General features: G+C 65.4%; 56 protein-coding genes and 1 tRNA gene (2 of these 57 running past the window's edge). 19 read left to right on the forward strand and 38 right to left on the reverse strand.

Annotated features, from left to right (window positions below):
• From ACODS2_RS17335 to ACODS2_RS17375, 9 genes are all read right to left on the reverse strand, one after another.
• Positions 1–446, reverse strand: partial view of an aspartate-semialdehyde dehydrogenase gene (locus ACODS2_RS17335; protein WP_488999945.1) — the start only. Its footprint begins 580 nt before the window's first position; the window shows 446 of its 1026 coding nt (coding positions 1–446); its start codon is at positions 444–446; its stop codon lies beyond the left edge, outside the window.
• 38 nt (positions 447–484) lie between these two features.
• On the reverse strand, positions 485–2743 hold the full coding sequence (locus ACODS2_RS17340; protein ID WP_488999946.1) for a S9 family peptidase: 2259 nt from the start codon (positions 2741–2743) through the stop codon (positions 485–487).
• A gap of 122 nt (positions 2744–2865) precedes the next feature.
• Complete coding sequence (gene rplS / locus ACODS2_RS17345) at positions 2866–3246, reverse strand: 50S ribosomal protein L19 (protein WP_292946215.1); 381 nt, start codon at positions 3244–3246, stop codon at positions 2866–2868.
• Between the two features lie 3 nt (positions 3247–3249).
• Positions 3250–4119, reverse strand: a complete 870-nt coding sequence (gene trmD / locus ACODS2_RS17350) for a tRNA (guanosine(37)-N1)-methyltransferase TrmD (protein ID WP_488999947.1) — start codon at positions 4117–4119, stop codon at positions 3250–3252.
• A gap of 36 nt (positions 4120–4155) precedes the next feature.
• Entirely contained in the window at positions 4156–5418 is a 1263-nt protein-coding gene (locus ACODS2_RS17355; RefSeq protein WP_488999948.1) for a C13 family peptidase, read from the reverse strand.
• Positions 5419–5528: 110 nt separating this feature from the next.
• Entirely contained in the window at positions 5529–7007 is a 1479-nt protein-coding gene (locus tag ACODS2_RS17360) for a serine hydrolase domain-containing protein (RefSeq protein ID WP_488999949.1), read from the reverse strand.
• 134 nt (positions 7008–7141) lie between these two features.
• Positions 7142–7975, reverse strand: coding sequence for a TIGR04222 domain-containing membrane protein (locus ACODS2_RS17365; RefSeq protein ID WP_488999950.1), 834 nt, complete (start codon positions 7973–7975; stop codon positions 7142–7144).
• Entirely contained in the window at positions 7972–8535 is a 564-nt protein-coding gene (locus tag ACODS2_RS17370; protein ID WP_488999951.1) for a glycine-rich domain-containing protein, read from the reverse strand. Before ACODS2_RS17370 ends, ACODS2_RS17365 begins: the two co-directional genes overlap by 4 nt.
• 133 nt (positions 8536–8668) lie before the next feature.
• On the reverse strand, positions 8669–9598 hold the full coding sequence (locus tag ACODS2_RS17375) for a LysR substrate-binding domain-containing protein (protein ID WP_488999952.1): 930 nt from the start codon (positions 9596–9598) through the stop codon (positions 8669–8671).
• Positions 9599–9698: 100 nt separating this feature from the next.
• Here ACODS2_RS17375 and ACODS2_RS17380 point away from each other — a divergent pair, with 100 nt between their 5' ends.
• Complete coding sequence (locus ACODS2_RS17380) at positions 9699–9905, forward strand: hypothetical protein (protein ID WP_488999953.1); 207 nt, start codon at positions 9699–9701, stop codon at positions 9903–9905.
• On the opposite strand, the gene rimM is transcribed toward ACODS2_RS17380, so the two are convergent.
• The 3 genes from rimM to ffh are packed head-to-tail and all read right to left on the reverse strand — an operon-like array spanning position 9890 to position 12410.
• Positions 9890–10393, reverse strand: coding sequence for a ribosome maturation factor RimM (rimM, locus tag ACODS2_RS17385; RefSeq protein WP_488999954.1), 504 nt, complete (start codon positions 10391–10393; stop codon positions 9890–9892). The two genes, ACODS2_RS17380 and rimM, sit on opposite strands and share 16 nt — an antisense overlap.
• Positions 10394–10401: 8 nt before the next feature.
• Positions 10402–10884: a 30S ribosomal protein S16 gene (rpsP, locus tag ACODS2_RS17390; protein ID WP_488999955.1), complete on the reverse strand. Its 483-nt coding sequence runs from the start codon at positions 10882–10884 to the stop codon at positions 10402–10404.
• Between the two features lie 41 nt (positions 10885–10925).
• Positions 10926–12410 (reverse strand): signal recognition particle protein, encoded by a 1485-nt coding sequence (ffh, locus tag ACODS2_RS17395; RefSeq protein ID WP_488999956.1) that lies wholly within the window; start codon positions 12408–12410, stop codon positions 10926–10928.
• 301 nt (positions 12411–12711) lie between these two features.
• On the opposite strand from ffh, the gene ACODS2_RS17400 reads away from it, so the two are divergent.
• The 7 genes from ACODS2_RS17400 (at position 12712) to ACODS2_RS17430 (ending at position 19126) form a co-directional block, all read left to right on the forward strand.
• A complete protein-coding gene (locus ACODS2_RS17400; protein ID WP_488999957.1) occupies positions 12712–14367 on the forward strand; it encodes a putative bifunctional diguanylate cyclase/phosphodiesterase in 1656 nt (551 codons plus the stop codon).
• A gap of 47 nt (positions 14368–14414) precedes the next feature.
• On the forward strand, positions 14415–15224 hold the full coding sequence (gene dapF / locus ACODS2_RS17405) for a diaminopimelate epimerase (RefSeq protein ID WP_488999958.1): 810 nt from the start codon (positions 14415–14417) through the stop codon (positions 15222–15224).
• Between the two features lie 10 nt (positions 15225–15234).
• Positions 15235–16425 carry a MiaB/RimO family radical SAM methylthiotransferase gene (locus tag ACODS2_RS17410; RefSeq protein ID WP_488999959.1) on the forward strand — a complete coding sequence of 397 codons (1191 nt, stop codon included), beginning with the start codon at positions 15235–15237 and terminating at the stop codon, positions 16423–16425.
• On the forward strand, positions 16422–17375 hold the full coding sequence (gene ftsY / locus ACODS2_RS17415; RefSeq protein WP_488999960.1) for a signal recognition particle-docking protein FtsY: 954 nt from the start codon (positions 16422–16424) through the stop codon (positions 17373–17375). The genes ACODS2_RS17410 and ftsY overlap by 4 nt, the downstream gene beginning before the upstream one ends.
• A complete protein-coding gene (locus ACODS2_RS17420; RefSeq protein ID WP_298172722.1) occupies positions 17372–18019 on the forward strand; it encodes an inner membrane-spanning protein YciB in 648 nt (215 codons plus the stop codon). Before ftsY ends, ACODS2_RS17420 begins: the two co-directional genes overlap by 4 nt.
• A 112-nt stretch (positions 18020–18131) precedes the next feature.
• A complete protein-coding gene (locus ACODS2_RS17425; protein WP_298172719.1) occupies positions 18132–18704 on the forward strand; it encodes a urate hydroxylase PuuD in 573 nt (190 codons plus the stop codon).
• A gap of 122 nt (positions 18705–18826) precedes the next feature.
• Positions 18827–19126, forward strand: coding sequence for a hypothetical protein (locus ACODS2_RS17430; protein WP_488999961.1), 300 nt, complete (start codon positions 18827–18829; stop codon positions 19124–19126).
• Between the two features lie 36 nt (positions 19127–19162).
• Here the strand turns inward: ACODS2_RS17430 and ACODS2_RS17435 are convergent, their stop codons facing one another.
• The 10 genes from ACODS2_RS17435 to ACODS2_RS17480 form a co-directional block, all read right to left on the reverse strand.
• Positions 19163–21109, reverse strand: a complete 1947-nt coding sequence (locus tag ACODS2_RS17435; RefSeq protein ID WP_488999962.1) for a potassium transporter Kup — start codon at positions 21107–21109, stop codon at positions 19163–19165.
• Between the two features lie 158 nt (positions 21110–21267).
• On the reverse strand, positions 21268–21960 hold the full coding sequence (locus tag ACODS2_RS17440; RefSeq protein WP_488999963.1) for a tetratricopeptide repeat protein: 693 nt from the start codon (positions 21958–21960) through the stop codon (positions 21268–21270).
• Positions 21957–22385 carry a cytochrome c-type biogenesis protein gene (locus ACODS2_RS17445; RefSeq protein WP_488999964.1) on the reverse strand — a complete coding sequence of 143 codons (429 nt, stop codon included), beginning with the start codon at positions 22383–22385 and terminating at the stop codon, positions 21957–21959. The genes ACODS2_RS17440 and ACODS2_RS17445 overlap by 4 nt, the downstream gene beginning before the upstream one ends.
• Before the next feature lie 95 nt (positions 22386–22480).
• The gene (locus ACODS2_RS17450) at positions 22481–23050 is read right to left on the reverse strand and encodes a DsbE family thiol:disulfide interchange protein (protein WP_488999965.1); all 570 of its coding nucleotides are present in this window, start codon (positions 23048–23050) and stop codon (positions 22481–22483) included.
• Positions 23047–24996 (reverse strand): heme lyase CcmF/NrfE family subunit, encoded by a 1950-nt coding sequence (locus tag ACODS2_RS17455; protein ID WP_488999966.1) that lies wholly within the window; start codon positions 24994–24996, stop codon positions 23047–23049. The genes ACODS2_RS17450 and ACODS2_RS17455 overlap by 4 nt, the downstream gene beginning before the upstream one ends.
• Before the next feature lie 97 nt (positions 24997–25093).
• Positions 25094–25564, reverse strand: a complete 471-nt coding sequence (gene ccmE, locus ACODS2_RS17460; RefSeq protein WP_488999967.1) for a cytochrome c maturation protein CcmE — start codon at positions 25562–25564, stop codon at positions 25094–25096.
• Positions 25561–25701, reverse strand: coding sequence for a hypothetical protein (locus ACODS2_RS17465; RefSeq protein ID WP_298171112.1), 141 nt, complete (start codon positions 25699–25701; stop codon positions 25561–25563). The genes ccmE and ACODS2_RS17465 overlap by 4 nt, the downstream gene beginning before the upstream one ends.
• 10 nt (positions 25702–25711) lie before the next feature.
• On the reverse strand, positions 25712–26440 hold the full coding sequence (gene ccmC, locus ACODS2_RS17470) for a heme ABC transporter permease CcmC (protein WP_298171115.1): 729 nt from the start codon (positions 26438–26440) through the stop codon (positions 25712–25714).
• Positions 26441–26585: 145 nt separating this feature from the next.
• Positions 26586–26662, reverse strand: a tRNA-His gene (locus tag ACODS2_RS17475).
• A 124-nt stretch (positions 26663–26786) separates the two neighbouring features.
• Positions 26787–27341, reverse strand: coding sequence for a TetR/AcrR family transcriptional regulator (locus ACODS2_RS17480; RefSeq protein WP_488999968.1), 555 nt, complete (start codon positions 27339–27341; stop codon positions 26787–26789).
• Positions 27342–27406: 65 nt separating this feature from the next.
• Between ACODS2_RS17480 and ACODS2_RS17485 the strand changes: the two genes are divergently transcribed.
• Positions 27407–28243 carry an alpha/beta fold hydrolase gene (locus ACODS2_RS17485; RefSeq protein ID WP_488999969.1) on the forward strand — a complete coding sequence of 279 codons (837 nt, stop codon included), beginning with the start codon at positions 27407–27409 and terminating at the stop codon, positions 28241–28243.
• A 70-nt stretch (positions 28244–28313) separates the two neighbouring features.
• Here ACODS2_RS17485 and ACODS2_RS17490 read toward each other — a convergent pair whose 3' ends face one another.
• From ACODS2_RS17490 to rpsB, 14 genes are all read right to left on the reverse strand, one after another.
• Positions 28314–30710 (reverse strand): TonB-dependent receptor, encoded by a 2397-nt coding sequence (locus tag ACODS2_RS17490; protein ID WP_488999970.1) that lies wholly within the window; start codon positions 30708–30710, stop codon positions 28314–28316.
• 198 nt (positions 30711–30908) lie between these two features.
• Positions 30909–31361, reverse strand: coding sequence for a MarR family winged helix-turn-helix transcriptional regulator (locus ACODS2_RS17495; RefSeq protein ID WP_488999971.1), 453 nt, complete (start codon positions 31359–31361; stop codon positions 30909–30911).
• 111 nt (positions 31362–31472) lie between these two features.
• Positions 31473–31697: a 50S ribosomal protein L31 gene (gene rpmE, locus ACODS2_RS17500; protein WP_336896760.1), complete on the reverse strand. Its 225-nt coding sequence runs from the start codon at positions 31695–31697 to the stop codon at positions 31473–31475.
• Between the two features lie 316 nt (positions 31698–32013).
• Positions 32014–32502, reverse strand: a complete 489-nt coding sequence (fabZ, locus tag ACODS2_RS17505) for a 3-hydroxyacyl-ACP dehydratase FabZ (protein ID WP_298168398.1) — start codon at positions 32500–32502, stop codon at positions 32014–32016.
• An 11-nt stretch (positions 32503–32513) separates the two neighbouring features.
• Complete coding sequence (locus tag ACODS2_RS17510; RefSeq protein ID WP_488999972.1) at positions 32514–33230, reverse strand: OmpH family outer membrane protein; 717 nt, start codon at positions 33228–33230, stop codon at positions 32514–32516.
• Positions 33230–35854: an outer membrane protein assembly factor BamA gene (gene bamA, locus ACODS2_RS17515; RefSeq protein ID WP_488999973.1), complete on the reverse strand. Its 2625-nt coding sequence runs from the start codon at positions 35852–35854 to the stop codon at positions 33230–33232. The genes ACODS2_RS17510 and bamA overlap by 1 nt, the downstream gene beginning before the upstream one ends.
• Positions 35855–36131: 277 nt before the next feature.
• Positions 36132–37244 carry an RIP metalloprotease RseP gene (gene rseP / locus ACODS2_RS17520; RefSeq protein WP_488999974.1) on the reverse strand — a complete coding sequence of 371 codons (1113 nt, stop codon included), beginning with the start codon at positions 37242–37244 and terminating at the stop codon, positions 36132–36134.
• Positions 37245–37252: 8 nt separating this feature from the next.
• Positions 37253–38410, reverse strand: a complete 1158-nt coding sequence (locus ACODS2_RS17525; protein ID WP_298168408.1) for a 1-deoxy-D-xylulose-5-phosphate reductoisomerase — start codon at positions 38408–38410, stop codon at positions 37253–37255.
• Positions 38407–39132, reverse strand: a complete 726-nt coding sequence (locus ACODS2_RS17530) for a phosphatidate cytidylyltransferase (RefSeq protein ID WP_488999975.1) — start codon at positions 39130–39132, stop codon at positions 38407–38409. The genes ACODS2_RS17525 and ACODS2_RS17530 overlap by 4 nt, the downstream gene beginning before the upstream one ends.
• 19 nt (positions 39133–39151) lie before the next feature.
• Entirely contained in the window at positions 39152–39841 is a 690-nt protein-coding gene (gene uppS, locus ACODS2_RS17535; RefSeq protein ID WP_298168441.1) for a polyprenyl diphosphate synthase, read from the reverse strand.
• A 44-nt stretch (positions 39842–39885) separates the two neighbouring features.
• Entirely contained in the window at positions 39886–40443 is a 558-nt protein-coding gene (gene frr / locus ACODS2_RS17540; protein WP_298168414.1) for a ribosome recycling factor, read from the reverse strand.
• A 16-nt stretch (positions 40444–40459) separates the two neighbouring features.
• Positions 40460–41185: a UMP kinase gene (gene pyrH / locus ACODS2_RS17545; protein WP_488999976.1), complete on the reverse strand. Its 726-nt coding sequence runs from the start codon at positions 41183–41185 to the stop codon at positions 40460–40462.
• A gap of 141 nt (positions 41186–41326) precedes the next feature.
• Positions 41327–42253: a translation elongation factor Ts gene (tsf, locus tag ACODS2_RS17550; protein ID WP_298168420.1), complete on the reverse strand. Its 927-nt coding sequence runs from the start codon at positions 42251–42253 to the stop codon at positions 41327–41329.
• Positions 42254–42389: 136 nt separating this feature from the next.
• On the reverse strand, positions 42390–43157 hold the full coding sequence (rpsB, locus tag ACODS2_RS17555) for a 30S ribosomal protein S2 (protein WP_298168423.1): 768 nt from the start codon (positions 43155–43157) through the stop codon (positions 42390–42392).
• An 890-nt stretch (positions 43158–44047) separates the two neighbouring features.
• Here rpsB and ACODS2_RS17560 point away from each other — a divergent pair.
• On the forward strand, positions 44048–44326 hold the full coding sequence (locus ACODS2_RS17560; protein ID WP_488999977.1) for a hypothetical protein: 279 nt from the start codon (positions 44048–44050) through the stop codon (positions 44324–44326).
• On the opposite strand, the gene ACODS2_RS17565 is transcribed toward ACODS2_RS17560, so the two are convergent.
• Both ACODS2_RS17565 and ACODS2_RS17570 read right to left on the reverse strand, forming a co-directional pair.
• Complete coding sequence (locus ACODS2_RS17565; RefSeq protein WP_421839941.1) at positions 44277–45041, reverse strand: CDP-alcohol phosphatidyltransferase family protein; 765 nt, start codon at positions 45039–45041, stop codon at positions 44277–44279. The two genes, ACODS2_RS17560 and ACODS2_RS17565, sit on opposite strands and share 50 nt — an antisense overlap.
• Before the next feature lie 86 nt (positions 45042–45127).
• Positions 45128–45877, reverse strand: coding sequence for a phosphatidylserine decarboxylase (locus ACODS2_RS17570; protein ID WP_488999978.1), 750 nt, complete (start codon positions 45875–45877; stop codon positions 45128–45130).
• 684 nt (positions 45878–46561) lie between these two features.
• Between ACODS2_RS17570 and ACODS2_RS17575 the strand changes: the two genes are divergently transcribed.
• The 9 genes from ACODS2_RS17575 to ACODS2_RS17615 form a co-directional block, all read left to right on the forward strand.
• Positions 46562–47494, forward strand: a complete 933-nt coding sequence (locus ACODS2_RS17575) for a hypothetical protein (RefSeq protein WP_488999979.1) — start codon at positions 46562–46564, stop codon at positions 47492–47494.
• A gap of 19 nt (positions 47495–47513) precedes the next feature.
• Positions 47514–48005: a hypothetical protein gene (locus ACODS2_RS17580; protein WP_298168435.1), complete on the forward strand. Its 492-nt coding sequence runs from the start codon at positions 47514–47516 to the stop codon at positions 48003–48005.
• Between the two features lie 74 nt (positions 48006–48079).
• Positions 48080–49150, forward strand: coding sequence for a hypothetical protein (locus ACODS2_RS17585; RefSeq protein WP_488999980.1), 1071 nt, complete (start codon positions 48080–48082; stop codon positions 49148–49150).
• 162 nt (positions 49151–49312) lie between these two features.
• Positions 49313–54400: an isopeptide-forming domain-containing fimbrial protein gene (locus ACODS2_RS17590; RefSeq protein WP_488999981.1), complete on the forward strand. Its 5088-nt coding sequence runs from the start codon at positions 49313–49315 to the stop codon at positions 54398–54400.
• Between the two features lie 128 nt (positions 54401–54528).
• Positions 54529–55098: a DUF4402 domain-containing protein gene (locus ACODS2_RS17595; RefSeq protein ID WP_488999982.1), complete on the forward strand. Its 570-nt coding sequence runs from the start codon at positions 54529–54531 to the stop codon at positions 55096–55098.
• Positions 55098–55658 (forward strand): DUF4402 domain-containing protein, encoded by a 561-nt coding sequence (locus ACODS2_RS17600; RefSeq protein ID WP_488999983.1) that lies wholly within the window; start codon positions 55098–55100, stop codon positions 55656–55658. The genes ACODS2_RS17595 and ACODS2_RS17600 overlap by 1 nt, the downstream gene beginning before the upstream one ends.
• 159 nt (positions 55659–55817) lie before the next feature.
• Positions 55818–56315 carry a DUF4402 domain-containing protein gene (locus tag ACODS2_RS17605; protein WP_488999984.1) on the forward strand — a complete coding sequence of 166 codons (498 nt, stop codon included), beginning with the start codon at positions 55818–55820 and terminating at the stop codon, positions 56313–56315.
• A 362-nt stretch (positions 56316–56677) separates the two neighbouring features.
• Entirely contained in the window at positions 56678–57175 is a 498-nt protein-coding gene (locus ACODS2_RS17610) for a DUF4402 domain-containing protein (RefSeq protein WP_298169244.1), read from the forward strand.
• A gap of 77 nt (positions 57176–57252) precedes the next feature.
• On the forward strand, positions 57253–57671 hold the 5' portion of the coding sequence (locus tag ACODS2_RS17615) for a DUF4402 domain-containing protein (RefSeq protein ID WP_488999985.1). 112 nt of this gene lie beyond the right edge of the window; only the first 419 of its 531 coding nucleotides appear in the window; the start codon lies at positions 57253–57255; the stop codon falls past the right edge of the window.

A 57671-nucleotide genomic window follows, 5' to 3' on the forward strand; every position in this document is an offset into this window, starting at 1 on the left:
GTGGCCTTGTCGTGCAGGGGCTTGAGCGCCACGACCATCTGCGCGGTCGAGCAGTTGGGGTTGGCGATGATGTTGCGCACCTTGTAGCCGTCGATCGCGTCGGGGTTCACCTCGGGCACGATCAGCGGCACGTCCGGGTCCATGCGGTAGAGTGAGGAGTTGTCGATCACCACGCAGCCCGCTGCCGCCGCGCGCGGGGCGTGGACCTTGGTCGCGCTCGAGCCGATGGCGAACAGCGCGATATCCCAGCCCGTGAAATCGAAGTTATCGATGTTCTGGACCTTGATCATGCGCCCGGTCTCACCGAACTCGATCTCGGAGCCCTGCGAGCGCGACGAGGCAACTGCCGCGATCTCGTCAATCGGGAACTCGCGCTCGGCGAGGATATTGAGCATCTCGCGCCCGACATTGCCGGTCGCGCCTGCGACCACTACCCGGTAACCCATTATACTCTCCTTGCGGCGGCCTTGCGGCCCCAATTGGCTTATTGCCCGCTACCCACGCCGTGCCGGTCGAGGAAGCGGAATACGGTTTCGTAGAGATGCTTGCTGACCTTGGGCCCGCCGATGCGGTGGGTGTAGCCGGGGTAGAGCATCATTTCGAACGGCACAGCCTCGCCTTGCAGCTTGGCGATGAGCGCGGTCGAGTTTTCGAACACGACGTTGTCGTCCGCCATACCGTGGATTAGCATCAGCGGATCGCGGATCTTCGCGGCATCGGCGAGCGCGCCCGAGGCTTCGTAGACCTTGGGCTCCTTGTTCGGATCGCCAAGATAGCGCTCGGTATAGTGCGTATCGTAAAGCTCCCAGCGCGTGACGGGGGCAACCGCGATGCCGGCAGCCCATTCGCCCGGATGCTCTTCCAGCATCTTGAGCGTCATGTAGCCGCCATAGGACCAGCCGAACGTGCTGACCCGCGCCGGATCGACGAAGGCGAGCGACTTCAGGTAGCGCACGCCTGCAAGCTGGTCGGCCACTTCGACCGTGCCCATCGCGCGATTGATCGCGCTTTCGAAGACCACGCCGCGATTGTCGGACCCGCGCCCGTCGATGGCGAAGTAGATATAGCCCTTGTCGACAATCGCCTGCGCCAGCGCCCCCTGCCAGCCCTTGCCGACGACTTGCGCATGCGGGCCGCCGTAGTGGTAGGAGAACACCGGGTAGCGTTTGCCCGGCTCCAGCGGCGGGGTGATCATCATCCAGTGGAGCGGGGTGCCGTCTTCCGCCGGGATCGTGCCGAACACGGCCTTGCGGTGGCTGGCGAGGTATGGCGCGTAGGGGTGAAGCCCCTCGATGCGGTTTTCCTCGATCCACGCAAGGCGCTTGCCCGATGCGTCTGCGAGGTAAGATTGCGGCGGCTGCGCATCGGCGCTGCGGGTGACGACGAGGGTCTGGCCCTTGCGGTCCATCGCGGCGCTATTTTGGAAGGCAGGATCGGTCAGTCGGTCGAGCTTTTCCGGGTGCTTCAGATCGAAGGCATAGACCTGCGGCGCGAGGACATCGTCCTTGGTGCCAACAAAGGTGACGCGCCCGGTCTTCTGGTCGACGCCGAGCAGATCGGTGACGACCCAGGCCCCCTTGGTGAGCTGCGTCCAGGCGCCAGCCTTGAAGTGATAGAGGTGCGCAAAGCCGTCGCGCTCCGAGAGCCAGATCAGGCTCCCATCGGCGAGGAAGCGATAAGCGTCCGAGAGGTTGATCCAGCTGTCCTTGGCGGCGGTCTCGGTGAAGAGAACTTCGGCCTTGCCGGTGGCCGGATCGACCTTGAGCATGTCGAGCTTCGACTGCGCGCGGTTTTCGCGCTGCACGTAGAGCGCCTTGCCATCGGGCGCCCAATCGACGCGGGCGAGGTAGATGTCTTTGTCAGCGCCAAGGTCCACCTGCACCCGGCTCTGGCCATCGGCGCCGATCACCCAGAGCGAGACTTCGGCATTGGCGCTGCCGGCCACCGGATAACGTTGCTCGAAGGTCTTGGTGCCCTCCGCGCCGATCGCTGCGCGGGTCACTGTGCCGACGCCTGCTTCATCGAAACGCTCGACGGCAAGGTGCGCGCCATCGGGCGACCACCAGTAGCCCTTGAAGCGGTTCATTTCCTCCTGTGCGACGAACTCGGCCTCGCCCCAGTGGACCGTGGCGGCGGCTTCGGCGGGTGTCACGGCCTGTGGTTCGGTCTTGCCGTCCACAGCTCCCACGAAGAGCCGCTGGTCGCGCACGAAGGCGATATGGCCGCCCTTGGGGCTGAGCGAGGGATCAAGCTCGCCGCCCTTCGTGCCCGCGATCTTGCGCACCGAGCCATCGAGGCCCGCGAGCAGCAGATCGCCATCGATGGGGACGAGCACCGCGGTGCTGTCCGCCGTCCATTCGTAGCTGACGATGCCCTTCAGATCCCCGATGCGCTGGCGCTCGCGCTGCATCTTCTCGGCTTCGGAAAGTTCGCGACCCGAGGAGAGCTTTTTGGAATCGACCAGCATGCGCCACTGCCCGGCCTTCCGGTCGAACCCCCACAGATCGTAGCGCTCACGGTCATCCGGACGGCCCCGCAGCACGGTGACATAGCGGCCATCGGGCGAAAGCTTGACCGCGCGCGGCACCGGCCCCGCCAGGCTGGGGCTGGCGAAGACGCGCTCGAGCGTGAGCGCCGGTGCGGTCTGGGGTGCAGTCACGGCGGTTTCCTTCGTCTCGGCGGCAAGAACGGGCGCAGCAACGGCGAGCATGCTCGCAGCGAGCAGAGTGGTCAGCAGTCGCATGGGAGCGATGGTCCTTGGCTAAGGTATGGCAAAACGAAAAGAGGCGCCCCGGCTTGGTTGCCGGGGCGCCTCTTGAAGCACGCTGCGGTGCCCCAGGCGGTGGGCTATGGAGCCCGCCCCGGTCAGCTTTCCGTGGTGGTTTTAATCGTCTTGCGCTCGGCAATACGCGCCGACTTGCCGGTGCGGCCACGCAGGTAATAGAGCTTGGCACGACGCACGACGCCGCGGCGGACCACGGTGATGCTGTCGATGTTGGGCGAGTAGAGCGGGAACACGCGCTCCACGCCTTCGCCGAACGAAATCTTGCGAACGGTGAAGTTCGAGCCGAGGCCGCGGTTCGAACGCGCGATGCACACGCCTTCGTAGGCCTGAACGCGGGTGCGCTCACCTTCGACGACGCGCACGCCCACGCGCAGCGTATCGCCAGCGCGGAATTCGGGGATGGTCTTCTTCGCCTTGAATTCGGCGATGGCTTCAGCCTCAAGCTGCTGAATGATGTTCATGACTCAATCGTCCTGCACTTCACGCTGCGCGCCAGAGGCAGACTGGACCCGAACGCCGGTGTGGCGCTCCCAAAGGTCCGGCCTGCGTGACCGGGTATCGTCTTCAGACCGGCGTTTCCGCCATGAAGCGATTTTCGCATGATCCCCCGATCGCAGCACTTCAGGGATCGTGCGCCCTTCCCATTCCTGGGGTCGGGTATAATGTGGGTACTCGAGGAGGCCGTTCTCGAACGACTCTTCTGACCCACTGGAAGGCGCGCCCATTACGCCGGGAAGCAGCCGAATGCAAGCATCGAGAAGCATCAGCGCCGCCGGTTCGCCGCCCGAAAGCACGATATCGCCGACAGAGACTTCCTCGACGCCCCGCCCTTCGAAGATGCGCTCGTCGAAACCTTCGAACCGGCCGCACAGCAGGATGACGCCGGGGCCGCCTGCAAGCTCGCGCACGCGGGCCTGCGTGAGGGGCTTGCCGCGCGGGGTGAGCGCGATGACAGGGCGTTCCTCCCCCACCGGGGGAGGGGGACCATCCGCAGGATGGTGGAGGGGCACATGCCGTTCTTCCCAACCGGCGAGGTCATGCCCGTCCGAACCTGCCCCTCCACCACCTCCGGTGGTCCCCCTCCCCGTTCCGGGGAGGAATTGGCGCGCATGGTCGATGGCCTTGGCCAGCACATCGACCCGCAGCACCATGCCAGCGCCGCCGCCTGCCGGGGTATCGTCAACCGTGCGGTGCTTGTCGGCCGCGAAATCGCGGATCTGAACGGTATCGATGGCCCACTTGCCTTCCGCCATGGCGCGGCCTGCAAGGCTGATGCCGAGGGGGCCGGGGAACATCTCCGGGTAGAGCGTGAGGACGGTGGCGAGGAAGGTCATGCTTTCCCCTTCCTCAAAGGGGCCCGGGCGTCAATTTCAATCCCGCTTGATCCACAGCGTCTGCATATTTGGGCCGACAAAGCTTTGGGGCAACGAATGCGTGTTCCCGCCTGCCGTCTCATCCTTGTCGATATCGGCCCGCACCCGCGCGAAGGCATCCTGCAACGAAACGCCGCGCCCGCCCATGTGGCGGATGAAAGCTTCGCCGAACAGGGTCGTGTCGCGCTTGTCTTCGCAGCCAAATGAGGTGCGATCGGCGGCGCTGGCCGTCATCAGGATCGTATCGGGCGACGCAAGTGGCTTGATCCAGCTGCCTGAATAACAAGCTGAGACCACGATCATGCGGCGCCCGACCCGCGCCTTGTGCAAAGCTTCGGCGAGGAAATCCGCGTTGACGGGCTGCAGCCGGGTGTAGTCCGGCAGTCCGGTCGACAGCTCGCCATCCCGGCTGCCGTGGGAGGCGAGGTAGAGTACGACAAGATCGCGCTTGGGATCGGCACGTCGGCCGATCTCGTCCAGCACAGCGCCAAGATTGGTCCGATTGGCCAATGGCAAGCGCATGATATCGGCTTCACTATTCGAAAGCACGGCAGCGCCGCTGCCAGCGCCGAACCTACCTGCCAGAGCCCCACTGGCCTTGGAAACTTCGCGCCCGAAGAGCCGCTGCATACCGCCGGCAGCGACTCCCACAATGAAGGTGCGGGGTGCGCGGTCATCAGCGGCCGGGAGATGCGCCAGAGCAGTTGAAACAAGTGCAGGCTGCGCCGTCCAAAGCTCTTCGGCATCAAAATCGGGCAGCCTGGGCCGGTCCTCGTGCGCGGCAGCGTAGTGGAACAAAGCTCTCTCCCCCTCGTTCCAGGCCAGCGACGCGGCAAGAACCAGCGAGACAGCCACAGCGGCGCGCAGCTTGTCGCTCACCCGGTTCCAGCCCGATGCCGTGGAAACGAAGCGTACGGCAGCGATCACGCCGAAGGCCGGCACGATCAAAGTCTGCGACGGGCTATCCGGCCCGCCATCTGATGCAAGCTGATCGAGGGCGGTCTGGAGCAGAAGGCAAACGAGAGCGATCAGAAGGAACGCGAACACGAAGCGCAGGGCATCGCCGCCCTTGCCCAGAATTGACGCTGCAAGAAGACCGGCCACCACGGCAAGACCTAGCTGCGCAAGCGGCTGAGCAAGATCGTAGTACCACATCTCGCGATTCGGGCTGGCAAGCTTGAGGATGAGGTAGCCACCGAGCCAGAGCAGGGAGACCGCGCGGGGTTCGCACGGAAGCCGCCACAGACTGATTTGCCGCAAAGTCAGCAACCGAAAGACAGTGCCAAGTATGGATCGGGCGGGGGCGCTGGACATGCACGCAGGGCTAGCCCGCGCGCGTTAAAATCTCTTTGCAGGCGGGCGACTGCAGATCAATCCTTCCCCTCGAAGGCAAACCCCAGCGCCTGCAGCGTGATCGGCTTCGTCGGCGCAAGCAGGACAGTGCCCTCGATGCTGCCCTTCTCGCACTTCCACGTGAAAGTGCCGCTCATTGCCCCTTCTGCGGTGATGGGCGCTGTTGCCTCGCATGCGCCCGACTTGGCCTTGGTTTCCGCCAGCACTTTGACCCAGTTGGCGGCGGTGCGGTCCATCGGGAAGTTCATCGAAACGCGGCCTTGCAGCGCGTCCACCGTGCCTGCGGACCAGACTGTCTGCGCGGCGGTATAGAAGCTGGCGAGGTCCTCGGAGACCGGCTCGGCACGCCGCGCGATCACGCCCTTCGTGCGCAGCAGGGCGGCGATGTCCCACACCGGCTGGCTGGGGCCGGAATAGGTGCGATTGGTCAGCGCAAAGAAGGCGACGCCGTATTCGGGCAGAACCATGACATGGCTGCCGTAGCCCGGATAGCCGCCGCCGTGGGCGAGGACGGTGCCGTAGTCGCAATCGCCGATGATCCGCCAGCCCATGCCGTAGGAGACGGTGCCGGGGCACTGCTTGTCGCCATCGGTGGCATAGCGGTGGAACACGGCGGCATTGTTCACGCCGCGCATGACCTGCCGCACTGTGGCGCGCTTGGCCGGGCCGGTATCCGCGCCGTCGCGCGTGGGCCATGCCGAAACAATGAAGGCGAGCCATTTGGCATAGTCCGTGGCGCTGACTTCGAGGCCGCCCATCGCATTGAAGGCGCCGTCCTTCATTGTGGGCTCCTCGGCCCAGGCCTCGTTTTCCCACCTGTAGCCAATGGCGCGCTTGTCCTTGGGGTGAGCCAGGACGTCGAACCCGCTGGCGGTCATGTCCAGCGGGGTCAGCAGGCGCTGTTCGACGAAGCTGCGGTAGGGGGCCTTCGTGATGTTGGCGATCACCCGCCCGAGGATCGCGTAGCCGAGGTTGGCATATTCGTGGCGCATCTCGGGCGCACGGGTGAAGGGGACGCCCGCCTTGAGGATCGCGGTGAAGGCCGTTTGCGAGAGCACTTGCTGGCGGTCGCCCCACGGATCGTCCGTCACGAAGCCGGCGCTGTGGGTAAGCAGATCGCGGATCGTAATGCGCGGCGAATCGCTGGTGGGATACGTCCAGCCGCGCAGTTCGGGTACATAGCGGTCCGCCGGATCGTCTAGCGCGAGACGGCCCTCGTCGCGCAGCTTGAGGATCGACATCGCCGTGAAGGCCTTGGTCATCGAGGCGATGCGGAACAGGCTGTCCGGCGTAACCGGGCGTTTGGCGGTGTTATCCTGCACGCCTTCGCCTTGGACGTAGGCAAGGCGGCCGTCCTTCACCATGCCGAAGACCATGCCGGGAATATGGTTTTCGGCCATCCATTTGGTGAGGATGGCATTTATCTCGGTATCAAATGCGGCGGGATCGGTGGCGGCGGCTGGCTCGGCAGTTTGGGCGAGAAGCGGAACCGGCATGGCGCTTGCCATAAACGCAAGAAGGATACCATTGAACCGCATGCCATGCCTCCCAGTCAGAAGCGGGGAGAGTGGCACCAAATTCTCGCCATTGCGAGCTTAGCGAAAGGGGGCAGGAGGACTTGGGTGCTGGCTCAGCTTCCGCAACCGCCGCAGCCTCCTCCTCCGCCGCAACCTCCTCCCCCGCCGCTGCAACCGCTCCCGCCCCCGGCATCACTCCCGCTGCCAGCGCTGCGCATGCGGTGAAAGTCTGAGAGCCACGAGCCCGTCAGCACCGCCGTGCCGAACAGCGCGACCGCGAGGGGAGCCTCGTCGGTCGGCGCGGCGCGGCGCAGGCGGGCGGCTTCGAAGCGCGCCTGCGCCAGCGCGGCCTTGCCGGCTCCGGTGCGGCGATCGAGCGCGGCATAGCGCAGGACCGCGACGACGGCGGTGACGAACAGCAGGGCGGTGAGCAGGCCAACCGGGCGATCCCGCATCGCGCCGACGATCCACTTGGCGAGACCGAACAGGAACAGCAGCGCAAGCGGCGCGGTCTGGATCAGGCGGAGCTGGCGGGCGGCATCGCGGCCGATCCATAAGCCTTTGTCTTCCAGCCGGCGCTCGATCGCTTCGGCGTGGTCCGACAGAGCGCGGTGAACATCGCGCCACTGCGCAGGCGAAGTCAGCCTTGCGACGCGGCGTTCGGCTGGTGTGCGGCCGCCCTGCGGATCGCGGATGGCGAGCGTGCCGCCACTCTGCACAATCGCCGCACCTTCGGCGAGGAGCCGCACCGTCACCGCCTCGGCAAGGCGTTCGCGGCCGCCGGCGAGGAGTGCGAGTTCGTCTTCATCCGGGCGGCGGCCCGACTGGCCTTCGGGGCGCAGATAGCGCGGGATGATAAAGGCGGCGGCCAGCGCAATCAGCGCCAGTTCAAGATAGAGCAGCAGGAATTCAGGGCCATGCAGATCGAGCGGGCCAAGACCGGTCACAGAAGCCTCCAGAGCAGGAAACCAACGAAGAAAAGCAGGAGCGCCAGCCATGCGCGGCGGCGCGGAATGATCAGCACCTCGCGCGGATGCACGCGGCGGCCCTCCGGATCGACCAGGAGGCGGCGGCGCGCATCGGGCCAGATATCCTCGGGCGCGGGGCCAAATGCGGCTTCGTAGCTGCGCAAGGTGAGCGCATATTGCTCGAAGTAGCGCTCGCCTTCCGCGCGGCCGCCCTTGGTCGGGCCATGGTGCAGCGCGCGGCCGAGCACTTGCGGGCAGAGCCGCTCCCAGTAATCGCGCGTGTAGGTGAGGTGGAGATGCCAGGCCTGATCGACCGCATCGGACGGGGTGACCGGGTGCGGGGCTGTGGCGGCGAGGTAGAGGAAGCGGCGATATTCCTCGAACACGCGGGCGGCGTGCGGATCAGTCCAGCCGTTTTCGCGGGCGAGGCGCCGGGTGAAGGGGAGATCGGCATCGAGCGGCCCGACTTCGTAGGCCGACAGGTCCTGCCACAGCGGGCTTGCTGTTGCCGAAAGTGACGAAGCGAAAGGCGCGTTCATCTATGGCAGTCTATACCGCCGCGCTGTTACTGGAGTGTTACGATGGTCTGGCAGCGCCGCTCAATCGACGAACTCTGTGCGCGGAAGGCTTGAATGGCCGCAGCCTTGCTCGCTTGAACACCCCCGGCGCGCGCTAGCCCGCGGGTGGTACCCAGACTTCGGGCGGGGCCAGCCCCCGCGCACGTTCGGCGGCCATTTCGGCGAGGAGCCATTCGCGGAAACGTTCAATCTTGCGCACGCCGTGGCGGCCTTCGGGGCGCACCAGCCACAGCGAGACGGGGGGCATGAAGACCTGCGGGAATGGCTGGACGAGCGTGCCTGCTGCAAGTTCATCGCGCCAGAACACCGGCGTCATCAGCGCGGCACCGAAGCCTGCGCCTGCCAGCCGGGCCTCTTCCATCTGGCTATCGAACGCGATGCCGGCGGGCGGCGCGGCATCGGGCATGGCGACCCCGGCGAGTGCAAACCAACTGGGCCACCACGGGTCTTCGGGGGCGAGACGCTGGACGCCCAGGAGGTCTGCCGGTTCGCGAATGGCGTTCGCCTCGAGAAAGCCGGGCGAGCAGATCGGTGTGACATGGTAGCGCATGAGGAATTCGCGGGTGAGGCCCGGCCATGGCCCTACGCCCGAACGGATCGCGACATCGATCCCGTCACGCGCGAAATCGGTGATGCGGCCAGTGGTGGCGAGGCGCAGCGCGAGATCGGGCATGGCGACCTGAAACCGGCCGATGCGCGTGCTGAGCCAGGTGCCGCCGAACGAGGGGATCGTGCTGATCGCAAGGACGCCGCTATCGTCTGCCGTGAGGTTGGCGAAGGCGGCGGCGATATCGGCGAGCGCGGTGGACACGGCGGGCGCAAGGCGGCGGCCCGCCTCGGACAAGCGTACACGCCCCTTTTCGCGCAGGAACAACGGGCGCCCGACCCGGTCTTCCAATTGGCGCACTTGATAGCTGACGGCCGCTTGCGTCATCCCGAGCTCTTCCGCCGCTCGGCTGAAATTCTCCAGCCTTGCGGCAGCTTCGAACACGCGAACGGCGGACAAAGGGGGAAGCTCAGGCACGCTTCACAAATAAGGCGACCTTATAGGATATGCCAGAGCTTTTGTTGGCTGGACGCGCAGCGACAAGGCACAATGCCCCCATCAGCCAAGGAGACGAGCGATGATGGACGAATTCTGGAGCCGTGGTTGGGCCGAAGCCCACAAGGCAGCCTTGCAGGCGCGCGAGATCCGCGGCCGCGATGGCCGCCCGGTGCCGACGCTGTGGGATGAACTGCGCATGCTGGTGCGCGACCTGATTAAGCCGCAAGCGCGGAAGCAGGATGATGACGTTTGCGGCGAGCCCGCGACCTGTCAGTCAGCCGCGTAAGCGGCCTCGATCACCAGCCGTTCGCCGTTCCATTCGGGCACGGCCTCGGCGCGCATCGGGACCATGAAGCGCTTGGGCGGCTTGCCCGCTTCGGCAGGCCGCTCGATTTCGAGCACATCGCCCGCACCGAAATTTTCGACCGCGATGCAGGTGCCGAGCACCTCACCCCCGGTCGAGACCGCGGGGAGGCCGATCAGATCGGTGTAGTAGTATTCGCCTTCCGCCAGCGGCGGGAGGCTGGCGCGCGGCACCGTGAGCACGGCGCCGCGCAGCTTTTCAGCCGCAGTGCGGTCTGCCACTTCAGCAAAGCGGGCGATGGCGCCGCCCTTGCCGTCATCACGCAGCTTGGTGAGCGTGAGAGCGCCATCGTTGAACCGGGCGTGGGCCTTGAGGCTTTCCACCCCTTCCCCGAACAGTTTCAGCCGCACATCGCCGCCCACGCCATGCGCGCCGCTGATCGCAGCGAGCGTGACGGGGCGTGCGTTCATTGTCCGGCTTAGCCTTCGGCCTGCTCGGCAGCAGCTTCTTCAGCAGGTGCTTCTTCAGCAGGCGCCTCTTCAGCAACCGGGGCTTCTTCAACGGCCGGAGCGGCGGCAGCAGCAGCGGCAGCTTCTTCGGCCTCACGCTTGGCTTCTTCAGCCTCGGCGATCTTCTTGGCGCGGTCTTCAGCGCGCTCCTTGGCCTTCTTGCCCGGCTCACCCTTCGCAGGGTTCACAGTGGCGGCGCGTTCCTTGATGCCGGCCTTGTCGAGCATGCGAGCAACGCGGTCGGTCGGCTGGGCGCCGACGCCGAGCCAGTAGCGCACGCGGTCCTCGGTCAGGCGGACGCGGTTGGCATCATCCTTGGCGAGGAGCGGGTTGTAGGTGCCGACCTGCTCAAGGTAGGCGCCATCGCGGGGCGAACGGCTGTTGGCGACCACGACCTTGTAATAGGGGCGCTTCTTCGAGCCACCGCGCGAGAGACGAAGGGAAACCGACATACTTCAAACCTTTCCGAGTAAAACTGAAACTGAAACTGAAATCACTTTTTCCTGAGCAGATCGCCGAGGTTGGCGGGCATGTTGCCGCCGCCCAAACCGGGCAGGCCGGGCATGCCGCCCATACCGCCGCCGGGGAGCTGACCAGGGCCCGCACCGCCATCGCCGCCGCCGAGCGCGCCGCCCATGCCGCCGCCACCGAACATGGCAGCGAGGCCCTTGAGCCCGCCCATCTTGCGGATCTGCTTCATGGCTTTCGCCATTTCCATGTGCATCTTGATGAGCTTGTTGACGTCCTGCACCTGCGTGCCGGAGCCCTTCGCGATGCGGATCTTGCGCTTGGCGTTGAGCAGTTCGGGGCGCTCGCGCTCCTTGGGGGTCATCGAACCGATGATCGCATCCATGTGGAGCAGCACGCGGTCGTCCATGCCAGAGTTGGCCATGGCCTGCTTGGCCTTCTTCATGCCGGGCATGAGGCCCGCCAGCACGCCAAGCCCGCCCATGCGCTGCATCTGCTGCAGTTGGGTGCGCAGGTCGTTCATGTCGAACTGGCCCTTGGCCATGCGCTGCGCGAGCTTTTCGGCCTCGTCGGCCTTGACCGTGGCGGCCGCCTTCTCGACGATCGAGACGATATCGCCCATGCCGAGGATGCGACCGGCCACGCGCTCCGGATTGAACTGCTCGATCGCATCAAGCTTTTCACCGGTGGCGGCGAACTTGATCGGCTTGCCGGTGACCGCGCGCATCGAAAGCGCCGCACCGCCGCGTGCATCACCGTCCATGCGGGTCAGCACGACGCCGGTGAGATCGACCTCGCCCGCAAAGTTCTGCGCGACGTTGACCGCGTCCTGACCGGTCAGCGAATCGACCACCAGCAGCGTTTCGCGCGGGGCCGAGACTTCGGCGACGGCCTTCATCTCGTCCATCAGGGCCTGATCGACGTGGAGGCGGCCCGCGGTATCGAGCATCAGTACGTCAACCGCCTGAAGCTTCGCGGCATTCACCGCGCGGCGGGCGATCTCGACCGGGGACTGGCCGGGCACGATCGGCAGCGTGGCGACGCCCGCCTGCTCACCGAGCACCGCAAGCTGTTCTTGCGCCGCCGGACGATTGACGTCCAGCGAGGCCATCAGGACCTTCTTGCCCTGCTTTTCCTTGAGCAGCTTGCCGATCTTGGCGGTCGTCGTCGTCTTGCCCGAGCCCTGGAGGCCGACCATCATGATGACAACGGGCGGCGTGGCGGCGAGATCGAGTTCGGCGGTTTGCGAACCCAGCATCTCGACCAGCGCGTCGTTGACGATCTTGACGACCTGCTGGCCGGGAGTGACCGATTTGAGGACCTGCTGGCCGGTGGCCTGCTCGGTCACCGAATCGATAAAGCGGCGGACTACGGGGAGCGCGACGTCGGCTTCGAGAAGCGCGATGCGCACCTCGCGCATGGCGGCCTGGACGTCTTCCTCGCGCAGCGCGCCGCGACCACGCAGGCGATCGAAGACGCCTCCAAGCCGGTCTGACAGACTATCGAACACGCGTTACGCTCCTTTTTCCCGGTGAAACACAGCGAAACGCGAAAAACGCCGGTGGGCGAAACCTCGCCGACCAGCGTATGGCGTCCAACACGGAAACCGGGATCAAACTATCCTGAACCGGCAGCCGCAGCTACCAATCAGAGCCGCGCGCCTACGCGAAACGGGGCTGCAACGCAAGTCCCAACGCCGGAGCGCCCCATTTCCCGGCGGCGAGCTGCAGCGGCAAGTCGACCTTAACCAAAACTTCAGCCCATGTGGCTAATTTGCCGGATAGGACCCGAAAGGAATGGGCAAGCCGATCATGGCGAAGGCTGAACATGACAGGACCGAAGCGGTGGGCCACGAGCCGCCACTCCAGCGCGCCGAGCGTGATCTCGTCGCGCTCGGCATCCTTGTCGCGGCCATTTTCCTGTTCGTCGGCACCGGATCGACCGTGCTCACCGGCATTGCCCGCAGCTGGATCTACGGAGTCGGCAGCCCGGACGTGCTTCTGACGAATGCCCTCATCCTCAACATCGCGCTGCTGATCTTCGGCTGGCGCCGCTATGCCGAATTGCAGACCGAGATCGCCGAGCGCCGCAAGGCCGAGGAAAGCGCCACGCGGCTCGCGCGCACCGATGCGCTGACCGGTTGCCTCAATCGCCGCAGCCTCGACGACGCCATCGCGCAACTGGTCAATGCGGCGGCACAGAGCAGTGAGGCGGTCGCGGTGATGATGATCGACCTCGACAAGTTCAAGCGATCGAACGACCTGCTTGGCCACAAAGTGGGCGATGCGGTGTTGGTGGAGACCGCGCGGCGCATCGAGGCGCTCATGCCGACACGCTCCGTGGTTGCGCGGCTGGGCGGCGATGAATTCGTCTGTGCCGTGATCTTCGCGCCGGGCGGCGAGAACGCCGTCGAGCGGCTGGCGGTGCGGATCAACGATGGCCTTGCCGAGCCGATCATCTCGGGCGGACTGCGCGCGGAAGTCACCGCCTCGATCGGCATCGCCGTGGGTGCAAGCAGCGCGCTGCACAGCGCGAACCAGGTCGCGCAGGACCTGCTCCACCGCGCCGACCTTGCCATGTATCAGGCCAAGCGGCGCGGACGGAATCGCTTCGCATGGTTCGAGCCGACCATGGAAAAGGAACTGCGCTTCCGCAGCGAGCTCGAACAGGGCATTCGCGACGGGCTGAAGCGCGGCGAATTCGTGCCCTATTACGAAAAGCAGATCGACCTCGAGACGGGCGAGATCACCGGCTTCGAAATGCTGGCCCGCTGGCTTTCGCCGCGCCACGGCATGGTGAGCCCGGAAGTGTTCATCCCGGTAGCCGAGGAAATCGGCCTTATTGCCGAACTTTCCGAAGCGCTGATCACGATGGCGCTGGAAGACGCCAAGGCATGGGATTCCAGCCTCACGCTGTCGGTCAACATCTCGCCCCTGCAGCTGCGCGATCCGTGGTTTGCGCAGCGGCTGCTCAAGATGCTGGTCGCCGCAAACTTTCCGCCGACCCGGCTGGAAATCGAGATCACCGAGACATGCCTGCATGAAAACATCGCGGTTGTGCGATCGCTGATCACCAGCCTCAAGAATCAGGGCATTCGCATCAGCCTCGACGATTTCGGCACCGGCTATTCGAGCCTTGCGCAGCTGCGCACGCTGCCGTTCGACCGGATCAAGATCGACCGCAGCTTCGTTTCATCGCTCGCCCGCAGCGCGGACAGCGCCTCGATCGTGGAGGCCATCTCCTCGCTGGGTCGCGGCATGGCGCTGCCGATCACGGCGGAAGGGATCGAGAGCGCGGAAGTCCTCTCCGCCCTGCGCCGCTTCGGCAACTTCAAGGGCCAGGGCTATCTCTATGGACAGCCGGCCTCTGCGGAAGATGTGAAGCGCGAACTGGCCGAGCAGGGCCTGCTGGTCGCCACGCCGAAGGACGAAACGCCTTCCACACCGCCGAGTGCCCTTTCTGCCTGAAATCTGAAATGATTGCACCGAGCGGCGCTGGCTCCTAGACGGACGGCATGTCTGTCGCTTTTCGCAAGATGCACGGCCTCGGCAACGATTTCATCGTGATCGATGCGCGTGACGTGCCCGTCCCCATGTCTGCAGCGCGCGCCGCCGCGCTCGCTGAACGGCGCACGGGGATCGGATGCGATCAGCTGATCGTGCTGGAACCTGCCGCCACCGCCGACGTGCGCATGCGCATCTTCAACGCCGATGGCAGCGAAGTGGAAGCCTGCGGCAATGCCGCGCGCGCGGTCGGGCTGCTGCTGGGCGGCGAGCAGAAGATCGAAACGCTGGGCGGGACGATCGCCTCGACCGCGACAATGAGCGGCGCCAGCGTCGACATGGGGCTAGCGCGGTTCGGTTGGGACGAGATCCCGCTGGCCTACGCGATGGATACCCTGTCCATGCCGGTCGGCTGGGCGGAACTGGAAAGCCCGGCGGCCGTCAATGTCGGCAATCCGCATGTGGTGTTCTTCGTGCCCGATGCCGATGCGGTCATGCTCTCGCAGCTGGGGCCGATCATCGAGACTGACCCGCTGTTTCCGGTCAAGGTCAACGTCGGCGTCGCCTCTGTCGTGGGGCCGCGCCATATCAAGCTGCGCGTTTGGGAACGCGGCGTGGGGCTGACACGGGCTTGCGGAACCGGGGCATGCGCGGCGGCGGTGCTGGCGATCCGGCGGCGATTGGTAACCGGCCCGGTGCGGGTGGACTTGCCCGGCGGGCAACTGGAGATTGCCTGGGCAGAGGGCGGCAGGATCCTGATGTCCGGCCCGGCTTCCTTCAGCTTTGCCGGGACTTTCGACGAGGAAGCCTACCCGCTGTGAGCATCAGACTGTGAGCGAGGCGGTGGTCACGCTCGGCTGCCGGCTCAATCTGGCCGAGAGCGAGGCGATCCGCGCGATGGTGGCGGGGGCGCCGCAGCGCACGGTCGTGGTCAATTCCTGCGCCGTGACGGCAGAGGCGGTGCGGCAATCGCGGCGCGCCGTGCGGCGGCTGCGTGCGGCACATCCCGATGCACGGCTGCTGGTGACCGGCTGCGCGGCGACAATCGCGCCGGAGGACTTCACCGCCATGCCGGAAGTGGACGGCGTGGTGGCCAATACCGTGAAGCTCGATCTGGCATCGTGGCAGGCGCGCCCAAAGCCGATGCACGCATCCCTGCCGGCGCCAATAGCCCGCCACACCCGTGCCTTCGTGCCGGTCCAGACGGGGTGCGATCATGCCTGCACTTTCTGCATTATCCCTGCGGGGCGCGGGAAAAGCGTGTCGCAGCCCATCGCCGAAGTGCTGGGTGTGGTCGAGGGGCATCTTGCGGCAGGCGCGCACGAGGTGGTGCTGACGGGCGTGGACGTGACCGGCTGGGGTGCGGATCTGCCCGAGAGCCCTCGCCTCGGCGATCTGGTGGCGGCGATCCTGCGCGCCTTTCCGGCCCTCCCGCGCCTGCGCCTGTCATCGCTCGACGGGGTGGAGATCGACGGCCTGCTGTTCGAGCTGATCACCGGCGAGGCGAGGGTCATGCCGCACGTCCATCTCTCGCTGCAGGCAGGGCACGACCTCACCCTGAAGCGCATGAAGCGCCGCCATACCCGCGCCGAAGCCGTGGCGCTGAGCGAGCGGCTGCGCGCCAGGCGGCCAGACATTGCCATCGGGGCAGACCTCATCGCCGGGTTCCCGACCGAAGATGCCGCGATGCATGCAGCCAACGTGGCGATCGTAGAAGACTGCGGGATCGTCCACGGCCACGTGTTTCCCTACTCGCCCCGCCCCGGCACACCCGCTGCGCGCATGCCGCAAGTACCGCCGCCCGTGGTGCGCGAGCGCGCTGCCGAAGTGCGCGCCGCCGTCGCGGTTGCCCGTGCGCGCTGGCTGGAAGGCCTGATAGGGCGCCCGCGCGAAGTGCTTGCCGAGCGCGACGGAACCGGCCATTCCCCCGAATTCGCCCCCTACCGGTTGCCGGAAGGCACCGCGCCGGGGGAGATTGTGATGCTGACACCGACCCGAATTCGCGAAGGCCTGCTGGAATGACCCCCGAGACAAGCGCAACCACCGATGCGGCAGGCGGCTGGACCGATCGCCTGATGGGCGGCCTGCGCAAGACGTCCGAACGCCTGACCGAGAACCTTGCGGGCCTCGCTGGCGGCACCCGCCTGACCGACGCGCAGCTTGACGACCTTGAAGACGCGCTGATCCTCTCCGATCTCGGCCCGCGTGCCGCCTCCCGGATCCGCGCAAAGTTGGCCTCGGCCCGCTTCGAAAAGGGCGTGGACGAGACCGCGCTTGCCGAAGCCGTGGCTGAGGAAATCGCCGCCATCCTGCGCCCGGTGGCAAAGCCGCTGGAAATCGTGGCCTTCCCGCGCCCGCAGGTGATTCTGGTGATCGGGGTCAATGGGTCGGGCAAGACGACCACGATCGCGAAGCTGGCGCACTTGTTTCAGGAGCAGGACTATTCGGTGATGCTGGCGGCGGGCGATACCTTCCGCGCCGCCGCGATCGGCCAGCTGCGCGTCTGGGCGGACCGGCTGGGGATCGAAATCGTCTCGGGCGCGGAAGGCGGCGATCCCGCCTCGATCGTGTTCGACGCGGTGAAGGCCGCGACCGACAAGGGCATCGACGCGCTGATCGTCGATACCGCCGGGCGCCTCCAGAACAAGCGCGAGTTGATGGACGAACTCGCCAAAGTGCGCCGCGTGCTGGGCCGGCTCAATCCCGCAGCGCCGCACGACGTAGTGCTCGTGCTCGATGCGACCAACGGGCAGAACGCGTTGCAGCAGATCGAGACGTTCAAGGAAGTGGCGGGCGTTTCGGGCCTGATTATGACCAAGCTCGACGGCACCGCGCGCGGCGGCGTGCTGGTGGCGGCGGCGGAGCAATATGGCCTGCCCATCCACGCCATCGGCGTGGGCGAAAAGATCGATGACCTCAGGCCCTTCGATCCTGATCTCGTCGCGCGGGTGATTGCGGGAGTCGTGCGGTGAACGAGCCTGCAGCCAAGCCCAAATCGTCCTGGGTGAACCTCGCGGTCGATTACGGCCCGCTGCTCGTGTTCTTCCTGGCCTACCGCTGGTTCAGCCCGAAGGATGCGGACGGCCAGAGCCTCGGCGCGGTGGTGGCCGTTACCAAATCGACCGTGGTGTTCATGATCGCCACCGTCGCGGCGCTGGTGATTTCCAAATGGCGGCTTGGCCATATCTCCCCGATGCTGTGGCTTTCGACGATCCTCATCATCGGCTTCGGCTCGCTCACCGTGTTCCTCGGCGATCCGGTGTGGATCCAGATCAAGCCGACCGCGATCTACTTGCTGTTTGCCGGGGTGCTGTTCGGCGGGCTGTTTCGCGGCAAGGCCATGCTGCGCACGCTGCTGCAGAGCGCGTTCGATGGGCTTTCGGACGAAGGCTGGCTCAAGCTTTCGCGCAACTGGGCGTGGTTCTTCCTGTTCCTTGCCGTGCTCAACGAAGTGCTGCGCCACACGCTTGCGTTCGATACCTGGCTGCTGGTGAAGCTGTGGGGCGTGAGCGGGCTCTCGTTCCTGTTCACCTTCGCGCAGATCCCCATGCTGCTGCGCCATGGGCTGGGCGAGGAAGCAGAAGTGGAAGTAGAGCAAAACCCGCCCGCCGGTTGACGAATCGCCCTAAAATGCAATGACAAGCACGCCTTGTCGCGCATATGACACGCTACGGACCGGCTGGGTGGCCGGAAAGCCATCAAAAACCATCTCTTCGGGGGAATCATAAATGGCAAAGTTCTTTGGAAATCTGCATCTCGTGCTGGTGGTTGGCCTCGCCGCCGCCATTGGCGTGATGATCGCCTTCCATGCCAGCGCGCCGGTTGACGGCAACTCGGTGTTCCGCTGGGCGCACGCCTTCTTCGGCATCCTGTGGATCGGACTGCTCTACTACCTGAACTTCGTGCAGGTGCCGACCATGCCCAAGATCCCGGCCGAGCAGAAGGGCGCGATCACCGGGCATATCGCGCCCAAGGTGTTCTTCTTCTTCCGCTATGGCGCGCTGCTCACGCTTATCACCGGCCTCGCGATCTCGATCGTCGACGGTTACGGCCACGAAGCGCTGACCTTCAGCGGTGAAGGCAACGTGAAGCTGATCGGCGTCGGCATGTGGCTCGCCATCATCATGGCGTTCAACGTGTGGTTCATCATCTGGCCGGCCCAGAAGAAGATCCTCGGCATCATCGAGGCGACCGCCGAGGAGAAGGCTGCTGCCGCTCCCCGCGCGCTCTACGCCAGCCGCACCAACCTGCTGCTCTCGCTGCCGATGCTTTACTGCATGGTGAGCGCGAATCTCGGTTGATAACCCGCGCCCAATCGCGCACAGCGGCGCGGCGTCCCACGTGGACGCCGCGCCGTTTGCGTTTGTGGGGGGGAACCGCGCGCTCCGGACGAAAGTCCATGCCAGAAAGGTATCCCCCAACCATGCGTACAGTTTCTCTCGCGGCCTTTGCCGCAGCCCTTGCGCTTTCCGCCTGTTCGGAAAAGACCAAGGAAAATGCGGCCGATACCGCCACCTCCGCCGGTGAGGACATGTCGACAGCCGCTTCCGATACGCGCGAAGCCACCAGCACCGGCGCTGCAGAGATCGGCGCAAAGGCCGATGCCGCAATGGACCGCGCCGAGGAAGCCGCAGACCGCTTGGGCAAGCGCATCAAGCAGGGCGCAGGCGAGGCCAAGGACGCCCTGAAGCCCACTCCTTCGCCGACACCGTCACCGAAGTGATCGGGAGGGGGCCATCGTGCCCCCTCAAACCCACCTTTAGATCTTGAGCTGGCTGCCCAGTTCGACCACGCGGTTGGTGGGCAGGCGGAAGAAGCCCATCGCGTCCGCCGCATTGCGCAGCATCCATGCGAAGAGCATTTCGCGCCAAAGCGCCATGCCGGGCACGTCCGCCGGGATCAGCGTCTGGCGCGAGAGGAAGAAACTCGTGCGCATCATGTCGAACGGCTCACCGCAGACCGAAACGCCGCACAGCGCGGCCGGCACGTCGGTCTCCTCCATGAAGCCGAAGCGCAGGATCAGGCGGTAGAAACCCTGCCCGAAATCCTTGACCACCGCGCGGTCCGCCGGCTCGACCGAGGGCACGTCCGCAATCTGCACGGTGAGCACCACCACGCGTTCATGCAGCACCTTGTTGTGCTTGATGTTGTGGAGCAACGCTGAAGGCACGCCGGCAGCGGCAGAGGCCATGAACACCGCCGTGCCCGGCACGCGCGCCGCGCTGGTGTGGGCGGAACGGGTGAACACCTCAAGCGGCAGCGCGCCTTCGGCCATGTTCTGGCGCATCAGGGCGCGGCCGCGTGACCATGTGGTCAGCAGCGTGAAGATCGCGAGCCCCATCAAAAGCGGCACCCAGCCGCCATCGGGGATCTTGGCGAGGTTGGCGCCGAGGTAGGTCGCGTCGATCGTGAAGAACAGCGCGAGCAGCGGCAGCGCGAAGACCGGCTTCCAGCGCCACAGCTTGAACAGCACCACCGCGAGCAGGATATTGTCGATGAGCATCGCGCCCGTCACCGCGATGCCATAGGCTGCAGTGAGATTGCGCGAGCGTTCGAACACCAGCACGAGCAGGATCACCGCGATCATCAGCGCCCAGTTGATCGCCGGGATGTAGATCTGCCCGAGGCTCGTCGAGGTGTGGCGGATCGTCATGCGCGGGATGAAGCCCAACTGGATCGCCTGCTGGGTGACGAGGAACGCGCCCGAAATGACCGCCTTGGCCGCGATCACGGCGGCGGTGGTGGCGATCACCAGCAAGGGCCACTCGAACCCCGGAGGGGCGAGCAGGAAGAACGGGCTGTGGATCGCCTGCGGGTCGCGCAGCAGCAGACCCGCCTGCCCGAGATAGTTGAGCACGAGCGCGGGCAGCACGAAGACCAGCCACGATACCCGGATCGGCACGCGGCCGAACTGGCCCATATCGGCATAGAGCGCCTCGGCCCCCGTCACCGCGAGCACGGCGGTGCCCATGGCGATGAAGCCGTGCCAGGGATCGGCCATGAACATCGCAAGCGCCCATTGCGGCGAAAGCGCCCAGATGACCTGCGGATCGGCGGCGATGCTGCGCAGGCCGAGCAGCGAGATCGTCGCGAAGTAGAGCAGCATGAAGGGGCCCGCCCAGCGCGAGGCCCAGTTGAGCCGCGTGCCGGTGGTCTGGCTCTTGATCGCGAACAGGCCAATCACGATGGCGACCACCAGCGGGACCACAAAGCGGTGCAGCGACGGATTGTAGACCGACATACCCTCCACCGCGCTCATGAGCGAGACCGCCGGGGTGAGCATCGAATCGCTGTAGAACAGCGCGGTCGCGAGCACGCCCAGAAGGATGATGCCCTTGCCCCAGCGCCGGCCCGAGGCCTGCTGGTTGATCAGCGCAAGCAGTGCGAGGCTGCCGCCCGAACCCTTGTTGTCTGCACGCATGATGACGGTGACGTACTTCAGCGTCACGATCAGCATCATCGACCAGAACATCAGGCTGACGATGCCGTAGACATGCAGCCGATCGAGCGGAAGCGGATGGTGGCCGGCAAAGGTATCGCGCAGCGCGTAGAGTGGGCTGGTGCCGATATCGCCGAAGACGACACCGATTGCGCCGACCGCAAGGCTCAGCCCGCCGGCCTGCCGCGCCATGGGCGCAGCTGCGGCAGCGCTGGGGGCGCTCTGCCCTCCGCTTTCCGGTGCAGCGTCAACCACGGCTTCGTTCATCGCTAGGGTGCCCCCGGGCCTTCGCCCAATCCACCGGAAACATAGCAGAAATGCCCCGGACGGCGCGGCGCTTTAGCACCGCACCCTGCCCCCCGCAATGGGATGCACATGGGTGTCAGTAGTACCGGAAATGGACAATAAGAGCTTGTATTTTCAGATCATTGCTGTGCCGGCTTGGCACCCGGCGGTGCGGCAGACGGTGCGCCAGCCATGCCGGCCTGCATCTGGGCCTGTTCGGCGATCAGCGAGTCGAGCCGTTCGAGCCGGGCCTGAAGGTCGGCGCGGTAGGGTGCATCGGCGGGCGAGCGGGCCAGCAGATCGGCCCATAGGGCACGCGCTTCGGCAAAACGACCCGACTGCGCGAGCGCGAGCCCCATGAAGAACGGCGGGCCGGGATGATCGGGCGCGATGTTCGCCGCCTTCTGGAACGCGAACTGCGCAGCGGGCGTGATCACGCCATCGGTGTGTCCGACCAGCGCATTGCCGAGCGCAACCCACAAGTCCGCATCCTGCGGCGACTTCGCGATCGCCTTGCGCAGCACTTCGGTCGCGGCGCCGAACTGGCCCTGCCGGGTCAGCGCATCGGCAAGGATCAGCCACAACTGCCCCTGCCCGAAGGCCGCGCCCATCTGCTGGCGTTCCTTGATCAGCGTCTGGTCCGCGAGCTTGGCGTTCTCGACCGGGGCCTGCGGCGCGCCAGCCTGTCCGGGGTGGCCCTGCAGCGCATAGCCCGAAATGCCGAACAGCAGCGCGGCGGCGGTGATTTCCCAGCCCGTGCGCGGCAGCTTGAGCACGAAGACCATCACGCCCAGCACGAGAACGGCGATCACCACGATGAATACCCAGGTCATGCGCGCTTACCTCGGCGGAAACGTCCGCGCAGCAGAAAGGCCGCCAGCGCGAGGAACAGGAGCGGCGCGGCAAACAGCGGCCAGGTGAGCGGCTTCACTTGCGGCGTGTAGCTCACGTAATCGCCATAGCGCTCGATCAGCCACTGGCGGATTGCCTCGGGATCCTCGCCCGCAGCGATGCGCGTGCGCACCTGATGGCGCATATCGCCCGCCATCGGCGCATCGGAATCGGCAATCGACTGGCTCTGGCACTTGAGGCAGCGCAGAGTCTCCATCAACGCCTGCGCCTTGGCCTCCTGCTTCGGATCGGCAAGCTGCTTATAGGCATAGGGCGCGGGCGGGAGCATGTCCTGCGCGGCGAGCGGGGCAGACAGAGTGATGGTGGCGAGGAGGGCGACCACGACACCCACCCATAGTCTCGTCATTGCGAGCGCAGCGAAGCAATCCAGAGCACCACGCAATCCGCCCTGGATTGCTTCGCTACGCTCGCAATGACGAGGTGAAAGTGAGCGGGCAATGATCACTGCGCCCCACCTTCGGCTTCCGCCAGCTTGCGCATGATCAGCGGCACGTCCTCCGGGCGGATATCGCCGATATGCTGGTAGCGGATGATCCCTTTGCCATCGACCACGAACGTCTCGGGCACACCAGATGAGCCGATGGCGAGCTGGACCTGGCTGAGATCGTCCTTGCCGATCCGCGCGAAGGGATTGCCGTATTGGCCGAGGAACCGGGCGACATCCTCCTTGCGGTCACGGATGGCGACACCGTCGATCTCGACACGTTGCTTGGCAAGCGCGGCCAGCTGCGGGGCTTCCACCGCGCAAGGCACGCACCAGCTGGCGAAGACGTTGAGGAGGCGCGGCTTGCCGGCTTGCTTGAACACAGTGGTGGCAAGGCCGGGACGCTCATCGGTGGCGGGAGGCAGGTCGAAGGCGGGGAGCGGCTTGCCGATGAAAGCGCTCGAAACCTCGCGATCGGCCGGCCAGTAGAGGCCGACAAAAACAAGCGCCAGGAAGCCGGCAAACAGGCCAAGCGGCAGCCATACGGCGAGGCCGGGGCGCTTTCCGGGGGCGGTTGCTTCGCTCATCGGCCCTGCCTTTCGCGGCGCCAGGCGATCTTGTCGGTAGCCACCAGCCGCTTCACATCGCGCGCCACCCGGCCGAGCAGCGCGAGGAGGCCGCCCAGTGCGACGAGCGCGCCGCCATACCAGATCATCGGCACGAAGGGCTTCCACCAGAAGCGCATCTGCCAGCGGCCATCTTCACCCTCTTCGCCCAGCACGGCGTAGAGCTGGCCGTTCCAGCGGGTGAGCAGCGCGCTTTCGGTGCGGTTGCCGGGGGGATTGGCGAAAGTGCGCGCCTGCGGGTGGAGCACGGTCGGCTCGCCGCCTGCGTAGCTTGCCGCAACAGTGGCCTCGAGCGCAGTCCAGTTCGGCCCGGCAACCGGGCCGATGCTGGAGAGCGTGACCTTGAACGGGCCGACCTGCTGGCTGTCACCGGGGTTCATCGCGGCGAGCCGCTCGGTCGAGAACGCGCCCTCGCTTGCCATGCCGAACAGCGCCACGGCAATGCCGAGGTGGCCGACGACCATGCCATAAGTGGCCAGCGGCGTGCGGCGCAGATTGCGGCCGACAAGCGGCTGGAGCGAGGCGACCGCAAGCCCCGGCGCGATGGCGAGGCCCAGCGCGGGCAGCAGATTGATCGGCGCGAACAGCAGTTCGACGATCAGCAGCGAAGCAGCCATGACAACTGCGGGCACCGCGATCTGCCAGGTGATCCGTCCGCCCTTGTCCTCACGCCAGCGCAGGACAGGACCGACCACCATGACGAGCATCATCGGGATCGCGAAGACCGCCGAGACCGGGTTGAAATACGGAGGGCCGACCGAGACCTTGACGCCCATCGCCTCCGTGAGCAGCGGATAGAGCGTGCCGACGAGGACGATGCCGAGGATGCCGCAAAGCATCACGTTGTTGAACACCAGCGCGGATTCGCGGCTGAGCACGGCGAACCGCGCGCCTTCGGTCACCGTGCTGGCGCGCAGCGCGAACAGCAGCAGCGCGCCGCCGATGTAGATCGCGAGCAGCGCAAGGATGAACGTGCCGCGCGTGGGATCGACCGCGAAGGCGTGGACCGACGTGAGAATGCCCGAGCGCACGAGGAACGTGCCGACCATCGACATCGAGAAGGCGATCACGCCGAGCATCACCGTCCAGGTGCGCAGCGCGTTGCGCGCGGCGAGCACGCTGCACGAATGGAGCAGCGCGGTGGCCGCGAGCCAGGGCATCAGCGAGGCGTTCTCGACCGGGTCCCAGAACCACCAGCCGCCCCAGCCGAGCGTGTAGTAAGCCCAGTAGGAACCGGCGGTGATGCCGAGCGTGAGGAAGATCCACGCGCCGAGCACCCAAGGGCGCATCGCACGGGCAAAGGCGGGACCGACATCACGTGTGACAAGCGCGCCGACCGCGAAGCTGAACGCGATCGAGAGCCCGACATAGCCGACGTAAAGCGTGGGCGGATGGAACGCGAGGCCGATGTCCTGCAGCAGCGGATTGAGCCCGGCCCCTTCGGGTGCAGGTTCGGGCAGGCGCGTGAACGGGTTCGAGGCGAGCAGGAGGAAGGCATAGAAGCCGAGGCTGACGAAGGCCTGCCCCGCCAGCGTGGCGATCAGCGTTTCTTCGCGCAGGCGCTTTTCGATGAGCGCGACGAAGCCGCCGCCAAGGCTCATGATCGTCACCCACATCAGCATCGAGCCTTCGTGGTTGCCCCAAGTGCCCGCGAGCTTGAAGATGAAGGGCTTGGCCGAGTGGCTGTTTTCCGCGACCAGCTTGACCGAAAGATCGGTGCTGAGGAACAGCCAGATCAGCGCGGCAAAGGCGAAGGCGACCAGCACGCCCTGCAGCATCGCCACGGGGCGGACAACACCGGCAAGATGCGCGGTGGCGGGGCGCAGCGCGAGCGCGCCTGCAACCAGCTGCAGAACGGCCAGCGCCGCCGCCATCCAGAGCACCGCAAGGCCAAGTTCGGCAATCATGCGCAGCACCCGCGCGAAAAATAGGGACAGTCCCCAATTTCCGATCCGAAAGGACGGCGAGTGCAGAAAATGGGGACTGTCCCTATTTTTCGCCCCATCATTTCGTCTCCGCGATCACGGCCTTGGCCTCAGCCGTGCTCATGTTCTTCATTTCACGCGGCACATATCTCTCGTCATGCTTGGCGAGGAGATTGTCGGCCACGAAGGTGGTGCCCTCCATGCGCCCTTCGGCGACGACGCCCGAGCCCTCGACGAAGAGGTCCGGCGTGATCCCGGAGAAGCGGACAGGCACGCGCGCCTTGTCGTCCTTGACCATGAAGTTGATCGTTACACCATCGGGCAGGGTCTTGATCGATCCCTTTTCGACCATGCCGCCGAGGCGCACGGCGCGGCCCGCTTCGGGCGGTTTGGCAACAAGCTCGCTCGGCAGGTAGAAATAGGCCGCCTGCTTGCTCAATGCATAGGCGGCAAGCATCCCGGCGCCGACCAGCGCGACGAGCGCGAGAATGATCAGGACGAGGCGCTGATGCTTGGCCTTGATCACGGGGGGCTTGATCGTGGTGTTCATTTCTCACGCGCCTTATCGCGGCGCTTTTCGGAGCGCTTCATGGCCCAAAGGGTCCAGCCCACAAGGACTAGGGTGCCGATGACGCCGATGGCGAGCGCCGCCATCACGAATTGCCACTGATCGAGCTTCTCGTGCATTGTGCGTCGCTTATGCCATCGCCTTGCGGCGCAGGCGCGCCTCGGTCTGGATATCGGCGAGCAGCATGCGCATGCGCGCCAGCACTATTCCGCCGAAGATGAGGGTGAAGCCCAGCGCGGCAATCAGCAGGGGGTAGAGAAACGCCGCATCGATGGTCGACTTGCCCGCAGTGATCGACGGGGGCTGATGCAAGCTGTTCCACCACACCACCGAGCGGTTGATGATGGGGATATTGACCGCGCCGACAAGGCCGAAGATCGCGGTCACCCGGCTAGCGCCCTCACCCGCCGCGGCATCGCGCTGTGCCGCGCCTGCCAGCGCGATATAACCGAAGTAGAGGAAGAGGAGGATCAGGAAGCTCGTCAGCCGGCCGTCCCACACCCACCATGTGCCCCAGGTCGGCCGCGCCCAGATCGAGCCGGTGGCAAGGCAGATCGCGGTGAAGGCCGCGCCCGGCACCGAGGCCGCGCGCGCCGCGATACCGGCGAGCGGATGGCGCCAGACGAGCTCGACCAGGCTCGCGATCGCGATCGTCGACCAGCCAGCCATGCCGAGCCACGCCGAAGGTACGTGGATGAAGAGAATGCGCACTGTCTGGCCCATGAGTCGATCCGGCGGCACCATGAACAGGCCCCACGCCAGCGCGCCGAACGCGAGGATGAGCCCCGGCACCAGCATCAACGGCATCAGCCAGCGCGCCATGCGCAGGAAACGGGCAGGATTGGCAAAGCCGTGCATGAGCGGGCAGGTACGTCCGTAACTTGGCGGTACAGTCGAACCTGTCCGCGCGCTCCACCTCTGCCACCTGCCCGCATAGGGAGCAAGAGCTTAGCGCGCCTGAACCTAGGTGCAGGCAGGGCAGCTGTTCAAGATGGGGAGAAAATGGGGCGACCAATGGGGTTCGAACCCACGACCTCCGGTACCACAAACCGGCGCTCTAACCAACTGAGCTATGATCGCCACACGACCGCGCCGCCTTGCAGTGCAGGCATCGCGGACGCGCGCTTTTGCAGAATGAGCGCGATTTGGGAAGCGGAATCTTGCGGGGGACGCATTGTGGCGGCGCACGAACCGCCGCACCGCCTCAAAGCTGAAGGGTGGTGATGATTCTTTCGATCTCGGCCCGGAGCGCAGCTTCCTCCACACCGAGCGCTTCGTGCTCCCCTTCCGCAAGAGCGTCGCACAGCCGTTCCAGCGCCAGCAGGTGGGCAAGCTGCGCAGCCGGAGACTGAACGGCAAAGGCCGCGCTCCGCCGGGCGAGCGCGGCAATCTGGCCGGCGCGGGCCCGTCCCCTCACCGCTGCGACCCGTGGTTCGCTGGCGGCAAGCGCGCGCAGTGAACGGCGAAACAGGCGGAACGCGGCGTGATGCGCAACGAGCGCAGCTGTGAATTCGGCTGGCGTCGATGCCGGGCCCAGCGCCGCCTCCTCCTCTGCTGTCCATCGCTCGTAGCACGCTATGAAGACCTCGAGCTTGTCCGGGAAGTGGCGGTAGAACGTCTGCGGGGCGAAGCCTGCTTCGCGCGCGATGGCATTGGTGTTGGTGCCCTCGTAACCGACGCGGTTGAACGCGGCCATCGCCGCCGCGACGAGCCGCGCACGGGTCTGGGAAGGCTGGCGTGGCGCAGCAGGAGGAATCATCGCCGAAGCCGTAGCGCTGACAGTTAGTGATATCAATATCACGCAATTGTGATATACATATCACCATGAAGCGATTTCACACCAGCCTCGCCAGTGAAGCGAGCCTTTGCGCTGACGGTGTGCCGTTGGCAGTCACGCGGATCGGATCGGGGCGCCCAGTGCTCTGCCTGCATGCGACAGGCCATGGCAGCCGGGATTTCGCGCCACTGGCGGAGCGCGTGAAGGACCGGGGGATCGCCCTCACCCTGATCGACTGGCCGGGACAGGGCGCAAGCGGAACGGATGCCCAGCCTGCGAGCGCAAGCCGCTACGCGGAGCTACTCGCCGCAGCGGTGCCCCAGCTGTTTCCGGCGGGCGAGCGGATCCTGATCCTCGGCAATTCGATCGGCGGGGCGGCAGCGATCCACTTCGCGCAGGCTCACCCCGCACGGGTCGCCGGGCTGGTGCTATGCGATCCAGGTGGACTGGCCCCGCTGGGCGTGGCCGAGCGGGCAGCGATCGCGCTAATGGTGCGCTTTTTCAGTGCAGGCAGGCGTGGGGCCCGCTGGTTCGCAGCGGCCTTTGCCGCCTATTACCGGATCGTCCTGCCGCGCGAGCGAGAGCAGCGGGCCCGAATCATCGCTGCCGCGCGGGAAACCGCGCCGGTGATCGAGCAGGCATGGCGCAGTTTTGCCAACCCGCGCGAGGATCTGCGCGAAAAGCTGGCGCAGCTCGATTGCCCGATCCTGTTCGCCTGGGCGCGGGGTGACCGCATCGTGGCGCTCTCCGGCTGCAGGGCCGCCATCGCATCGGCGCGGCAGGGTGCGCTCGAAACATTCGCAGGCGGGCACAGCCCGTTCCTCGAGGACCCGGAACGCTTTGCCGAGAGCCTCCTGCGCTTCGCGGACTCGCTGGCAGGCTGAAAGCCGCCAAAAGAAAACCCCGGCGGAGGTTATCCGCCGGGGTCTTGTTCCGTTCAGTGCAGTGCGAAGATCAGAACTTCGCGCCGACCGAGATGGTGACTGTCGCCGGAGCGGCCCAGCCCTGGAAGAACACGGTGGGCAGCGACTGCGTGCGATAGGCCTTGTTGGTCAGGTTCTTGCCCGCCACGCGCAGGAAATAGCCCTTGTAGTTGAGCGCGGCCGAGGCATCGAGCAGGCCGTAGCTGGGCTGGATATCATTGAGCGTGCCGAAGGTGCCGAGCGAGAAGCTGTCGATCCACGAATACCCGGCGGTGAGCGAAAGCTTCGCATCATCCGTAAGATCCCGGACATAGCTGCCACGCACGGTGAAGTTGTTGGCAGGCACGCGCTGGAGGAGGACGCCGGTGAAGTCAGCCGTAGTGCCGGGGGCACCCGCCTGTGCGGCCGGGCCGATCGAGGCTGTCTGGCCGTTGACCTTGCCGTTCTTCACGTTGGCATCCTGAATGCCCAGCGTACCGGAGAGCGAGAGGCCCTTCATCGATTCGGTCATCTTGCCGAAGTCGAAGTCGAGCTCGAACTCGAGACCCTTGATCTGGACCTTGGGGAAGCTCACGACATAAGTATTGGTGCCGGGGCCGTAGCCCGGCGTCACGACGACCTGCGATTGCTGGAAGTTGGTGATATCGTTGATGAAGCCGGACGCGTTGAAAGTGATCGCACGGTTGAGGAAACGGGTCTTGATGCCGCCTTCATAAGTCGTGTTCGTCTCGGGCAGGAACGAGAGGAAGTTGTTGTTCGGGCAGCCGGTAGCTGCAGCCGCCGCGATCAGGTCCTCACCGCCGGATGGCGCCGCACCGCAGTTGGTCTGGCCAGCCTGCTGCTCGGAAAGGGTGCCGCGGATCGAGAAACCGCCTGAGCGGAAGCCTTCCGACCGGTTCACGTAGAGCAGCACGTCGGGGGTCGCCTGCCACTGGATATTGAAGCGCGTAATCAGCTTCTGCCAGCTCCGGCGATCGTTGATCGGGCCGACCAGCGGGATCGAGCCAAGCAGGATATAGCGCGTATCGAAACGCTTGGCCTCGAAGATGTTGCGCACACCGCCCGAGATCTTGATCGTGTCGGTGGGGTTCAGGTCCACGTTGCCGAAGAACGACCAGCTGTGATCCTTTTCGGCAGAGAACTGGTCGATCGCTCCGTTGGTGTTCTGGTGCAGCGTGATCTTGTGATCGTAGTAGAACGCCCCGACGATGTAATCGACCATGCCGTTCGCCGCCTTGCCCTGCAGCCGCACTTCCTGCGTGAACTGCTTGTAGGTCTGGTCGCGATTGGTGAGGAGCGCACTGCCGGTAGCCGCAAGCAACGGGTTGCCGACGCTGGTGCAGCCCGTCGCGCCCCTGCAGGTGCCGTCGAAGTCCTGGTTCACCGTATCTGCTGACGACATGTACGAAGTCTGCGAGACCAGATCGCCGATGGGCGTCTTGGCCTTGAGCGCGAGGCTGACGATATTGGTGTTGAGCCGGTCCTTGTCCGCGCCAAGGTTGTTGCCGATCTCGCGCGGCTTCAGGCCATCGGGGCTGCCGGTTTCGGGATTGTACTTGGGCCAGATCGCCGAAGGGTTGCCGCCGGAGAGGATATTGGCAGTCAGGATATTGCCGAACTGCACCGGCGTGCCGCCGCCGGTCTGGTGGATGTGATCGTAGCTGAGATCCGCATTGAGCCAGTCAGTGAGGTCGTAGTTCACCTTGAGGTTGAAGGCGCGGTAATCGGAATTGCCCGCCCGCTTGTTGGTGAAGACGTTGTTGAGAATGCCGTCGATCCGGCGGTACTGGCCCGAAAACGCGATGCCGCCCTTGTCACCCAGCGGTGCGTTGACCACGCCGCGGCCGTAGAATTCGTTGAACGAGCCGTAGCCCGCCTCAAGGCTGAGGCCCAGTTTGCGGGTGGGTGCGCAGCGGGTGAGGTTGATGAGGCCGGCGGTCGTGTTCTTGCCGTAGAAGATGCCCTGCGGGCCGCGATCGACCTCGACCGAGCAGATGTTGAACATATCGAGCAGCTGACCGGTGTTGTTGCCGAAGAACACGCCGTCCTGGATCACGCCGACCGGCGGGCTCTGCGTCTTTTCCACGTCGGCATAGCCCTGGCCGCGGATGAAGATGGCGCTCTGCCCGGGCGCGGCGGTGCCGCTGCCGATGAACACGTTGGGAGCCGAGCCCTGGATATCGAGCAGCGAACGCGGGGCGAGCAAGGCCAGATCTTCGACAGTGAGCGCGGTGAGTGCGACGCCGACCTTCTGCTTGTCGGCCGCCTGGCGCGTGGCGGTCACGATGATCACATCCTTGCCAGCTGCCTCGGCAGCGCCGCCACCCTGATCAGCGGCTTCGGCTGCATCTGCCGCATGGGCAGGCACCGCCAGGGAAACAGCGACCGCCGCGAGCGACGACCAGCCAAGAACGCGCGTATACCGCATGGCATTCTCCTCTCATCCAGTGGACGGCCGGGGCCTGCAGTTTGGATCCGCAGTGTTTGTTCCCGGCTTCGGCGAAAGGTGTGGCAGCAGCCCTGAAAGCCACAAACCGACAAAAATGAGAGTTTTCGGCAGAATTCGAGGTACCTGTGTATTCAGGTTACAGTACCGATGGTTAGTCGGGATTCTAGATGTAACGAACTATTGCCCGTTGCCGGAACTACTGTCTTCTACATCCACCCGGAGGACCGGCAGCGCGGCAAGCACCGTCTCGAGGTCTTCGGGGGTAAGCCGGTCGCGAAAGCGGGCTTCGTGCTCGGCAATGCGGCGCCAGGCTTCGGCCGCGTGCTCGGCGCCCTTGTCGGTGACCCTCAGGGCGAGGCTGCGCCCATCGACGCGGGTGCGGGCAACGAGGCCGCGTTCGATCAGGCGGGCAATGATCGGCACCATATTGGCGCGCTTGATCGCGATCGCCTCGCCCACTTCGCTTTGCGAGCAATCCGGGTTCTCGGCAATTACCAGCAGCGTGGTCACCTCGGCCGGCCGCATATCGAAATCCGAGAGGGTGCGCACGAAATCGGCCATGAGCACCGCGGTGGCGCGGCGCATCTGGTAGCCAAGCAGCTTGTCGAGGGCGTTGGTCAGAACAGCCATGCGCGCTCCTTCATCCGGCAGCGCCGCGATGGCAAGGGTCCGCGCAGGCTTGTTTCACGAAAAAAGGGCGACCAAGGCCGCCCTTTTTCCTGAATACGCGGGTCCGCAAGATCACTTCTTGAGCGTGAGACCGCCAAAGCGCTTGTTGAACTGCGCCACGCGGCCGCCCTGATCGAGCTGGCGGGTGCCACCGGTCCACGCCGGGTGCGACAGCGGATCGATTTCGAGCGCCATGGTGTCGCCTTCCTTGCCCCAGGTCGAGCGGGTCTCGAACACGGTGCCGTCGGTCATCTGCACCTTGATCATGTGGTAATCGGGGTGAATATTGGCCTTCATGGGTCTCGCTCCACAATGCGAAGCCGGTTCCGACCGGCCTCAGGGAATCTCGGAAAGGCGCGCCCTTAAGCGGTTTGCGCGCAAAAGGCAACGGGTGAAGGGCATTTGGTTCGCGCCGAGGTGCGGAGAAGAAAGATAATTGGGGTTCGCGCAGAGACCGCAGAGATCGCAAAGATGATGCGATTGGCCGAAGGCCGATATCTGTCAGTAACCTGGCGAAACTTAGGGCGGCTTCGCCGCATATATCGCAGTCTCTGCGCCCTCTGCGATCTCTGCGCGAAATACGTTTTCTTCTCTTCGCTCTTGCGCAAACCGCTCAGCTATCCGCGATCATCGCAGTGAAGCTGACTTCCGTAGCGATCTTGTCCCCAAGCATCGCCTTGCCCGCAAACTTGCAGACACGCGCACGCTTCTGGGTGAATTCCACGTGCAGATCGAGCAGGCAGCCCGGCTCCACCGGCGTGCGGAACTTGGCTTCCTCGATCGCCATGAAATAGACGAGCTTGCCGGTGCCGGCGAGGCCAAGCGATTCCACAGCGAGGACGCCGGCGGCCTGCGCCAGCGCCTCGATCTGCAGAACGCCCGGCATGATCGGACGGCCCGGAAAGTGGCCCTGGAAGAACTGCTCGTTCATTGAGACCGCCTTGATGGCGTGGATGCGCTCCCCCACCACCAGTTCGACCACGCGGTCGACGAGCAGGAGGGGATAGCGGTGCGGCAGCGCCGCCATCACCCCCCGAATGTCCAGACTGAGCGGCGCAGAGACATTTGCCTCTGCGCCGGCGTCTCCGGAAACCTCGCTCATTCCCGTTTGCCTCAGCGGCCTTCGGGCGCCTTGCCCGCAGGCGCGGGCGCGGCGGGAGCAGCACCACCCTGGGCAGCCTGCTGGGCAGCAGCTTCACGCTGTGCGCGCGGGAGCCAGCCGGCGGGCGGCACGAGCTGCACGCTGGGGACCAGCGTGTTGAGCTCGTTCAGGATATCCTGGTTGAGGTTGTAGACCGCATCGGCCTTCAGCACGCTCTGCGAATCGAGCACGAGCGTGATCTTGCGCTTGGTCATCGCGGCCTGCGTGGCGGCGGTGAGCTTGTCGCTGATCTGCTCGATGATGTACTGCTGCGCCACGTTGAGCGGCTCGGCCATCTGCTGGATCTCGCGCTCGGCGGACTGCTCGATCTGCTGGATCTGGGCAGCCTGCGTGCGGAGCGAGGCCTGATCGGGCTTCGCGGCCTTCTGGTCCGCCTCGAACTTGTCGTAGAGCGGCTTGAGCTGCGCGGTGATCTGGTTGCGGCGGGTGTTCACCGCATCGATCTGCGCCTTGTAGGTGACGGGCAGCTGGACCATCGCGGTCTTGTAGGCAGCCGAAGCGCCGACAACGGCCTGAGCGTTGGCATAGGCAATGCCGGGGGCGACAATGCCGCCGGGTGTGCTCGAAGCCGGAGCAGCCGCAGCCTGCGCCATGGCATTGGGCGCCGCGCCAAGCGCGAGGGCGGCAGCCAGTACGGCGACAGGCGCCGCGATATTTCGGTTTTGCATCAGAACTGGGTTCCTACGTTGAAGTTGACTGTCTGGGGATCGTCGCCATCGACCTTGCTGATGACTTTCGCCACGTCGATGCGGAACGGTCCGAACGGCGAGTTCCAGTTGACACCGAAGCCGATCGAAATTCGCGGCTTGGGGCTGTCCCCAACAAAGGTCTCGTCGAACTTCTGGGCCACATTGTTGGACTTGCCTGTGGCGTCGGCAGCCGAGGTGGTCAGGCGGCCGGTGACATTGTCCTGGTACAGCAGGGTGGTGCCGAACACGGCAGGCCGGGCGACGCTGAACACGGCGCCTGCATCCACGAAGATCGAGGGCCGCAGGCCCAGTTCGCGCGCACCCGAGCCCAGCGGGATCTCGAGCTCGGCATGGCCGAGGTAGTAGAACTTGCCGCCCAGCGCATCGTCGACCCACTGGTTGCGATCGGTGCTGGTCACGCCGCCGCTGCCATCCTTGGGATCGAACCCGCTGTAGAACTTGCGCAGAACACGCGGGCCGACGCCGCGAATGTCGAAGCCGCGAAGCTGCGGCTGGCCGAGGAAAAAGCGGTCGGTCAGGCGCACATCGTCGATCGTGGGATCATTGGTGCGGTTGCTGAGCGCCTTGATCGCCCCGCCCTCGCCGCGCAGCGAGAACACGAAGCCCTTGCCCAGCGCAAAGTAGCGCGAGGCATTGGCGTTGATGCGGGCATAGCGCACCGAACCGCCCAGACCGGCAAAATCGACGCCGACCACGAACTGCGAGCCGCTCGTCGGGCGCAGGCGGTTGTCGAGCGTATCATAGACCACGCTGGCGCCGATGATCGAACTGGTCCGCTTGCCGATCGCATCGCACAGGTAGCGACCCGCGAGGTAGATCGAACACTGAAGATTGCCGTTGGCATCGGGCAGGTAATAGGTGTCCCTGTCGAGCGTCACGTTCTCGAGATTGAGCGTGTAGCGCCCGATCAGCGACATGTACTCGGTCAGTGGCAGGCCCGCGCGCACCTGGAAGCCGGTGGTCGACTGCTTGTAGGTCGTGTTGCGGTTGGCGTTGAAGAAGTTGAAGCTGTTGAAATCGCGGCGATACACGTCGACGCCGAGCGAGACGTTGCGATCGAACAGATAGGGTTCTGTGAAGCTGACCTGCACGGAGCGCGAATAGCGCGAGTAATCGACACTGGTGCCGATCGTCTGGCCCCGGCCGCGGAAGTTGTTCTGCTGGATCGAGGCCTGGAAGATGAAGCTTTCAAGGCTGGAGAAGCCGGCCGAAAGCTGGAGCTGCCCGGTGGGCTTTTCCTCGACGTTGGCCTCGAGCACGATGCGATCCTGCGCGGAGCCGGGCTTCTGCTCGACCTCGAACTTCTCCTGGAAGTAGCCCAGGGATTTGACGCGGTTCGACGAACGCTTGATCTGGAACGAGTTGAACGCATCGCCCTCGGCCACGCGGAACTCGCGGCGGACGACCTTGTCCTGCGTCAGCGTGTTGCCGTTGACATCGACCCGTTCGACATAGACGCGCGGCGCTTCCGCAATGCGGAAGGTGACCGACATCGTCAGGTCGTCCTTGTTGCGATTGAAGTCTGGCCGCACATCGGCGAAGGCGTAGCCGAAGCTGCCTGCGGTCTCGGTCAGGCTGTCGACGGTGTCCTCGACCAGCTTGGCGTTGTACCACTGCTGGGGCTTGAGTGGCAGGCGCTTGGCCAGCGCATCGCCATCGAAATCGCGCAGCTGGCTATCGACCTTGACGTCGCCAAACTTGTAGCGCTGGCCTTCCTCGACCACGTAGGTGATGATGAAATCGCGCTTGTCGGGCGTGAGTTCGGCGACCGCCGAGACGACGCGGAAATCGGCATAGCCGTTCGTCAGATAGAACTGGCGGAGCTTCTGCTGGTCGAAGGCGAGGCGATCGGGATCGTAGCTGGTGCCGCTGGAGAAGACGCGGAACACGCGCGCCTGCTTGGTCACCATCTCGCCGCGCAGCTGGCTGGCGGAGAACTTCTCGTTGCCGATGATGTTGATCTGGCGAACGCGCGACTTCGGGCCTTCGCTGATCTCGAACACGATATCGACGCGGTTCTGATCGAGCATGACCATCTTGGGCTCGATCGAGGCGGCGAAACGGCCCTGGCGCTTGTAGAGCTCGATGATGCGGGCAACGTCGGCACGCACCTTGGACCGGGTGAAGATCTGGCGCGCGGAGAGCTTGATCTCCGGCAGGATCTTGTCCTCCTTCAGGCGCTTGTTGCCTTCGAGGATGATCCGGTTGACGACCGGGTTTTCCTTGATCTCGATCACCACGTCACCGGCGTTATCGCGGACCTGAACGTCGGCGAAGAGCTCGGTGGCGTAGAGGTCCTTGAGGACCTGGTCAGCCGCGGCCTGGGTGTATTTGTCGCCTTCCTTGAGGCGGATGTACGAGCGGATCGTATCCGCTTCGAGGCGCTGGGCGCCGGAAATGGTGATCGACCGGACGAGTTCGACCGGAGCGGGGGCGGGCGCCGGAGCTGGCGCCGCAGCAGGGACAGCAGGAGCGACGGGAGCCGGCGCGGTCTGCGCAGCGGCGACCACAGGCATGCCGGCAAGGCAAGTCGTTGCCGCGAGTGCCGCAAGCGTGGCAGCCAGTCGAGGTTGACCGGTCATGCGCCAAGCGGTCCGGGGCAAGTTGCAAGCATTCATCACCAAGCGCCATCCCGTTTCTTCGTGCAGCGAAGCGGCATCCGCCGCCTCGCCCCGCACCATGGCGCGCGACGGCAATACTCCGTCACGCCCCGCGATGCCGCCTCCTGCCCGATGCAGGCCCGCCAATCAAGCAAGCTCACCGCAGCAGACCGTAATTGCCCCGCATTTTGTGGAAAATCCGGCTTCCCCAACTGTCCCGCGATGAAGCGGGAAGCAAACCGGGCCGACGCAGGTCTCCTCACCCTCCGAAAACGCGCAGCGATGCAACGTCATTGAAGGTCACGAACAGCATTAGTGCAGCAACGAGGGCAAGGCCGGTGCGGAAAGCCCATTCCTGCCCGCGCTGGCTGACCGGCCGGCGGCTGACCGCCTCGATCGCGTAGAACGCGAGGTGGCCGCCATCGAGTACTGGAATTGGCAAGAGATTGATGAACCCGAGGTTAATCGAGATCAGCGCGATGAACCAGACGTAGTTCGCCCAGCCCGAGACCAGCTGTTCGCCCGAATACTTGGCGATCTTGATCGGCCCGCCAAGCTCCTTGATCTCGCGCTTGCCGGTGACAATCTGGCCGATGCCAGTGATCATCATGCCCATGATATCGCGCGTCTGCACGACTGCATCGCCGACGGCTTCCACCGGCCCGACAGCCACGCGTTCAGCCGTCGCCGGGCCGATGCCGAGGTAGCCGATCTTCTGCGTGTTGCCGAAACGGTCGCTCACTTCCTTCCACGCCGCGACGGCCGGGAGCGCGACGCGCCGCCCGCCGCGCTCGATCACGAGATCGAGCGGTTCGCCGGGATGCTGCGCAACGGCGAGGCGGATCTGCAGGAAACTGTCGATCGGGGAACCCTGCAGCGAGACGATACGGTCGCCCAGCTGGACACCGGCCTTTGCCGCTGCCGAGCCTTCCTGCACCATGCCCACCACGGGCGGCACGACAACCTTGCCGTAAGCAAGCGAAAAGCCGGCGAGGATCGCCACGGCAAGCAGCAGATTCGTCAGCGGACCGGCCAGCACGATGAGGGCGCGCTGCCACACCGGCTTGGCCTGAAATGTCTGCTCACGCTCTTCAGCGGGGAGCGACAGCCATTCCGCACTCGGCGTGCTGGCGGGGTTCATATCGCCCGCGAACTGGACATAGCCGCCCAGCGGTAGCGCAGAGAGCTTCCAGCGGGTGCCGCGCTTGTCAGTCCAGCCCGCCACTTCCTTGCCGAAGCCGATCGAAAAACTGTCCGCCTTCACGCCGAACCAGCGGCCGACGAGATAGTGACCAAGCTCATGGATGAAGACAAGCGGCCCCAGCACCAGCACAAAGGCCAGCACGGTGAGCAGAAGCCCGGGGCTTTGCACGGCAGCGTTCAGGACACGGTCTCCATCGTTTCGGCAGCACGGATGCGGGCTTCCCGGTCTACCGCAATGACCTCTTCAAGGCTGGCGGGTGCCCGGGGGAGGCCCCTTGCCAGCACATCCTCGGCACATTGCACGATGCGGGTGAACGCGATCTGACCAGCGAGGAATGCTGCGACCGCAATCTCGTTTGCCGCATTGAGCACGGCCGGTGCCGCGCCGCCCGCCATAACCGCTTCGCGCGCGACGCGGGTGGCGGGAAAACGCTGCTCATCGGGCTTGAAGAAGCTCAGGTTGCCGATGGCGGCGAGATCCAGCGGCGCACAGGGCGTCTGCATCCGCGCAGGCCAGGCCAGCGCCGAGGCAATCGGCACGCGCATATCGGAAGGCCCGAGCTGCGCCAGTGTCGAGCCATCGCGGTATTCAACCATCGAGTGGACGATCGACTGCGGGTGGATGACAATGCGCAGGCGTTCCACGCCGACCGGAAACAGATGATAAGCCTCGATGAATTCGAGGCCCTTGTTCATCATCGTGGCCGAATCGACGCTGATCTTGGCGCCCATCGACCAGGTGGGATGCTTGACCGCTTCGGCCGGAGTCGCGCGGTGGATGCGCTCCATGTCCCATTCGCGGAACGGGCCGCCACTGGCGGTGAGCGTGATCGCGTGAACGTGTGCGGGATCATTGCCCGCAAGGCACTGGAAGATCGCGTTGTGCTCGCTATCAACGGGAAGCAGCGTCGCGCCGGTGCGCTTTACCGCCGCCGTCATCACTTCACCCGCCGATACCAGCGCTTCCTTGTTGGCAAGCGCGACGGCCTTGCCGCATTCGATCGCGGCCATGGTGGGCGCGAGCCCGGCACAGCCGACAATCGCGGCCATCGTGATATCCGCCCCGCGCGCCGCCGCCTCGATCACCGCCGCCGCACCGCCCGCCGCCTCGATCCCGCTGCCCGAAAGCGCCCCACGCAGTTCGGGGAGCGCGTCCTCATCGGCGACAACGGCCACTTCTGCACCAAATTCCCGCGCGAGAGCGGCAAGCTGCCCGGCATTGCCATTGGCGGTGAGCGCGACAACGCGGAACATCTCGCGGTTGCGCCGCACCAGATCGAGCGTAGAGGCGCCGACCGAACCCGTTGCGCCCAGAATTGTAATCGTGCGCGTCATGCGCCTCCTGCTCCCACGCCTGCTGCCCCAGAGGCGGCCCACGCCGTACCCGCTATGATGGCGACCGGCAGCAGCCCGTCAACCCGGTCAAACAAGCCGCCATGGCCCGGAATGAGGCGGCCGCTGTCCTTCACCCCGGCGCGTCGCTTCAGCCAGCTTTCGTAGAAATCCCCGGCCTGCGCGGCAACGGCAAGGCCTGCCCCGGCCAGCGCCGCCATGCCAATGCGCGTGGTGCGCACCGCTTCGGCTAGGCTGGGGCCGTTGGGGCTCATGCCTGAGAGAATATAGGCGGCAAACAGGATGAACAGCGTGGACCAGAGCGCTGCCGCCGCCATGCCGCCGGCAAGACCGGCCCAGGTCTTGGAGGGACTGATGCTCGGCGCGATCTTCGGCCCGCCGATGGCGCGTCCGACGAAATAGGCACCGGTATCGGTGCAGATGACGAGGCCCAGCACCGCGATCAGCAGGACCGGAGGCATCACGATGAGCGCAAAGGCCGCCCAACCGATATAGAGCCCGCCGGTCATCACGGCCGTCACCATCCGCGCCGGATCGCGCGCGATCTTCGCGGCGAGCGCAACATATTCGGCAAAGACGCCAAAGCCGACCAGCGCGATGAAGCCCTTGAGCACGAGGCCGCCCTGCCACAACGCGAAACCCGCGATCCCGAGCATGACAACCGCCGAAGCCACCCGCACCGGCAGATCACTGCGCGGTTTCACGGCCTCAAGCGGCGCTGGCTCAACGCCCTCCATAACGGCGCTCGCGGGTGGCGTAGTGGTCCAGCGCCTCGCGCAAGTGGCCGGGGGTGAAATCGGGCCAGAGCACGTCGGTGAACCACATTTCGGCATAGGCCGCCTGCCACAGCAGGAAATTCGAGAGGCGGACCTCGCCCGAAGTGCGGATGATGAGATCGAGCGGCGGCAAGTCTGCCGTATCGAGTTCGGCTTCGATCGCAGCGACGGTAATCTCGCCCTTGGCAGCTGCCGCAGCCGCCGCACGGGCGATTTCCTGCTGCGAGCCGTAGTTCAGCGCAATCGCAAGCGTGGTGCGCGAATTGTGCGCGGTGCGGGCCAGCGCATCGTCGATCAGGCTGACGATATCCGCCGGCAGCATGCGGTAGTCGCCGATCACCTTCAGCCGCACATCGTTGGCGGCGAATTCATCGATATCGCTGCGGATGAAGGCGCGCAGCAGGCCCATGAGGTCCGAAATCTCGTCCTCGGGCCGCTTCCAGTTTTCGGACGAAAAGGCATAGAGCGTGAGCGCCTGGAGCCCCATGTGGCGCGCCGCGCGCACCACTTCGCGCACCGCATCGACACCGCGCTTGTGGCCGACAGCGCGGGGCATGAAGCGCTTCTTCGCCCAGCGCCCGTTGCCGTCCATGATGATCGCGACATGGCGCGCGGGGCCGATGTAGCCGCCGCCCATCTGGCCGGCGACCGCTTCGTCCCCCTGAGGCGCCGCAGCCGAGCTCACTTGCCCAGGATTTCCTTTTCCTTGTGCGCGCTGGCCTCGTCGGCAGCCTTGATCTGCTCGTCGGTCAGCTTCTGCAGCTCGGTCTCAAGCCGCTTGCGATCGTCCTCGGAGATTTCCTTCTTGTTTTCATCGGCCTTCAGCGCATCCATCCCGTCGCGCCGGACGTTGCGGATGGCGATCTTGGCCTTCTCCGAATACTGCGAGGCGAGCTTGGCCAGTTCCTTGCGGCGCTCCTCGGTGAGATCCGGGATCGGCAGGCGCAGCGTGTTGCCATCGTTGATCGGGTTGAGCCCAAGGCCGGCCGAACGGATCGCCTTCTCGACGGGGCCGATGTTCGACTTGTCCCACACCTGCACCGTCAGCATGCGCGGCTCGGGCGCGGAAACCGTCGCCACCTGGTTGAGCGGGGTGTTCGCACCGTAGACGGTGACCATGATCGGATCGAGCAGCGCAGTGTTGGCGCGGCCCGTGCGCAAGCCCGAAAGATCGCTCTTGAGCGATTCGACTGCGCCCTTCATCCGGCGTTCGAGATCGGCCTTGTCGTACTTGGCCATGGATCGGTCTTCCTTCTTAAGCGCTCATCTTCTGAACGATGGTCTGGGTCCCCTCACCCGCCAGCACGCGGGCAAGATTGCCGCGTTCGCGGATGGAAAACACCACGATGGGGATGGCATTGTCGCGGCACAGCGCCACGGCAGAGGCGTCCATCACCTTGAGATTGTCGGCCAGCACCGTGTCGAAATCGACCGCGTCATAGCGCTTGGCGTTGGCGTTCTTCTTCGGATCGTCGTTATAGACGCCGTCGACGCTGGTGCCCTTGAACAGGGCGTCGCACTTCATCTCGGCAGCGCGCAGTGCGGCACCGGAATCGGTGGTGAAATAGGGGGCGCCGACGCCTGCGGCAAAGATCACCACGCGGCCCTTCTGGAGGTGCCGTTCGGCGCGGCGGCGGATCACCGGCTCGCACACTTCGTCCATCTGGATGGCGGACTGCACACGGGTTTCGACGCCGATCTTTTCGAGCGCGCTCTGCATTGCGAGCGCATTCATGATCGTGGCGAGCATGCCCATGTAATCGGCCTGCGCGCGGTCCATCCCCTTGGCCGCACCCGCCATGCCGCGGAAAATATTGCCCCCGCCGATGACGAGGCACAGTTCGAGCCCGGTTTCCTTGGCAGCCTTCAGTTCCTCGGCCATCTGCGCGACGAAATCGGTATCGATACCGAAGGGCTGGCTTCCCATCAGCACTTCGCCCGAAAGCTTGAGAAGCACGCGCTTGAGGGGAGGAAGGCTCATCGTCCGGAAGAACTCATCATAAGGGGAAGCGCCGCCCTTATACGCGCGGGGCGGCGCGTGCCAAGGGCATGGGGCACAGGTTTGTGCGCCGATACGGCGCAGCGCCCCCCGGCCCTGCGGGGAGCGCTGCGCGTAGCGGACTTACTTGATGCCGGCAGCCGCAGCGACTTCGGCGGCGAAGTCGGTGGCTTCCTTCTCGATGCCTTCACCGAGCTGGAAGCGGACGTAATCGACCAGCGTGATCTTGGTGCCGGCAGCCTTGCCAGCCGCCTCGACGACCTGCGCGACCGGGGTCTTGTTGTCCATCACGAAGAGCTGCGAAAGCAGCGCGTTGTCCTTGGCGAACTTGGCGATCGCGCCATCGACCATCTTCGCCTGCACTTCGGCGGGCTTGCCGCTCTCGGCAGCCTTTTCCGCGGCGATCTTGCGCTCACGCGCGATCATCTCGGGATCGAGGCCATCGGCGTTCAGCGCCTGCGGGAAAGCGGCGGCGATGTGCATCGCGATCTGCTTGCCCAGCGGCTCGAGCACGTCGGCACCGGCTTCCGATTCCAGCGCGACGAGCACGCCGATCTTGCCGAGGCTCGGCGCAGCGGCATTGTGCATGTAGGGCACGACGAGGCCCGACGAGACCGCAACGGTCTTCATGCGGCGAACCTGCTGGTTCTCACCGATAGTGGCAACGTTGTTGGTCAGCTTGTCAGCCACCGTGCCGCCATCGGGATAGGCCGCCGCCTTGAGCGCCTCGACATCGTCCGCCGAAAGGTCGAGCGCGACTGCAGTGGTCTTGCGCACGAAATCCTGGAACTGCTCGTTCTTGGCCACGAAGTCGGTTTCCGAGTTGACCTCGACGGCAACGCCGCGAGTACCCGAAACGGCAACGCCGACAAGGCCTTCCGCTGCGGTGCGGCTGGACTTCTTGGCAACGGCGGCAAGGCCCTTGGCACGCAGCGCGTCAACCGCGACCTCGATATCGCCGCCGGCTTCGTCCAGCGCCCTCTTGCAATCCATCATGCCCGCGCCAGTGCGCTCGCGCAGGTTCTTCACGTCAGCGGCGGTATAGGCCATCGCGGTGATCCTTCTTGTCTCGTGAATATGGGTTAGGCCGCAGCCCGGTCAAATCTACCCGGCGCGGCCCGTAGTGAGTGTCCGGGTCAGTTCGGTGACGGCGCCTTGTTCAGCGCCGCCACCGAACCTGACAGGATCAGGCTTCTGCCGGCTCAGCCGCAGCTTCTTCCGGAAGCGGCTCAGCCATCGCGCCGAGATCGGCGCCCGAAGCGATTGCAGCATCGCGGCCGCCACGGGTGGCGGCAGCTGCGATCGCTTCGCAGTAGAGGCGGATGGCGCGGCTGGCGTCGTCGTTCGCCGGGACCGGGAACGCGATGCCATCGGGCGAAACGTTCGAATCGAGGATCGCCACGACCGGGATACCCAGCACGTTGGCTTCCTTGATCGCCAGCTCTTCCTTGTTGGCGTCGATCACGAACATCACATCGGGAATGCCGCCCATGTCGCGGATGCCGCCGAGCGACAGCTCGAACTTGTCGCGCTCACGCGTGAGCTGGAGCACTTCCTTCTTGGTGAGGCCCGCGGTGTCGCCCGAGAGCTGCTCTTCGAGCGCCTTGAAGCGCTTGATCGAGCCCGAGATCGTCTTCCAGTTGGTGAGCATGCCGCCCAGCCAGCGGTGGTTGACATAGTGCTGACCCGAAGCGCGCGCGGCCTGGGCAATCGGCTCCTGCGCCTGGCGCTTGGTGCCGACGAACAGGACCTTGCCGCCGCCCTGCACGGTGGCCGAGACGAACTCGAGCGCGCGGGCGAAAAGCGGCACGGTCTGCGAGAGATCGAGGATGTGAATGCCGTTGCGGGCGCCGAAGATATACGGCTTCATGCGCGGGTTCCAGCGGTGTGTCTGGTGGCCGAAGTGCGCGCCGGCTTCAATGAGCTGCGACATGGTGACGACGGGAGCCGCCATAATACGTTCCTTTCCGGTTGAACCTCTGGAATGCAGGAACCGCTGGCGGGAGAAACCCCAGTGCGGCACCGGTATGTGCGCATTCCATGTGGATTGCCGCGCCGGATTGCGAACACCGTGTCCGAATCGTGACGTAGCGTTGGGGCCGTTAGCGCCGCGAGGACCCGCCGTCTACAGCCAAGTGCGAGACCGCCAAGCCGGAATGCGGCTAACCGGACGTCAAGAATGGCTGACAACTGTCCAATACGTAGTGAATACTACTTGTCAAAGTAAATGGACACCGGCATAAGATGTTGCGACGGGCAACTCCGCCAGTCGCGAGATTATCCCGCGTTTTCAAGGCGCATCGGGTCAATCGCGGCTTCTCAGGCTAACAACTCCGACAAGCGGATCTTGCGGAGTGCCGACCGGCTCCCAGCCGGGAATGCCCATGCCGTTACTTCCAGCTACATGTCCGTAGCTCGGCTTGATTGCCTGATTTCAACGAGATTGGCCGCACACCCAGGCGGCCATGCCGGCCGCACACCCAGCGGCCCTTGGCGGTCGCGCCCGGACCAGGCGCCCTCCCAGACCGCCGTAGCGGTCCCCGCGCCCCCGCGCGCGGGGACCGCCTCACGGCAATCTGCTTGTAACCGCAAACAAACCCTTGGGCGAATGACAACCGGCGCAGCGATCGCGGCCGCATGCCCTGCTACACCATTGCTGGAATTTTGGCCGGTGCTGAAATTTTGAACCACCTGCATCGAATCGGCTTGACGGGTTGGAACAAAAAGAGAACAATCAAGCCATCGACGGGACAGACTTGGAACATCCGATTCTCTCCCCATGTTATCCACAGGGTATCCACCGCCTGTCAAGCGGTTCGCCCAGGTTCGAAAGGCAGCGTTTCCATGTCCATGGTCTCCCTCCTCGCCTCGCTCGTGATGGCCGGCGCTGGCTGCCTGGCCTTTGCGGCAATCGCTGTCACCGTGCGCGCCCAACTTCCCGCCGTGCGCAGGCTGCTGGCGGATTCGCGCGCGCTCGCGGCGGATCGGGAATTCCTCGTGCAGATCACGGCCACTTCGGCGCCGGCAGCACCGCGCGCAGCAACGCGGCCGCGCCGGGCACCAGTGCGGATCGTCAGGCCTGTTCCGGCTTCGGCTGGCCCGCGCCTGCGCGCTGCTGCATGATCCGGCGATAGCGCCACACGCCCACCGGCATCAGCGCGAGGTAGATCGCACAGAGCCCCACCAGTGTCAGCCACGGTTCGGTCAAAAGCGCCACGGTGAGCATTCCGGCAAGCGCGATCACCTCTAGCCGGATTGCACGGCGTGGACGGAGTGCTCCCCAGCCCAGCGTCGGCAGATTCGAGATCATCAGGAACGCGATGAGCAGCGCCCAGGGACCGACCACGACGGGCGCGCGCATGATATCCAGACCGCTGGAAAACCACAGGTAAAGTGGCAGGAACGCAAGGGCTGCGCCCACGGGAGCGGGCACTCCGGTCATGAACCCGGCAGACTTGTGAGGCTGGCCAGGCAGATCGATCGACGCATTGAAGCGCGCAAGGCGCAGCGCACACGATACCGCAAGCGCCAGTGCCGCGAACCAGCCGTAGCGCGGCACCGCACTGAGTGACCACAAGTACAGGATCAGCGCCGGGCCGACCCCGAAGGCGATCGCATCTGATAGGCTGTCAAGCTCCGCACCGAAGCGCGACTGCGCCTTCATCAGCCGCGCCACGCGGCCATCGATGCCGTCGAGCAACCCTGCCAGCATGACCGCCAGCACCGCCGAATGGAAATCCCCGCCGATCGCGAAGCGGATGCCGGTAAGCCCGCTGCACAGCGCTGCCGAGGTGATCGCATTGGGCACCAATGCCCGCAGGGTCAGGCCGCGCGGCAGTCTGCGGCGGCCGAAATCCTCGCCAGAATAGGCATTCCCAGCCCCGTCCCTTGCCGTGCCGCGCTTGGCCGGCGGGGGCACCTCGTTCACTGGCGCACACCCTCGATCATCGGGGTCTGACCCAGCACGGCGAGCACGGTTTCCCCGGCGACGATGCGCTGTCCGATCAGGACGCGCGGCTCGGTGCCCGCGGGAAGATAGACGTCGACGCGGCTGCCGAAACGAATCAGGCCGACGCGCTGGCCGCCCGCGACAATGTCCCCCGCCTTGACGAAAGGCACGATGCGCCGTGCAACAAGGCCCGCGATCTGGGTGAAACCCACACGCACGCCGTCGCTGCGCTCGACCACGAAGTGCTGGCGCTCGTTCTCTTCGCTCGCCTTGTCGAGATCGGCGTTGAGGAACTTGCCCGGAATGTAGACCACGCGCCGGATCGTACCGCCGATCGGGGTACGGTTCACGTGGACGTCGAACACCGACATGAAGATCGACACGCGCGTCACCGGCACCTCGGCCAGTGCCGGCTGGCCGCTGCCATCATCGGCGGTCATCTCGCGCGGAGGGACAACCGTGCAGATCAGCGTGACCAGGCCATCGGCAGGCGCAACGATCATGCTGTCATCGCGCGGCGTCACGCGTTCGGGATCTCGGAAGAACGCGAGCACGCAAAACGTCAGCACGGCCAGCGGCCAGCCCAAAAGCGATCCGCCCAGCAGCGCGCCGCCAAGGCAGAGCGCAGCGGCAATGGCCCCGAACTTGCGGCCCTCCGGATGGATGGCGGGCCATGTGAACCCGGCGGAACCTCGCCCGCGATTGTCTAGAATTTCTCCCGGCATGCCGTCCCTCTAGAGCGTGTTGGGTTCGGGTGGAAGCGTCGTCGTCATGTCAGCGCGCTCGTGGGCAGGAAACAGTGGGCAAGGCGGCCGGGTCAATTGTCGGTCGCCATGCTTCGTCATGGCCCGCTCCTTCTCCCGCGCACCGGAGCCAGAATCGCCAGCATGGTGATCTGGTATCCCGAATCGGCGAACCACCTTATCCCGGCGAAGGAGCGAAGGAGCGGCCAGCAGGCATGCCAACCTGCCGCGGACTAGCCAGCGCCCCAAGCACTTACCTTTCGGCCCATCTTGGTAACCGATGGCTACGTGGATGTCGTAAAAATCGTCGCAACAAAGCCGGTTTCCAATCCGTTTCGGACCACTTCAAAAATATTTTTAGAGGCATCCGGCCCTCCCCTTAGCGCCTGAGGCGGTAACACCTTGCATCCCATCAAGGACCTCGTCTAAAAATTATCATTTATTTTTAGATATTTATTCTGATATCGCAGCCGACATCCTAACTGTTGATGGTTAACGCCAGCGCAAAGGAAATAAGCCGCATCCGGCTGCCGTCCGCCGCTCCAGGCTGATCCGCTCTTACCTGATGTTAACCACAGTGGGTGGAAAGGCCCACGTATGAATACGTACCTCATCCCCCTTCGCCGGGCCGCAGGCATCGCTGGATGCTCGCTTGTCGCCCTTTCCGTGACCGCTCCCTTCGCGAACTCCGCGCATGCCACCGGCGTGCTCGCGGGCACGCTGATCGAGAACACCGCCACCGCAACTTACCAGTCCGGTTCGACCACCGGATCGGTCACGTCGAACAAGGTGACGGTCAAGGTCGACGAGTTGCTCGACGTCGCCGTCGCGACCCTGAGCACCGCGCCCGCCACCGCGAGCAGCGAACCGGCAGTGCTGATCTACGCGGTAACCAACAGCGGCAACGGCCCCGAGGCCTTCAACCTGGCCGCCGACCCCAAGATTTCCGGCAACGGCTTCGACGGCACGATCAAGTCGGTCGTGCTCGATAGCAACAGCAACGGCTTTTACGATCCCGGCGTCGATACAGTGCTCACCGCCGGCGCGCTGGCGACACCGGTGCTCAGCCCCGACAAGAGCGTGAAGGTGTTCGTCCTGGTCGATCTGCCAGCGGGCGCGAGCGATGCGCAGACCAGCCAGGTCCGCCTCACCGCAACGTCGCAGACCGGCAGCGGCACCCCCGGCACCAGCTTTGCCGGCAAGGGCGAAGGCGGCGGCGATGCCGTCGTCGGCCTCACCACGGCTTCGGCCAATTCGCTCGCCGCCCTTATCGCCAGTCTTGCCAACATCACGCTGACGAAGTCGGCAACGATCCTCGATCCTTTCGGCACCGCTAAGCCTGTTCCGGGCGCTGTCGTCACCTACTCGCTCGCCGCCAAGGTGACCGGGAGCGGCACGCTCGACGGCCTGCACGTGGTCGACACCATTCCCGACGGAACCACCTACGTGCCGGGTTCGCTCAAGCTCGATGCCAGCGTGCTCACCGATGGGGCCGATGGCGATGCCGGCGTCGGGGGTTCGAGCGGGATCGACGTCACGCTCGGCAAGATCACCGGCGGCACCACCCGCACCGTCGCCTTCTCCGTCAAGATCAACTGATTAGCCAGGAAGACCAACCATGAAGCTCTCATTCCTCGTCAAGTCTCTCGCAGGTGCGGCGGCTATGGTCGCCATGACCGGTCCGGCCCTCGCCGCGGCGCAATCGGCACCGTCTCCGGTCTCGCTCAAGGGCGATGTCATGCTCGAAAAGACCGTGACTGAAAACGGCGTCAGCAAGGTCCAGTTGGTCGAGCCCAAGGTCGTCATCCCTGGCGATCATCTGCTGTTCACGACGCGCTATCACAACGACGGCGCCCAGGCGGTGACCAATTTCGTCGTCACCAACCCGCTGCCTCCGGCCGTTGCGCTTTCGAGCGAGGCAGCGCCGGGGACGGAAGTCTCGGTCGATGGCGGCAAGACGTGGGGCCAGCTCGGCAGCCTCAAGGTCGCTGCAACGGAGGGCGGCGAACGCGCCGCGACCGCAGGCGATGTGACGCACGTTCGCTGGACCATCCCGTCGATCGCTCCGGGCGCTGCGGGTGAAGTCCAATATCATGGAATCGTTCGCTAAATCGGCGGAACGGGGGGTCGCCAGGCCTGTGAGCGACCAGAATATTCGCAGGCAACCCAGTGGAGCATAACAATATGACGTATCGCAGCAGACTGCTGGGTGCGGCGGGCATCCTTGCCTTGGCCGTTCTCGGCGCAAATCCGGCCCACGCGGCCGGTACGATCGCCGGTTCGACGATCACCAACACGGTGTCAGTGACCTTCAATGTCAACAGCATCGCGCAGACCGGCACGACAGCCTCCGACACCCTGACTGTCGACCGCCGTATCCAGATGACCGTTGCTGAAGTGGGCACGACGACGACGACGGTAACTCCCGGCGCGGTCAACCAGGTGACGGCCTTCACCGTGGTCAACACCTCGAACGCCCCGCTCGACCTTGCGCTCACCACGGCCCAGCAGGTGGGCGGCGCCGGTGCGCACACGAACACCGACACATTCGACGTCACCAACGTGCGCATCTTCCGTGACGTGAACACCAACGGCACTTACGAAGCCGGCACCGACACTGCGGTGACCTACCTCGACGAAGTGGCCGCCGATGGTTCGGTTCAGGTGCTCGTCGTTTCCGACGTGCCGCTGGGCCAGGCCAATGGTGCGGTTGCTGCCGTCACGCTCACCGCCACTGGCCGTGAAGCCGGCGGTGCGGGGAGCCAGGGTGCGGCGCTTGTTCAGACCAGCGGCGCCAACACGGCGGGCATGGATACGGTGTTCGCCGATGGCGCAGGCGCGGGCGATTCGCTGCGTGACGCCTCGTTCGCGGCAAAGGACGACTACACCGTCTCGGCTGCAACGCTCAGCGCGATCAAGTCCTCGCGCATCATCAGCGATCCGATCAACCTGACGACGAACCCGAAAATGATCCCGGGTGCGACGATCCAGTACTGCATCGCGATCAGCAACGCCTCGGGCAGCGCCACGGCGACTTCGATCACCGTGAACGACCCTATTCCGGCGAACCTGACGTTTGATTCGGCATTCGGCGTGAAGACCAACGGCACCGCGACGATCGTCAGCGGCGTGGCAACCTGCGCTGCCGATACGACCGGCACGGGGACGATGTCGTCCAACACGGTCGCCGGAACGCTGGCCTCGGTTGCCGGCGGCGAAACCAAGACGGTGGTGTTCCAAGCCACGATCAATTGAGCGGGCCCTAGGAAGGCACCTCTCAAGAAATCGAGGACGCAGGACATTCAGGCGGCGGCAGAGCCCAGGGCGACCTGGGGGGTATGCCGCCGCCCCACCCTCCTTTTGTCTTGAAAACAAAGAACAAACGCCATGTCGGCATTGCGGAACAGGATCTGGGCGATGGCCGCGCTGCTTATTGCAGCGCTGCTTATCGCGACCAGCGTTCCCGCCGCGGCGAAGACCATCACCAACACCGCCCATGCGCGCTGGAATCAGGGCGACGCCGAACTGACCGCCGACTCAAACGTGGTTTCATTCGATGTGGTGAAGGACAATCCCAAGATTTCGGTCCTGCCCCTGCCCGGCGGTGGCGACACTTTCACCATCAACAGCGGACATTGCGGCACAGACACGCTGCCCGACGTCAAGGTTGACGTTGCCGGGGCCAATCCGGGCGATCCGGTCACAATCTCGAGCATCATCGTGGGACAGCCGGTGGTTTTCCGGCTCGTACTGGATCGCGCGTCGCTCAATCCCGCGCAGCTCGACACGGTCAAGGTGACCATCACTTCGGCGAGCGGCGACCGCGAGCAGGTTACCATCAGCGAAACCGCCGCCGACAGCGGCGTGTTTTATGGCGCCATTCCAACCAGCGCGATCCCGCCGCAACCGAGGGATGGCGATTGCCGCCTCAGCATCTCGGGCGGTGACAAGGTCACCGTATCTTACAACGGCGCGAGCGGCGATGGTTCGGTCATCAAGACCGACGTCGACGTGCTTGCCGACCCCTATGGCCTTGTTTTCGATAGCGAGGATGCCGCCCCGATCGACGGCGCGCGGGTCACGCTGGTCGATGTCGCCACCGGCCAGCCGGCGCGGGTCTTCGCCGACGATGGTGTGACGAGCTGGCCTTCGACCATCGTCACCGGATCGGTGATCACCGATGGTGCCGGACGCACATGGCAGATGCCGGAGGGCGAATACCGCTTCCCGCTCGCCCCGCTTGGGACCTATCGGCTGGTCGTCATCCCGCCCGAACCCTATACCGCGCCATCGTCGCTCACGCCGAAGAATTTTGCCGGCCTGAGGCGCCCCGATGGGGGCGATTTGGTTATTTTGCCAGCATCGTATGGTGAAAGTCTGGCACTTTCGAGCCCGGCGCCGGTCCGTGTCGACATACCGGTGGACAGACCACCGGTTGCGGTCAGCCTCAGCAAAGTCGCCTCGCGCCAGATCGCCCAACCGGGCGATGCGGTGTTTTACACGATCACCGTGCGCAATACCGACACGGGGCGGGCGAAGCGGGGTGTCGTGCTGAGCGATACGCCTTCCGCGAACCTGCGTCTGCGCGTCGCCACGATCCGGATTGATGGCGCGAAGGCCGCAACGGACGCCGTGACGGTCGCGCCGGACGGCCGCACGATGACAATCGCCATCGGCACGATTGCGCCGGGCGCGACCCGCACCGTGACGTATGCCATGACCGTGCGCTCCGAGGCATCCGCAGGCAATGCACTTAACCGTATCGATGCGGTTGACGCTCGTGGATTAACCGCAACGGCGAGCGCGGCTGTCCGTATCGAACGCGACAACCTTGCTGCGACGATGACGCTGATCGGCCGTATCACGCTGGGCAGCTGCGACGTGCCGAACACGCGCAGCGCGCCGCGCCCCGGCATCGGCGGGGTCCGCCTCGTGCTCGAAGATGGCAGCTTCGCGGTCACCGATGCGGAAGGGCGCTATCACTTCGAAGCGCTGATGCCCGGCACGCATGTCGTTGAAGCACAAGCGGTTACGCTGCCCAAGGGCGGCAAGTTCGTGGACTGCACGCGCTCCACCCGCAGCGCCGGCAGCGCATCCAGCCGCTTTGTGATCGGCCAGGGCGGCAGCCTCGTCGTGGCCAATTTCGCCGCCACCGTGCCTGCCGAAACGCTGGCAGCGGCAGCGGCAGCAGCAGCTGCCAAGCCCGTCGCGGAGAGCGACCGCACAGCAGCGGGCGGCGATACCGACTGGATTGCCAAGGGCGATGGCCCCAACGAATTTGTCTTCCCGACAGCCGACTACAACCCCCGCGCGCCGACGACGCGCGTGGTGATCCGCCACCGCAAGGGGCAGACGGTGGCGCTGAAGATAGACGGCAAGCCGGTCGACAAGCTGGCGTTCGACGGCGCGCAGAGCTCGCCCGAGGGCTTTGCGATGAGCGTGTGGCGCGGCTTGCCCCTGCCCGGCGAGGACACCCGCTTCGATGCCGAAGTGCGCGATGCAAGCGGCAAGGTGGTGGAGACCTTGACGCGCACGGTGCACTTCGGTGCGACGCCGGCGAAAGTCGAACTCGTGCCCGAACGCACCCATCTTGTTGCGGACGGCGCAACGCGGCCCGTGGTTGCGGTGCGCGTGCTCGATCGCACCGGCCGCCCGGTTCATGCGGGCATTTCCGGCCCGATCACGCTCTCCGCGCCCTACGAAAGCGCGGCGGCGCTCGATGCCATGCAGAGCCGCGTGCTGTCCGGCCTGGACCGCGCGCCGCCGACGTGGATCGTCAAGGGCGATGACGGCGTTGCGCTGATCGAGCTTGCGCCGACCATGGTCAGCGGCAGCCTCGACCTCACTTTCCAGTTCACCGACCGCGAAGTGAAGCGCCAGCAGGTGCTCGAAACCTGGGTCGTGCCGGGCGAAGCGAAATGGACGCTCGTCGGCCTTGCCGAAGGCGCAGTGGGCGCGAAGACGATTGCCGATCACATGCAGCGGAGCGGCAAGTTCGACAGCGATCTGGGCAATCACGCCCGCGTGGCGTTCTATGCCAAGGGCCGGATCAAGGGCAAATGGCTGGCAACCGTGGCCTATGACAGCGCCAAGCAGCGCGCAGAGCAGCGCCTGCTCGGCGGGCTCGACCCCCGGGCCTACTACACCGTCTTCGCCGATGGATCGGATCGCCGCTTCGATGCCGCCAGCGTGAACAAGCTCTACGTCCGCATCGAGAGCGCCAAAGTGCGCGCGATGTTCGGCGATTTCGACACCGGCTTCGATCACACCCAGCTTGGCCGCTATCAGCGCACGATGACCGGCGTGAAGGCCGAGGCGCGCTTCGGCAAGATGCGCACCGAAGCCTATGCCGCCAAGGTCGCCACCACGCACCGCCGCGACCAGATCCCCGGCGGCGGCATCAGCGGGCCCTATCGCCTCTCCAGCCGCGCGATCGTGCCCAACAGCGAAACGGTGACGATCGAAGTGCGCGACCGCTTCCGGTCAGAAGTCGTGGTTTCGAGCCAGGTGATGACGCGCTTCCTCGATTACGACATCGATCTGCTGGCAGGCACGATCACTTTCAAACAGCCGGTGCTGAGCCGCGATGCCAACCTCAATCCGCAGCAGATCGTGGTCGACTATGAAATCGACACGCTGAACGGCGGGGCGTGGAATGCGGGTGCGCGGACGGAATGGCGCAACAAGTCGGAGAAGGTGCGCCTCGGCGCGACCGCGATCAGCGATGCATCGGCCAACACGGGCGCGGCGGTGATGCGCACCAATCTCGGCGCGGTGGATGCCAAGGTCTACATCGGCACCAAGACCGAGGTGCACGCCGAAGCGGCGATGAGCCATGCGACCGGCGGCAGCACCAAGGCTGCATGGCTGATCGAGGCCGAGCGCCATGACGCGCGGCTCGACGTGCTGGCCTATATCCGCTCGCTCGATGCCAATTTCGGCGTGGGGCAAGTGAGCATCGGTGAACTCGGCCGCCGCAAGATCGGCGTCGATACCCGCTACCGCCTGACCCAGAAGTGGCTGGTGAGCATGGCGGCGTGGCGCGACCAGTCGCTGATCGACGGTTCGCACCGCAGCGCGATCCAGCTGGGCACGACGTGGAACTCGGCCGGCACCGAAATGCGCCTCGGCATCGCGCGCTACAGCGAAACGCTGGCAGAGGGCGCCGCGGCCGGCCCCACCGGCGCGAAGGGCGGCAGCACCACGCTGATCGAGGCAGGCAGCACCAAGCGCCTGTTCGACAACAAGCTGGAACTGAACGCAGCCGGTTCGATCTCGATCGGCAGCCGCGACGCGACCTCGTATCAGGCGCCGCGCTACCGGATCGGTGTGCGCTATGCGATCACGCCCGATGTGCGCCTGATCAGCGATTACGAAATCGGAGCCGGCAGCCAGGGCGAGACGCGCACGCTGCGCGGCGGGCTGGAAGTGCAGCCGTGGACGGGCGCCAAGATCGCCACGGTGATCGGCCAGCAGGCAACCAAGGGCCTGGCCGCGACCGGTGAGCAGCAGGCGATCACCGAGCAAGGACGGCGCGCCTTCGCTGCCTACGGCCTCGCGCAGTCGCTGCCGATCAGCAAGGCCCTGACGCTCGACGCGACGATCGATGGCAACAAGGTGATCGGCGGCAAGAGCGCGCTCGCCACCAATGGCGGCACGGCGGTGGTCGGCGGGAGCAACCAGACCACGATTGCGGAGGACTTCACCGCCTACACGCTTGGCGCGACATGGCGCTCGGGCCGCTGGAGCGCGACCGCGCGGGCCGAGCTGCGCGATGGCGAGATTTCGAAGCGCAAGGGGCTCACCTTCGGCATGATCCGCCAGATGGGCGAAGGCAGCGTGGTGGGCGGCGCGGTGACCTTCTCCACGATGCGCGATGCGAGCGGCGCGACGAGCGAAGTGGGTAGCGCGGCGATCTCGATCGCGCACCGCCCGGCGACCTCGGCCTTCGCGTTCCTCAGCAAGATCGAATTCCGCAGCGACCGCATTTCGGGCGTGACCGCCGCAAACGGCAATGGCACCGGGGCGGCGACGGACGGCACCGCACTCACCGTCGATGGCAATGCCCGCTCGCGCCGGATCGTTGCCAGCTTCTCGGGCGATTGGGCACCCAATGGCCGGGTCGATGGGCAGATGGTCCAGCGCACGGAGCTCAGCGTGTTCGTCGCCGCGCGGCACAATCTCGATCGCTACCAGGGCTTTGACCTTGCCGGCACGACCGTGCTCGGCGGCGTCGATGCGCGGATCGGCATCGGCAAGCGCATCGAGGTTGGCGGCAGCGCCACGGTGCGCCGCAGCCTTTCCGATGGCACGACATCCTATGCGATCGGCCCGCAGATCGGCATCGTTCCGGCGGACAACGTGATGGTTGTGATCGGCTACAACCTGACCGGCTTCCGCGACCGCGATTTCGCCGCCGCGCGGAACACCTCCAAGGGCCTGTTCGCGACGATGCGGGTGAAGTTCGATTCGAACAGCCTCGCCGCGTTGGGGATCGGCCGGTAAGCATCTCCGTTAACGAACTAACTTAGCATGTTCCAACCGGGGACTGCGCCTTCCCGCGTATTGCCGCCGTGCCGGTACAAGTTTATCAACCATATCCTCGCTCCTCGTTTTGCGCAGGATTGGCTCGCTTGCACCGCGTTCGCATCGCCCCCCTGAACCGAACGATCCGCTGGATGGCGGCGGCCGTTCTGGGCGCGGGCCTTGCCGGTTTCTCGGCCCCTGCTCTCGCCGCTGCGCCTTCGGTCACGGTCAGCGCAGACCAGGCTTTGCGCTTTGGCAGTTTTTTTACCGATACGACCGGCACACGCACCGTTTCTGCAACCGGGTCGGTTACAGGTTCGGCCATCATTCCGCTTACAGGAACCTCACCCGGCCCGGCGCAGTTTACCGTCACCTACGATCGCGGTAACAATGCCAACACCAACTATTCGCTGCTGATCGCGGTGCTGGTTCCCGGCACGGCGAGCCAGGTAAGCGGCGGGGTAACCGGCACGATCGCCAGCTTCGATACCGACCTGCCGGGCGTGAATGCCCTGCTCCCCGGCCAGACGGCGCAAGTGACACTGACGGGCTGCCAGCGCCGGATCTGCAGCCGCACGTTCCGCGTTGGCGGCACGCTGCAGGTCGCGCGCACCTCGGGCGGCGCGCAGCTTGCGATTCCGGTGCCGATCGTCGTGACCCTGCTGGCCGAGTTGTGATGCGCGGCCGGCTCCTTCTAGCGGCTTTCGCCGCCGTGATCGGAACCCCGGCGCTGGCGGCCACCGGGCAAACCTCCACGGCGCTCGGGCAAGCGCAGGCGGTGATCGTCATGCCGATCATCGCCGTGCCGCTGAATGACCTCGATTTCGGCTCGCTCACGTCCTCGCGCACGGCCAGTGGGTCGGTCACCGTGGGGGCCGAAGGAGGCGCCACATACGCCGGGGGCACATCGCCGGCCTGCGCAGGCGGCGGTGCCTGCGCCGGAATCGCGCCGGCCCGCTTTCTTGTGAGCGGCGAGGCCGGCCGCAGCTACACCGTGAGCGCGCCTGCCGCGATCACGGCGACCGGGACGCTCCTGGGCGGCGGAAGCGCCCCTGCGCTCGCCATCGATTCGCTGAGCGTGCATCTGGATAGCCATGCCGGCAGCGTGACCAGCATGGGCCAGCTTGATGACAAGGGCGAGGATCGCATCGGCGTCGGCGGCCGGCTCAACGTGCCCGCTGGCACCGCAGCGGCGCACTACCGCGCCACGCTGACGATCATGGTCACCTACGGTTGACCGCGCGCCGTTGAGGCCGCTTGCGCCCCTTTTCGTGGCACTTACCTTTCATTAACCATACATACTTAGGAATTGTACGTATGAGGCCGCCGGGAAACCCCGGCCCCTCACGCCTCGCCGTATCTCCGGTGCGGGGCAAAGGGACCAGGAGTTCAACCGGTGAAGAAAGTTTTTCCCGCAGCGCTGATCACGCTTGCCACGGCGTGTCCGGCCTATGCCGGATCGGGCAACACGTCGACAGCAACCGGCACGGCGACGGCGACGATCGTCGCGCCGATCGTGCTGAACCATCCGGCTTCGGCCAGCCTCAATTTCGGCCGCTTCACGCGCGGCACCGGCGGCACTGTGACGGTGACGGCCACCGGCACCGGCTCGGTCGGCAGTGACGTGACGTTCGTTCCCGGCTCGACCACCGCGGCCGACAGCTTCACCGTTGCGGGGGATGCGAACCGTTCATACTCGATCGCCACGACCGGCGGCACCGTGAGCTCGGCCGGAACCAACCTTGCCTTTACCACCACGCCCTCGGCCGTGACCGGCACGCTCAGCGGCACCGGTACCGGCAGCTTCACGGTTGGCGGTACGCTCACCGTCACGGGTACGGCCCCGACCGGCGCCTATACCGGCACCTATTCGGCAACCGTCGCCTACAACTGATCCCCGCGCGGCAGTCCGCCTCGAAAGAGGCTGCACGGGGCGCAAAGGGTTAACGCGAAATCGGCATTTCTTACCAGGCGGCACGCGGTGGCGGAGCCGCCTGACTTGCATCGCGGGTCGGCACTCGATCGGCCAAATCATATTTGTTTTCAGTTTAATAGCCAGCGACACGCGGCACCGGAAATCGAGTCGGCAGCGCAGAATCTTTGCAAAAAGTTTCGCAGGCAAACGGTTTGTTAACCATCTTTCCTTAGGACATTTACCTATCAGGTCACGGGAAACCGAGAGCCCTGATGAAACCGCGTTTACCAGCTCCAAGACCGGGACGTTGCGGGGCGAAACTGAAATCAGGAGCATACGACGTGAAGAAGATCATTCTCGCCACTATCGGCATCCTCGCCACGGCGACCCCCGCCTTCGCCGGTTCGGGCAACCAGTCGACCGCCACCGGTACCGCGACTGCGACCATCGTTTCGCCGATCGTGCTGACCCACCCGGCTTCGGCCAGCCTGAACTTCGGCCGCTTCACCACCGGCACCGGCGGCAGCGTGACCGTGACCGCTGCGGGCGTCGGCTCGGTCGGCAGCGACGTGACCTTCGTGCCCGGCTCGACCAATTCGGCCGACCAGTTCACCGTTGCGGGCGATGCCAGCCGCTCGTTCTCGATCACGACCACCGGCGGCAACGTGACCTCGGGCGCCACCAACCTCGCCTTCACCACCACGGCTTCGGCCGCGACGGCTTCGCTCAGCACCACCGGCACCGCCAGCTTCACCGTCGGCGGCACGCTGACCGTGACCGGCACGGCGCCTGCAGGGGCCTACACCGGCACCTACTCCGCGACCGTCACCTACAACTGAGCCCGGGATTGCGCCGGCTGTCGTCTTGAGGGCGGCAGCCGGGCTCTCGTCGCACAATGTCCAGTCCAGGCCAGTTCATGACCCTTCGCATCCGCCCCTTTCTGACCGTATTGACCGTGCTCGCCGCGCCGCTCCCGGCTGCGAACCCGGCATTGGCGGCGCCTGGCGGAACGGCGACGATGACCGGAACGGCCAGCGCCACGGTGATCACCCCGATCAGCATCGTCGCCACAGCGCCCCTGCGCTTTGGCGTGATGGCCCGCCCCACTGCGGCGGGCACGGTAACCGTGAGCACGGCTGGAGTGGTCTCGACCAGCGGCGGCATGGTGGGCAACACCGCCATCGCCCAAGGCAGTTCGGGGCCCCAGGCCGGCAAGTTCCGCGTGACCGGCGAACCTGGCCGCCAGTTCTTCGTGACCCTGCCGGCGGCAGCGACAGTGACGCGCAGCGGCGGATCGATGACGATCACCTTGTTCACCGTTGGCGCGCTGACCGG

This window comes from Novosphingobium sp. FG137 (genome assembly GCF_057809735.1).

Coding starts and splice junctions, on each gene's coding strand:
- ACODS2_RS17340 (WP_488999946.1), bottom strand. CDS start 2,743: ATGCGACTGCTGACCACTCTGCTCGCTGCGAGCATGCTCGCCGTTGCT.
- rplS (WP_292946215.1), bottom strand. CDS start 3,246: ATGAACATCATTCAGCAGCTTGAGGCTGAAGCCATCGCCGAATTCAAG.
- trmD (WP_488999947.1), bottom strand. CDS start 4,119: ATGACCTTCCTCGCCACCGTCCTCACGCTCTACCCGGAGATGTTCCCC.
- ACODS2_RS17360 (WP_488999949.1), bottom strand. CDS start 7,007: ATGCCGGTTCCGCTTCTCGCCCAAACTGCCGAGCCAGCCGCCGCCACC.
- ACODS2_RS17370 (WP_488999951.1), bottom strand. CDS start 8,535: ATGAACGCGCCTTTCGCTTCGTCACTTTCGGCAACAGCAAGCCCGCTG.
- ACODS2_RS17380 (WP_488999953.1), top strand. CDS start 9,699: ATGATGGACGAATTCTGGAGCCGTGGTTGGGCCGAAGCCCACAAGGCA.
- rimM (WP_488999954.1), bottom strand. CDS start 10,393: ATGAACGCACGCCCCGTCACGCTCGCTGCGATCAGCGGCGCGCATGGC.
- rpsP (WP_488999955.1), bottom strand. CDS start 10,884: ATGTCGGTTTCCCTTCGTCTCTCGCGCGGTGGCTCGAAGAAGCGCCCC.
- ACODS2_RS17400 (WP_488999957.1), top strand. CDS start 12,712: ATGGCGAAGGCTGAACATGACAGGACCGAAGCGGTGGGCCACGAGCCG.
- dapF (WP_488999958.1), top strand. CDS start 14,415: ATGTCTGTCGCTTTTCGCAAGATGCACGGCCTCGGCAACGATTTCATC.
- ftsY (WP_488999960.1), top strand. CDS start 16,422: ATGACCCCCGAGACAAGCGCAACCACCGATGCGGCAGGCGGCTGGACC.
- ACODS2_RS17425 (WP_298172719.1), top strand. CDS start 18,132: ATGGCAAAGTTCTTTGGAAATCTGCATCTCGTGCTGGTGGTTGGCCTC.
- ACODS2_RS17430 (WP_488999961.1), top strand. CDS start 18,827: ATGCGTACAGTTTCTCTCGCGGCCTTTGCCGCAGCCCTTGCGCTTTCC.
- ACODS2_RS17435 (WP_488999962.1), bottom strand. CDS start 21,109: ATGAACGAAGCCGTGGTTGACGCTGCACCGGAAAGCGGAGGGCAGAGC.
- ACODS2_RS17440 (WP_488999963.1), bottom strand. CDS start 21,960: ATGACCTGGGTATTCATCGTGGTGATCGCCGTTCTCGTGCTGGGCGTG.
- ACODS2_RS17445 (WP_488999964.1), bottom strand. CDS start 22,385: ATGACGAGACTATGGGTGGGTGTCGTGGTCGCCCTCCTCGCCACCATC.
- ACODS2_RS17450 (WP_488999965.1), bottom strand. CDS start 23,050: ATGAGCGAAGCAACCGCCCCCGGAAAGCGCCCCGGCCTCGCCGTATGG.
- ACODS2_RS17455 (WP_488999966.1), bottom strand. CDS start 24,996: ATGATTGCCGAACTTGGCCTTGCGGTGCTCTGGATGGCGGCGGCGCTG.
- ccmE (WP_488999967.1), bottom strand. CDS start 25,564: ATGAACACCACGATCAAGCCCCCCGTGATCAAGGCCAAGCATCAGCGC.
- ACODS2_RS17465 (WP_298171112.1), bottom strand. CDS start 25,701: ATGCACGAGAAGCTCGATCAGTGGCAATTCGTGATGGCGGCGCTCGCC.
- ccmC (WP_298171115.1), bottom strand. CDS start 26,440: ATGCACGGCTTTGCCAATCCTGCCCGTTTCCTGCGCATGGCGCGCTGG.
- ACODS2_RS17480 (WP_488999968.1), bottom strand. CDS start 27,341: ATGATTCCTCCTGCTGCGCCACGCCAGCCTTCCCAGACCCGTGCGCGG.
- ACODS2_RS17485 (WP_488999969.1), top strand. CDS start 27,407: ATGAAGCGATTTCACACCAGCCTCGCCAGTGAAGCGAGCCTTTGCGCT.
- ACODS2_RS17490 (WP_488999970.1), bottom strand. CDS start 30,710: ATGCGGTATACGCGCGTTCTTGGCTGGTCGTCGCTCGCGGCGGTCGCT.
- ACODS2_RS17495 (WP_488999971.1), bottom strand. CDS start 31,361: ATGGCTGTTCTGACCAACGCCCTCGACAAGCTGCTTGGCTACCAGATG.
- rpmE (WP_336896760.1), bottom strand. CDS start 31,697: ATGAAGGCCAATATTCACCCCGATTACCACATGATCAAGGTGCAGATG.
- fabZ (WP_298168398.1), bottom strand. CDS start 32,502: ATGAGCGAGGTTTCCGGAGACGCCGGCGCAGAGGCAAATGTCTCTGCG.
- ACODS2_RS17510 (WP_488999972.1), bottom strand. CDS start 33,230: ATGCAAAACCGAAATATCGCGGCGCCTGTCGCCGTACTGGCTGCCGCC.
- bamA (WP_488999973.1), bottom strand. CDS start 35,854: ATGACCGGTCAACCTCGACTGGCTGCCACGCTTGCGGCACTCGCGGCA.
- ACODS2_RS17525 (WP_298168408.1), bottom strand. CDS start 38,410: ATGACGCGCACGATTACAATTCTGGGCGCAACGGGTTCGGTCGGCGCC.
- uppS (WP_298168441.1), bottom strand. CDS start 39,841: ATGGGCGGCGGCTACATCGGCCCCGCGCGCCATGTCGCGATCATCATG.
- frr (WP_298168414.1), bottom strand. CDS start 40,443: ATGGCCAAGTACGACAAGGCCGATCTCGAACGCCGGATGAAGGGCGCA.
- pyrH (WP_488999976.1), bottom strand. CDS start 41,185: ATGAGCCTTCCTCCCCTCAAGCGCGTGCTTCTCAAGCTTTCGGGCGAA.
- tsf (WP_298168420.1), bottom strand. CDS start 42,253: ATGGCCTATACCGCCGCTGACGTGAAGAACCTGCGCGAGCGCACTGGC.
- rpsB (WP_298168423.1), bottom strand. CDS start 43,157: ATGGCGGCTCCCGTCGTCACCATGTCGCAGCTCATTGAAGCCGGCGCG.
- ACODS2_RS17560 (WP_488999977.1), top strand. CDS start 44,048: ATGTCCATGGTCTCCCTCCTCGCCTCGCTCGTGATGGCCGGCGCTGGC.
- ACODS2_RS17570 (WP_488999978.1), bottom strand. CDS start 45,877: ATGCCGGGAGAAATTCTAGACAATCGCGGGCGAGGTTCCGCCGGGTTC.
- ACODS2_RS17580 (WP_298168435.1), top strand. CDS start 47,514: ATGAAGCTCTCATTCCTCGTCAAGTCTCTCGCAGGTGCGGCGGCTATG.
- ACODS2_RS17585 (WP_488999980.1), top strand. CDS start 48,080: ATGACGTATCGCAGCAGACTGCTGGGTGCGGCGGGCATCCTTGCCTTG.
- ACODS2_RS17590 (WP_488999981.1), top strand. CDS start 49,313: ATGGCCGCGCTGCTTATTGCAGCGCTGCTTATCGCGACCAGCGTTCCC.
- ACODS2_RS17600 (WP_488999983.1), top strand. CDS start 55,098: ATGCGCGGCCGGCTCCTTCTAGCGGCTTTCGCCGCCGTGATCGGAACC.